The sequence below is a fragment of the Nostoc sp. 'Lobaria pulmonaria (5183) cyanobiont' genome, assembly GCF_002949795.1.
GTDB lineage: Bacteria > Cyanobacteriota > Cyanobacteriia > Cyanobacteriales > Nostocaceae > Nostoc.
The window spans coordinates 5,401,723-5,459,393 of the sequence record NZ_CP026692.1 but is presented as its reverse complement, the minus strand read 5'-3'; the positions used below and the strand labels follow the sequence as shown (position 1 = coordinate 5,459,393).

The following is a 57,671-nucleotide window of genomic DNA, read 5'->3' as shown; positions in this document are numbered from 1 at the left end:
TACTAACATTCCGATGGCGATGCAGAATTTAATTGCAACATTGCGATCGCGGCGACGATAATAACTCCAAATTGCACCCACTACACTTAGGGGTAACGCCCAAAAACTGAATGAAGTCTCGGCGGCAATATCCGTCGCTACAATTCCCAAAATAACCAACGCTAGCACCAGTACCCGCAAAGAAATAGAATCTTCCACTTCAATCAAAGGCGACCCCTGCGGATTTTGCCGCCAGAAATTACCTACAGGGATACGCCAAAACCGATTCATCCTGGATAAGTTAAACATTTGAGTCTAATCGAAGCAATGATGTAGATGCAACAAACACAATGCAGGGGACATAATTACTTACCCTACTACTGTGTCAAAAAATGACGTAGCGTTTCCTAATCATAAGTAAGGTACATCATCGACCCCTTCCTCGCTTGCGGGGAGGGGTTCTTGTACTTCACTCAAGCGATAACCGCTATAGATAAGGGGTAGAGATGGAGATACACGAGAAATGGGTGACGCGGTAAATCGAGAAATCAAATACTTTCTCAATATCCCCATGTCCCCATATCCCCGTGTCCCTGTGTCTTTGTAATAACTGCTTCTCGTAGACACCCTAATGACCGTTTATTGAAAAATGGGATAAGCTTCAAAGCCAGGAAAATCCTCTTAATATATATCGGTGTTGATTGACATAGTGTGCTAGCGGTGGAAATTTAAACTAAATCCTGGGATTAATCACAAACAACAACGACTGTTCGTCTATTTCTGGAAATTCAACTTCCAGCGTATAAGTTGGGTTAAGTTGCTCGCAGCCTAACTCTACATTTAAGTATCCTGAAGTCGAAGATGTTGTCATTGCTAAAGTGCCGCTTCCCCGCAGCGTCAAAGTTCCTTTAACAGGTAACTCAGCTTGAACAAGTAACTTCGTAAGTTTACCTAGAGACTGGTACTCTACTCTGATGTTCAAAGTACCAACACTGGTTAGCCATTGTCTTTCTACCACCGGACTGGTTGCTGAAAGTGGTAGAGTCAGATTTTCCAGCAGTTGTTTAGCTGCTAGCAATGACAAAGCCATCTGTTGACGCGGTTGTAAATCTGAGTAATCGTTCTGAATACTGGGCATTGGCTCCAGAGTATTTACAGACCGATAAGTGCTTCTTAGCACCAACCCAGCTATATCATTTAGTGCTTGAGACTCATTGGGAAAAAAGTTCTCCACCACTTGAACTAATTTTGCCCCCAACGGTACTGAAGATGTCACTAAAGCCTGACATTGTTCTAGCAATTGCTGGAAAACTCTTTCCGGTAAGCGAGTCGGCAAGGTCAACTTCGATTGTTGTACCATCCATCCCCAACTAGGAACGAGTGTGATTGACGGCTCATCAACAAAATCAGGATATTCAATTAATTGTGTTTCCCAGGGAAACAACGGCGGGTGGTCTTGGGCTTGGATTTGTAACCGATGCTTAAGGACAGCTTGAAAACGATCTTGCACAGTAGGAATTTCTCCCAGTTGAAAGGTCTGGGGCGTTCCTCCCAATTTTGGCTCATTGCTTTTTGAAGCAGTGGCTTCCTTGAAGAGGTTTTTTACCCCGTCATTTTCCTCACATTCTACCGATTGCTCGTTATTTTTGACATCATCTGTCAATAACCAATCGAGACACCGGTGTTGTAAGGATTCTGAGTCACTATTCATGAGTAGATGCACCTGATCCGGACACTAATGAGTTACGAATTTCCCAAGCTTGCTCAAGAATCTTAAACCATCGTTTTTGCAGTTGTGCCATTGACAGCCCTAAAGTTTTTGCTATTTTTTCATCAGCTTGTCCTTGTTGCTTCAACTCTAATAAAGACCGTTGCTTGTTGTCCAGCTGTGCTGTGTATACTTGCCATTGCTGAGGAGTTAAGCCCAAATTGGTGTGCAAAGATGCTTCCAGCCACTCGTGAACTAATTCCCAACGGTGCAACAGGGCAAACCGAATCAAATGATACTTAAAGCGCTGTTGCAAATAATCTCTCTGACGAGGGGTTAAACCTAAAACCGATTCAATTTCCTGTGCTGATAAATCCTGGAGGCGGAGAGAAAAATAATCAGCGCAGTCAGATTGTTGCCGTTGTTCGAGATAATTCATTAATTCCGTGACAACAACGGAACGCAAGGTGTCTTCTTCGGGTTCGGGTTCGGCTTGCGTTGCCATTGTAGAGCGCAATTGGTGAATTGCTGGTTCTTCCCAAGAACCGTCACCTTCATTATTGCTACCTTCTGCGGCTTGTTCTATATCTACGCTGGTTTCTGGGGGCTGCTGTTGGGAAAAAGTTTGTGCCCGCAGGATAATTAGCTGTTGCTGACGACCTGGTAAGGGAATGCGTCGCTTGCCGTAACGCTCGGTAAATGCCATATACTCGGACAATTCCAAGAGCGTCTGAGGGCGGTAAGTGGCACCGAGTTGATTTTCTCGCCGGAAAGCGTTCAACGCCTCTAGATAAAAACTCTGGAGGAAATCTTCAATTATCGTCAGCCGCCCTTGATAGCTCAATTGTCTCTGAGGAGGATTAATATATCGATAAATAATTGCACTCAGAGTACTGTGTAATTCGACCCTGCCCCGATTTGAACCCAACTGATAGTACCTGAGACACTGTTGCAGCCGATGCCGAGCCAAGGTCATCGCCGAGCTTTCTACAGATCCAGAAGCTTGAATACGTTTACTCTCATGACAAATCCGGTAGACTTCGGTGGTAATACGTGTTGCGACATCGTGACAATTCTGTTCCGAAGCTTTGGTTGACTGCTGAAACTCCTTGGATAGGAGTTGAAAGATCGCCTCCACGCCTGTAGAATTTTCTCCCAGAATAGTTGCAGATGGAATAGTTGCGGTTGCGGCTGAATTCATAGTCTCGGTTTTCAAAAGACCCTAACTTACTTAAATACAACCTGTAGGACTGTGGGTATTGGCTTTTTTGGTTTTACGTATAAGCTAAACGCAGACCAATCCTATATTGAGGATGTGGCTGATTTTATTATTCCCAATTTTAATGGGATTGTTCACACTTGATAGATGTTATTGCCATTACCCAAGAGTCGTATACAAGTCATTATGGATTTAGAAGCACAAATTCAATTGCTGATTGACAATGCACCTCGCGATGGTATGACACCACATCTTGTTGCAGCAATTGCTCCTGCCCTTAGAGCGATCGCTCAAAAATTACGCTACTCCCAGTACTATATTCTCCAAAATTCGGAGTCAAGCTGGGTTTTAACTACGTTGAGCAATCGTGCTAACCCAGGATTGGAAAAGCGTGTGATTTACGCTTTCCCTACCATACAGGATGTCTCTCTAATTTCCCCTGCTGGGCTTGACCCTCAAATGCTAGCTAAAATTACTCCTGTCACCCATATTTTGTTTCAAATGGTGGCATTAGAACCCGTAGATAGTATCGTTTTTTTGGAGACGCCGGGTAAGACCACTCATACCGTCGAAGTTCGGCGCACTGAACTAGAAAAACTCATGCAGAAACAGTTACGACAACAGCGATCGCCTAAACAGATCCCCCCTGATATTGCATAGAAAAAATTTGGATGTGGAGTTTTTTAGATACAATCCCACATCCAAATTTTTAAATTTCAAATTTCTTTAAAAAAGTTTTCTAAATCAGTGAAAAAAGAAATTTTTTCTTTCCGTTACACCATACGACTAGCTCAACTCTCGGTGAAACCTAAAATTGATTAAAAAACAGTTATCAGTGAACATTTTTCCATTTTCAAGTTTTAGTTTCCCAGAGAAGTAGAGTCTTATACTTAAGAACTTTCACATCAAAAAATATCCCATTCTTTATTGTCAGGTTCCCAGTAACCACAAGCGGGCAAGACTTCAGCGTGAGCGCTCAGTCGAACACTATCCACCCTACAAGTAGTAGTAATCTATCTTTTGGAAATCCCTAAGAACTTCCAAATAAAAACCCCACTTTCTACCTGCTAAATAAGTGGATTGAATTAAATATAAAACAGCTTTAGTGTCTTAAAGGGTTGGCAAAACACAACATTTCAGGTTTTCGGTGCGTTACGGAAGCCACAACACACTTAATCAAAATCCCCACTTTCTATCTGAGGACTGATAACTGATTTAATAGAGGCGACTCAGTGTGTACTCAGCGATGTTAATCAATGCCTGGTGGGATTCTGAGGGTGAGAGAACTGCAAGATGTTCAATTGCCAACTTAGCATGATGAGCAGCTAACTCTCGCGCCTGCTGTATACCTTGACTATCTTGAATCAGTGCTAGTGCTTGCTCTAAATCTCCTTCTTGAGCAAACTCTCGTTCAATCAGTACTTCCAAGGATGGTTTTTGGGCTAAAGCAAATAAAACAGGTGCAGTCAGATTACCACTTTTGAGATCCGACCCCACTGGCTTACCCAAGGTATCTGTTGTACTGGTGAAATCTAGAATGTCATCGACAATTTGAAATGCTATACCAAAATGACGACCGTAGCTATACAGATGCTCAACAGTTTCTCGCGAGACTTCACTGAGTAACCCAGCAGCTTTAGAACTGTTGGCGATTAACGAAGCTGTTTTGTAGTAACTCTTCTGAATGTACGTTTCAATAGAGGTAGCAGCATCAAAACGATTTAGTCCTTGCTGAATCTCCCCAGTAGCCAGATCCATAATGACTTCTGAGAGTAGTTTCACTACTTCCAAATTGTCCAAGTTTGCTAAATACCAGGACGATTGGGCAAAGAGAAAATCTCCTGCTAATATGGCAATGCGGTTCCCGAACAAACTATGAACGGTGGGAACGCCTCGCCGCACGTCTGATTCATCTACCACATCGTCATGTACCAAGCTTGCTGTGTGAATCATTTCTGTAATCTCAGCAAGGCGGCGGTGACGCGGCGTAATGTCTTGTTCTAACATTGTTGCCCGCGATATTAGCAGGACAATTGCTGGTCTGATACGCTTTCCCCCAGCTCCGAATAAATGTTCGGCTGCTGCAAACAGAATGGGGTGGCGATTTCCAACTAGCTGTTTTAGGTTATCTGCTAGTAGTCGCAGGTCTGCTTCCACAGGGGTAAACAGGGAGGTGGCTGGGGTCATGGATGGGCGGACTCTGACTTAGGTTACGAAAGTTTACATATCCTATACTCATTTTAAGATAACCCTGTGCCAGCGCAAAGTTTTCATCAGGTAATCCCATTTTTATGAGTCTATGGGTGATAATTAAGGTTGCTAAGGTTTTTGTCAATAAGCAATTATGCTTAATTTGTGGCTACTCAAACTTTAAACTAACTTAAAACATGAATTCTCAGTACACGAGATAAATGTCAGATTAAATTGTGTTAAGTAGTTTCTCATCTCACCTTTCTTGCCACAGTTCAAAAGATAATTTAAGCAATATTACTTATTGACAAAAAGGAAGTGATTTAATTTCGTTGCCAAGAGTAAGGCTAAATTTCTCCAGATTGAGGTGTAGCTCTGCAAAAAATTTGAAATTTAGCAGCCGAATAAGCTCAAAATTCAGGGTCGTTGTGTTACGCTAAAATATAGGAATTTTAAATTTTGTAAGATATTCAGGCTCTACAAGTAAAATCAGCTACTAGTTGATTTTACTGAGTTAGTTGGTGTTGTGAATCTAAAATAAATATTCGTCGGTTAGGTTAAGGGAATAAATTCTTTAATTTTTCCTACGATACGCGAAACTCATGATTTGGAGTTGTGTGATACCCCTGTGGGAAGGTGCTACACGTCCTCAGCGCACGTTGAGCGCAAGCATTGCTCTTTTCACAGTAGTTTGAGCAAAAATAAAGCAGATCGAGTAGACCGCTGAAAATCGTAGTTTTAGATTGCTAAACGGCAAGTTAACTGCTGTGGGATCTATGGTCTGCAAGAAGTCGCGTTAAATCATAAATTCTTTGTCCGTAGAGGATTTTATCTCTATAGGTAATTTTGCTATAGGAAACTATAGCCATCAAGAATGCACTTGCTTGGCTGAGGTTCTACTAATTTTATGGAATTTTATATTTGTTTAGAAGGGTGCTAGTAGAACAATGATTTACGGAAGTATACCTATGATGATTTTTATTTTAGCCTCTGGATATTTGTTCACAGTCTACCTGCTATTAGCATTGGCGAAGCGAACGGGTACAAAGACTGTTCCTACAAGTTTCCCTTCATCATCTGAAGGAAAACACAAACAGGAGGTATCAGTCAATAGTCAATAGTCATTTGTCTTTCGTCCTTTGTCCTTGGTCATTTGTTTTGATTAAATGACTAAGGACTAAGGACTAATTAGTTTTATTGGAGTTGGGAAATAGCGATATCAGTGAAGGAAACCTCTTCAACCATTGGGGTATAGCCTAGCCACTGCACTCCTGACTGGGAAAACTGTTGCGGACAACCGCTAACAGCGAAGCGAGTTGGTAGTGATAGGTGAGTATTTCTTAAGCCTAGTAAGTCTAGTTCTTGGGCACAAGCTGCCACAACATGAACAGCTGGATCGACCAACTGAACTTGAGAGGGGAGGAGCGATCGCAATACTGGTGTAAGGTGGGGATAATGAGTACAGCCGTGAACTAAAATGTCAATTTCTTGCTCTAATAAAGGCTCTAGGTAGGCTCGTGCGACTTCCGCAGTGTAAGGATCGTGAATGCGGTTTTGCTCAATCAGTGGCACAAACTCCGGGCATCCAACTTGCCAGACTTGGACATCGGGAGCAATTTCGAGAATAGCGTGTTTATAAGCATTACTTTTCGCTGTAGCTGGAGTGGCAATTACACCAATCCGCTTTCCTTGCTGCACCGCAGCTTTTGCACCCGGTAGGATTACTCCCAAAATAGGTAGGCTGAATTCTTGACGCACGGTTTCTAGGGCTAAGGCAGAACTGGTGTTGCAAGCCATAATTACCATTTTTACTTGCTGCTGCTGTAGCCAGGTAATAATTTCACGTGTAAATCGTAAAATTTCTGCTTGTGAACGAATTCCGTAAGGAAGTCTAGCTGTATCCCCAAAGTAAACAATTGATTCATTGGGGAGTTGTCGATATATTTGTCGTAGTACTGTTAGCCCACCCACACCACTATCAAAGATGCCAATTGGGGCACGTTGGGGTTCTCGATCGGAAAAATCGTCAAGATTCCCTTCAAAAATGGAAGATGAATACACAGGCAGATATATATTTAGGTTTTGGGATTTAAAATACAGAATTTAGCAGACAATCTCTAATTTGACCACTAAATTCTGCGCCTCAAAGAAGTTTAAATACCACCTCTTTAATTAGTAATTTGTATTATATTACCTCTGCTGTAAGTATTTTAGGATGCCACGAGCGATCGCTTCTGCCATCCGATTTTGATATTCTGGTGTTCCCAATCTGGGATTATCCTCGTAACCAGTCATATAGCCTGTTTCTACTAAAATCGAAGGCATGGAGCTTTTTCTCAGAACATAGAATCTGGCTTTGCGGGTTCCGCGGTCTTTGATAGTACCGATGTCCTGGAGGATGGTTTTACGAACTACTTCAGCCAGATTGTAACCACTATCGAAATAATATACTTCTAACCCATTGACATCAGGGCGATTATCAACGGAATTAGCGTGAATGCTAACAAACAAAGTTGCATTAACCCGCTTGGCAATATCTACCCGTCCTTGAAGTTCTACGAAAAAGTCGGCATCCCGCGTAAGCACCGCTTGTACACCATTTTGCTCTAAAATTGCTCCTACCCTTTTTCCAATAGGTAGAATTACATTCTTTTCCAAAAGTCCCCCAAGACCGGGGGCACCTGAGTCTTTTCCCCCATGTCCTGGGTCAATAACTACCAGCAATTTCCCTTTAGGAACCGAGGGGCGTGGTGGTGACTGAGAGATTGGACGGGGATTATCTATGGGATTTGGTAATTGACCTTGGTCTGGCGATGGCAGGGGAGGTAAAGTAATGGGCGGTGTGATGCTGCTACTAGAGCGTCTTAATTCTAAAGCTAAAAGCTGGTCGCCAATCTGGTTGAGTTCCCCAATTTGTACTCCGGCTGCTGGTTGAACTAAGACGGTGACAGTGTTGGATTCTTGTGGTTGCAGGCGTACTCGCAGAATCGGGCTATTAGGATTGAAAGTAGGGCCTGTGACTTTGGGAGCTAACTTAGCATTGTTGATAGTGATGCGGAACAGACCAGAGGTTCTATCCCAGCCTCCTGTAGCAGATAAAGTTTGGTCGGCTCGAATCAGCAGTTGTGTGCCATTATTAGCTAGTTGCACAGACTGAATGCTAGCAGTTGTGTTACTTGGTGTTATGGGACGTGGACTGTTATTTCCAGGCAGCTGGGCAACCCCACGACTGGGTAGAACTACAAAACCACCAGCACTGCTAGTGGTTGCTCGCCAATTTGGACTATTTTCATCTACTTGTAAAGTTAGGCGAACAACAGATGGGCTGGTTTGCAGCTGGGTGAATTGAATACGGCTGACACCATAGCGATTAATCGATAAATCTCGCTGCTCTAAACTTGGTGATAGAGTTGCACCAGCAATGTCGATGTTAATTGCCTTTTGATCGTTGCTACGATTTACCTGAATCTGAGGATTGCCACCATTGGTGCGGACAAAAAACCCATCACCAGTAACTTGTAAGTTCTCAATTTGAGTAACTTTGGCGACAACCATTCTGTTGTTAGGTGGATTTACAGAGCCGCTTGTCACCACATTGTAAATATTCCTTGGGGGAAATGTTGGTGTAGATGTTCTGGGTGAAGTATTAGTGGCTAAAGCTTGTTCTGGTTGCCCTTCAGTGTTTCTTGCGGGTGCATTGTCGGCTTCTGGCGTAGGTAATTGCACTGTCCAGCGATCGCCAGTTGTACCCACAAATCGCACTCGTTTGGGGTCTAAACTATAACCAGGAGTCAGTTCAACAACTATGCGCGTTGTTTGTTCGTCAAATTGCCCAACACGGATCGAACGAATTGCACCGCCTACTTGTTGGGTTAGCTGCGGGCGACCAAATGAGGTTCCTGGTAAATCAATTACTAGACGAGTCGGGTTAAAGATTAATTGTGCTTGGGGTTGAACATCCCCTTGAGTATTAAATTCCAGCCTGTTTTGATTAGCATCAAAACGCCAAGATTCAAGTCTCGCGGCCATTGCCGGCGACGATAGCATGAAGATGGTTCCAATAGTACTGGATAGTAACCAGCGTAATTTCACAGTCTTTTCTCCTGATTCACATTTATGGGAGCCGTCAACATCTCAACATATTGGCTAATCCTCACACCGTCACCGCGCACACTTGAGTTTTGCGCTGTTATTTAAGACACAGCTAATGGCGTAAAATATAGCACGCTCCTCTGATTTTGCCATGTGATTAGCCTATATAAATAGGACTGCTAATTTTAAATTTTAGATTCCCGATTTTAGTTTTCTGCCAGATTAGCGTCCTGCTACATTAACACCTCTTGTAGGTGATACAAATCCAAAATCCAAAATCGTTCGACTGAGCGTAGCCGTACTCCTCCAGGGAAGCAAGTTACGCGTAGCGTTCCGCAAAAAAGTCTAAAATCCAAAATTTTTTGACTTGCAAAGTATCAAATGACAATAACAAAGAAGTCACTCCTATCCCGCCGCAAGAATACTTAAATTGTTTTACTACTAAATTGGATAAAAATGGTAAAGATTAGATGTACTTACTCAACAATTTAAAAATTTAGACTAAATTACTTATCTTCTCTTGAGATACTGAAGAACGCCACGAGCGATCGCTTCTGCCATTTGATTTTGGTAAGCTGAGGTTCTGAGCCTAGCCATATCCTGTCGCCCAGTCATATAACCCGTTTCTACGAGAATCGAGGGCATAGAACTTTTTCTGAGGACATAAAATCTGGCTCGCCGCACTCCCCTGTCTTTGAGAGTACTAATACTTTGAAGAATGCTACTGCGGACAATGCGAGCTAAATCCAGACCGCTGTCGTAATAATATACTTCCAAGCCATTAACATCGGGACGACTTGCACCTGCGGAATTTGCGTGGATGCTTACAAACACATCAGCATTAGCTCGCTCTGCTAATTGCACCCGTCCCGGAAGGGTAACAAAATAGTCAGAATCCCGCGTCAGAATCACTTGTACACCATGTTGCTGCAAAATCTCACCCAGCCTTTTACCAATAGGCAAGATAACATCTTTTTCACGCGCCCCCCCAATGCCAAGCGCTCCTGAGTCTTTACCACCATGTCCGGGGTCAATAATTACTACCACTCGCCCATTGGTAACTCGGCGCTGTGGTTGTATTATGGGTTGAGGATTTGGATTGTTTAAGTCTGGGAATGGCCCACGGTTTGGTGGTGGTAGCCCAGGTAAAGCATAAGGAGGTCTTCCGGGGAGGGTGACAACTCGCCGAGAACCTTGTATTGGTACCAAAAGCTGGTCGCCGATTTGCTGGGGTTGCCCAAGTTGCACTCCGCCTGCTGGTTGAATTAAAGCAACCACTGTATTAGATGCTTGAGGTTGCAGACGTACCCGAAGAATCGGGCTATTGGGAGCAAAAGTAGGCCCTGTAACTCTGGTAGCTAACTTGGCATTGGTAATTGTGACGCGGAAGATACCTGAGGATCTATCCCAGATTCCCGTAGCAGATAAAGGTTGGTTGCCTCGAATTAGCAGTTGTTTGCCATTATCGGCAAGTTGCACAGACTCAATTGTTGCTGGCGAGTTATTGACAGATGTTCTACTGGGAAAGGAAACGGCATTTGACTGATTGTCTAAATTATTACTTCTGGGCAATCTGACAACGCGACTAGGTAAAACTATCAAACCACCATCGTTACTATTAGTTGCTCGCCAATCGGGACTATTTTTATCTACTTGCAAAGTTAGGCGGACACCAGGAGGTTGGGTTTGCAATGAGGTGAATTCGACGCGGCTAATACCATGTTTGTTAACGGGTATATTCCTCTGCTGCGTCAGACGTGGTGATAAAGATGCACCAGAGATATCTACGAAGATGGTAGCGCGATCGCGGCTGCGAATTACCTGAATTGGAGGATTACCACCACTGGTACGAATGAACAACCCATCGCCTGTTACTTGTAAGTTTTCAATTTGAGTTGCCCCTCGTGTAGTAGTGGCAACCCTTGAAATATTAGGTTGAGGTTCGGAGTCTGGGGTAACTACACTGTACGCGCTTCTAGGAGATGAAGCTACTTTTTCGACTGCTGGCTTCGGTAATTGCACCGTCCAGCGATCGCCAGATGTACCAACAAATTGCACTCGTTTGGGGTCTAAAGTGTAACCAGGAGTCAGTTCAACAACTATGCGTGTTGTATCTGCATCAAACTGTCCAACACGGATTGAGCGAATTCCACCACCCACCTGTTGGGTTAACTGCGGACGACCAAATGTAGTTCCCGGCAAATCAATTACCAGCCGAGTTGGATTAAAAATTAATTGTGCTTGGGGTTGAACTGCTCCCACAGTATTAATTTCCAGCCTGTTTTGATTGGCATCAAAGCGCCAAGATTCAAGTCTCGCGGCCATTGCTGGCGACGATAGCATGAAGATAGTTCCAATAGTGCTGGGTAGTAACCAGTGTAATTTCACAGTCCTTTCTCCTAATTCACATTCATGGGAGCCGTCAATATCTCAACTCATTGGTAAATCATCACACCATCACCACCTCAACTTGACCTTTGAATCCCTTTTTTGATTTTTAAGCTGGAATTTAGACACACTTAAATCAGTTATCAGGTTTCAAATTCAGTTTAAATCCCCATGCGAAACCTTCTACCTGTAGAGGTAGAAAACTCTGACTCCCAATAAAGCTAGAAAACTGATAATTGATAGCTGTTTACTGATAAGTGTTTATTCTTTGTTGCCATCGATGCACTGAGTAAATAATTCCCATTACTGTCAAACGATCTAGCAAAATTTATGGGTGTTACTCCCCAATTATCTGAAAAATATTTAGATAAAGGCTCACAAGCCGAGGGAGACTGGAAATAAGTAACATTCTGAATGCTGGAAGAAATTATAAACAAACGATTATTCTACAATCAGATGGGACGGAGATTTGAGAATAGAAGTTTCCACTGCACAATTGGGAGCAAGGGAGCAGAGGAGCAGAGCAGAGAAAGAGCAATGCCCAATGCCCAATGCCCCATGCCCAATAATTAACGATCGCCAGAATCTGGGGTTACTCCCAAATTACCGCTGTCATTTGATGCTGGCACCCTTGACTGAGGTGGTTCAATTACCAACGAAGTCCCAGAGGAACCGTCTAAAATTAGTTGCTCTGAGCTTTCGTCCACGGTTTTTGGATCTGGAAATACAAATCGTAACAAGGGAGGAGCTAAAAAGGTTGTCAAGATAACCATCATGATAATTGCTGCCCCTAATGGTTTCGAGAGAGCGCCACTGGCAGCGCCGACACCAGCAAACACTAACCCAACCTCGCCTCTGGGAATCATCCCCACACCGATCGCTAAACGGTTGATTCCCGGTTGACCAAACACGCTTAAGCCTGTGATTACTTTACCGAGAATGGCTACTGTAATCAGGAAAGTTGCCATAATTAGACCTTCACGATTGTCGGGAATTGCTGGGTTTAATACTCCCAAATCAGTTTTTGCCCCAACAGTCACAAAGAAAATTGGCACTAATATATCGGCAATGGGAGATACTTGCTTTTGCAGTTCTTTACGCTTATCTGTCTCTTCTAGGACTAAACCTGCTGCAAAAGCTCCCAGAATTGCTTCTAACTGGATGACGGCGGCAAAGTATGCCATAGCAAAGGCAAAAATAAATGCTGGGATTACCAGTCCACCACGTGTTTTGAGTTGATCAGCGATCGCTACAAAGGACTTATTGAAAACATTCCCTAGTAGGATTGCTCCCAAAATAAAACCAGTGGCGCTAATAATCAAATAAATGACTTTGCTGACATCCACCACGCCGTCTTTAGCTAGGCTAGCTACTACCGCTAAAACGATGATTCCCAGTACGTCATCAATTACCGCAGCACCCAAAATAATTTGCCCTTCTTTAGAATTGAGCCGCCCCAATTCTGACAGCACCTTGGAAGTCATACCAATACTAGTAGCAGTCAAAGCCGCCCCGGCAAAAATTGCGGGTACAGCGCTAATACCAAACAAAGTCATCAGTCCCACAGTCCCCGCGGCAAAGGGTACTGCTACCCCCACGACTGCGACGACAGTGGCTTGGATACCAACTGCCATTAAATCTTTTAAATTCGACTCCAAGCCGATTTCAAACAGCAGAATAATCACACCCAATTCTGCCAAAACGGAAATGACCTCGGACTGGGCTGCAAACACCGCTGGAGTGGCTTCAGGCGTTAAACCAGCAGTGGTTTGAAGAAAGGACACAATCAAAGAATTAGAACTGTCTGTGCCGCCTTCTGGAAAAACTAAAAGATGGAAAACAGAGATGCCAACTACCACACCGCCAACGAGTTCGCCTAAGACAGGCGGCAAACCCACTTGGTTTGATAACTCTCCACCAACTTTGCTGGCGAGATAAATGACTACTAAGCTTAGTAGCACTGCTTCGACTACCATTGAACTGTCTGCGGCTTGTGTTGCGCCAGCCAGCAGCGGAAAAGAGAAGTTGATTGGTTCTAACAAATGCATTAGGTTCTCTGAAAATCCTTCTCTTTGATTCTGACGCGTTTCTGAAAAACATCATATAAAGACATAATCTGAATTCAAAATGAATACAGTGTAAACGTTTCATTTACGCTGTGCAGTATTAGTGTATTTTTTTATTATCCAAAAATGTAACCATTTCCGCTTTTGACGATCGCAGTGTCAAAGTAAGAACATAGAAATCGTATCTGGCGATCGCACTTGAGTTGTGAAAAACTTGTGGTGGTTGTTGACCGTACCAATTTTAGATTTTAGATTTTAGATTTTAGATTATTTCGGTTCATGCCCCGCACCCTTCTGGTCGGGGTCAATCCAAAATCGCAAATCTAAAATCCAAAATTGTTTGACTCTCAACGACCACCAGAAGATTGCTACATACGTTTATTCAAAACATCTGTGGATACTTTGAGGAGTGCAAATATTATGACTAGAGCCGCTTTACCCGGTTCTCAGTTTCCATCGGGAAACTTGTGGAAAATACTGCCTTTAGCAATGCTTTTATGTGCAACTTTTGTACTACCTGCATTTGCACAAGAAAAAGATAAATTGTGGCGAACCCTTAGTGTCAGTGGTCGCGGAGTCGAAACAATTCCGACAACTCTGGCACAAGTCAGTTTAGGAGTGGAGATTCAGGGGAAAACAGCCCAAGAGGTACAACAAGAAGCCGCTCAGAGGTCATCTGCGGTGGTTGCATTTCTCAAGAGCAAAAATGTTGAAAAATTACAAACCACTGGTATCCGTCTCAACCCGGTTTACAGCTATACCAATAATGTGCAGCGGATTACAGGCTATGCTGCCAATAACACTGTAAGTTTTAGAATTCCTGTTGAGCAAGCTGGGACATTATTGGATGATGCAGTCAAAGCCGGTGCGACACAAATTAACGGCATTAGTTTTGTTGCCAACGATCAAGCGATCGCAGCTGCTCAAAAGCAAGCATTAAAAGAAGCTACTCAAGACGCGCGGCAGCAAGCTGATGCCGTTTTTAGTGCCTTGGGTTTTAAATCCAAAGAAATAGTCAGCATTCAAGTTAATAATGCTAGTGCGCCTCCACCACCACCAATGTTTTTACGGGCTGAGGCTGCGAAATCAGCTGATGCTTCTACCCCGATTGTTGGTGGTGAACAAGAAGTAGAAGCATCGGTGACGCTACAAATTAGTTATTAGTCATTTGTCATTAGTGCTTTGTCCTTTCTTCTAATAAAAGACAAAGCACTAATAATCAATGCCCAATGCCCAATTAAAAATGTTCTGAAGACATATCTCCTGTACCGCCTTCTGCATCTCGCTTAGAGCCTAATAAATCCAGCTGATCTACTTGGATAACTGGGGATGATCGGTTTGCTCCTGTTTGGCGATCGCTCCATGTGTCAAACTTCAAAGAACCTTTGACAGCAATTTGCTTGCCTTTCCGTACATAATTACCTGCCACCTCCGCCGTTTTTCCCCATAGTTCCAAATTAAACCAGTCGGTATGTTCACCTTCTTTTGTGCGACGATTAACAGCTAGTGTTAATCTACACTTCACACTACCAGACTCAAAATACTTAATCTCTGGGTCGCCGCCTACACGACCAATGAGGGTGACAACATTGATACTCATCGCGTTACCTTTCAGTACAAACGTACTTAGCAATTCTGACTTTCATCATAGCGAATTGTGAAAGACTTGAAAATAATGTGTTAAACAGTTAACAATATAATTGACTTGAAAATTTATACACACTATTTGGAGTAAACACATAAAAATATACGGATATACTTATCTAACCAGAGAATATCAAAAAGTACGGTGCTTGAGACATACTAAATATTTCTGGGAATCATATAAAAATATTGTCTAGTTTACTCAACTTAGGATACAAACATAATCGAATCAAGCACGATTAACTATTACCGTTGTAGTCAAGAAGTATCGCACATAGGGGGCTTACAGACGCGTGGGTATTTTTAGGAACTTTCGCACTTCATGGGATATGGGTATCGACCTCGGTACCGCAAACACCCTGGTGTATGTATCTGGTAAAGGTATTGTACTACAAGAACCTTCTGTAGTTGCGATCGATGTCAACGAAAAGGTTGCACTAGCAGTAGGAGAAGAAGCCAAAAAAATGCTCGGTCGCACACCGGGAAATGTGATTGCCCTCCGCCCTTTGCGGGATGGTGTAATCGCTGACTTTGAGATAGCTGAGCTGATGCTCAAAAGCTTTATTCAGCGTGTAAATGAAGGTAAATCTTTGATTTTACCCCGGATTGTCATTGGTATTCCCAGTGGGGTCACAGGAGTAGAAAGGCGAGCTGTTATGGATGCAGCTCACCAAGCAGGAGCAAGAAAAGTTTATTTAATTGATGAGCCTGTAGCTGCGGCTATTGGTGCAGGATTACCTGTTGCCGAAGCAACTGGCAACATGATCATCGATATTGGTGGTGGGACAACAGAAGTTGCAGTGCTGAGTCTTCAAGGTACGGTAATCAGCGAATCAGTACGCATTGCGGGAGATGAACTGACTGATGCGATCGTTCAGTATATTAAGAAAGTTCATAATTTAGTCATTGGTGAACGTACTGCCGAGGAAATCAAGATTCGGATGGGTTCTGCCTATCCGACTAATGATGATAATGACGCCATGATGGAAGTCCGAGGCTTACACCTGCTTTCTGGTCTACCGCGAACTGTAACAATCAAAGGCCCGGAAATCCGTGAAAGTATGTTGGAACCGCTATCAGTAATTATAGAAGCTGTGAAGCGGACACTGGAACGCACACCGCCAGAACTGGCAGCAGACATTATTGACAGAGGTATTATGTTAGCTGGAGGCGGTGCTTTGCTCAAAGGCATAGATACCCTCATTAGCCATGAAACAGGGATTATTACCCACATTGCTGCCGATCCTTTGAGCTGTGTTGTGCTGGGAACAGGTCGTGTGTTAGAAAACTTTAAACAGTTGGAACGAGTTGTTACCGAAAGCTCTCGCAATATGTAGCAAAAAAAATATCAGAATTGAGTTCTATTTGAGTTCTATTTGGGTTCTATATAAATAGAATCCAAGTAGAACTTAATTTATATAAGTACATTCAGGTATATATGGTGACAATACGGCGTTGGTGGGATCGTAAAGAGTTGCAAATTGGCTTGTTAGCTTTAGTACTTGGTAGTGCTTGGATATTGCGACAGACTCAAGGTGAACTAGTGCTTGAGACATACCAGGCAATTACCCGTCCATTAGAGATATTGCAGTCAGGACCAACTCCAGAAGAACGTCTTAGAGATGCCCGGATAATGGAATTGCAAACCCGTATAGTAGATTTGGAAAGTCAAAAGACAAAGTTACAAGATTTATTAGGCTATGTGGAAAAAGAGCCGCTGGCATCACGACCAATTCCAGCACGGGTGGTAGGACGTAGTGCTGACCAGTGGTGGCAACAAGTTACGCTGAATCGCGGTGCGAATGCGGGGATTCAGGAAGGCTTCATAGTCAAGGCAGAAGGCGGATTAGTGGGTTTGGTGGAAAGTGTAACTCCCAATACTAGCCGCGTGTTGTTAATCAGTGACCTCAAGAGTCAAGTGGGTGTATCGATTAGCCGCACAGCAGCTAAAGGCGTTTTACGAGGAGATTCTTCTGCTGAAGCTGTATTGGAGTTTTATGAAAAAGTTCCAAATGTTAAAGTAGGAGATTTAGTTTCCACATCTACTTACAGTCAGAAATTTCCCTCCGGTTTGGCAGTAGGACGAATTAAGTCGCTGGATTTAAAGAAACTTCCGGCATCAGTGGCGAAAATTGAGCTTTTTCCACCAATCCGCTCTCTCGATTGGGTAGCTGTTTATCCCAAACCAGAAAACCAATCGGCAAATCAAGCGCCGCAAAAGTCTAAGTAAATTCTTTGAAAAAATCCATAGAAAAATGAAGATTCCTGCATTTGGTGGTAGCAGGCAGAAAAAGCCAAAATCGTCAGCGCGAAAATCGAAATTCCAAATCCAGCCGCTTGCTCGTTGGCATCCCGGTATACGTCAGTTGTTTGGTTGGATAGTGACGGCTATTTCTGTACTGTTATGTTTACTATTATTACCAACCCGATTCCCAGGTATGGAATTGTTAGGAATTGGCCCTAACTGGCTATTAATTTGGGTGGTAGCTTGGAGTGTAAAGCGCACGGTGTTTGCCGGAGCATTGGCAGGTATAGTTCTCGGGCTACTCCAAGATTCAATGACATCACCTAATCCAAGTCATGCCATCAGTTTAGGGATAGTGGGAGTTTTAACTGGTCTGCTCCAAAAACAGCGTTTTATCGAAGAAGATTTTATTTCAATTGCTGTAATTGTTTTTGTTATGGCAGTTTTGGCAGAAACTATCTTTGGGTTGCAATTAACTTTGCTCGGTAATGAGCGCAAGGTGACAGATATTTGGATATATTACCAGCGGGTCGCTCTTGCTTCTGCCATTCTGAGTAGTCTGTGGGCACCTGTGGTCTATTATCCGTTGAATCTTTGGTGGCAGCGGATAAAATTGTTGGAGCAACAGTAAAGGGAGTTAGAAGTTAAGAAAGGGAAAAGTTACAGGTTACAGGTGACAGTCAAAAAAATTATCTTCTGTACCCTGTAACCTAAATCATTATGGAATTTGGGCAACCTCTGGTAATATGGATTCAAACTACAGTGAATAACTCTTAACCCCAGCGTATTGAATTTTAATTGGAAATTAACCTATTTAGTAACTTTTCTTAACTGTGTTTTCCGAAGCATTTAGTTATTGTATTTAGGGATACGCAATTATTTTTTACAAATAAGCGCTAACCAATCAAACATGGCTAGAATATACTATACCTTCCTGGCAGGCGGCCTTGTTATATAGTCCCTGCTGGGTTTATTTATTACAAGCTTTAAGTTTTTTCTAAATTTTCGTGCGTTTGCATTAGCATAGATCAACATCGAACTAAGAATTCTACACTTAAAAAGTGTGAGATATTCAAGTAATAATGTTGACTTTACCAGTATCAATATCGTAACAAGCACCAACAATTTTTAGTTTACCTTCACGGAGCAATTTAGCTAAAATAGTTGAGCTTTCTTGCAATTTTTCAGTTTGATACTGAATGTTGGCTATAACTGCATCTTGCATATTATCACCCGTTTTGAACTTTACCCTTTCTACAGATGGTTTGATGCCCTCAATAATCAAACCAATTCTTCCTGGAAGTGGTTCGTTTTTGATTGCTTCTGCTACTGCACCGCATCTTCTATGACCCAAAACCATAATCAACTGCGAACCCAACACTACTGTAGAATATTCCAGACTACCTATAATCGTGTCACTGACAACATTACCAGCAACTCGCACGACAAATAAATCTCCAAGTCCTCGATCGAAGATAATTTCCGCAGGTACTCTAGAATCTGCACAGCCCAATATGGCGGCAAAGGGATACTGAGCTTTAGCAACTAATCGTAGGTGTTCTAGTGATTGATCGGGATATTGACGTTTTTGATGGATAAATCTTTGATTACCATCAAGCAAGCGTCTGATGGCTTCATTCGGATTGATTGAATTAGGGTTAACTGGGTGAATATCAGCAACAGCAGTTTGCTCTGGATTCCAAAAGCTATCACCAAAAGTAGTAGTTGCAATACCTACAACACTAGCGAATTTCAAGAAATTACGTCGCCCGACAAATCCATTAATTCGACTCATCAATCTACCTGACAACAACAAAGCTGTTCTCTAGAAGATATCAGACTTAAGTAAGATGCAAGAGTACCTGATGACACGGTTTAAGAGTCATTTAATATTCATGTGATTTAGAGTTGTTAGAATCCAATCTGCGTTAGCGATGAAAGCAGCTGAACAAGCGATATAAGATAGTCGTTAAAGCGGCTCTGTTGCTCCTTTTCTAAATTATAATAATCAATCAACTCATAAGTTTTTTAAAAGTCTTTCTGTGGAAAATTTTTAGACAGAGCAGAATTCAGAATTCATGAGTCAAAATGGGCTACGCTTTGCAGTGCTAACAGAAGCAAAACAGTTTTTTTACCTTGCTTCGAGACTTAGATTGTGTACTTATACCAATTCCATTAATGATTGCAACACATCCTTGGGTAAAGATGCGATGAATGGCGTCTCTACAAATAGTCTATTTGTCGCATTCTTTTTTCAAATTGGTATTAACTCACTTGAAATCTTCTGTAAATATAAAGTACTTCTATCTAAACTCAGGTTAGGCATCTCTTACCAGCAGTGGCGGCAAAACCAGTAGGTTTCTTGTAAACGAATGTGACAAAACATTTAGTTGGAAAAGCAAGGGCAGTTTGTCATAGAATTGTTGTTTTATTAAAAAAGTTAAACACAAACTAGTAGTTCGCTCTTGGCTTCACTACCAACAGCTTTAATTTATAAACAAAAAATAAAAAACTAATAAAGAAGTGAAAGTAGTTAAAAACTTTAGAAAATATTAACAATTACTTGATTAGCGTTGGGTGGCAAGAACCGCAGGTATCGCTCACTCTCTAAGACAGTCTATTTATACAAGAACGATTACGCCCGTTTGCTTTGGCTTGATAAAGGGCTTGATCTGCTGCCTCAATCAAATTTAAAGGAACCATATTGGGTGTTGGAATCACTGTAGCAATTCCAATACTCAAGGTGACGTGATGTTTCACAGCCGATGCTGCATGGGGAATATTTAGCTGTTCTAGAGCTTTATGAATTTCTTGGGCAACGTAAAAAGCCCCATCACTATCAGTGCTAGGCAAGATGACAACAAACTCTTCTCCGCCATAACGAGCAACTAAATCTCTAGAACGTTTGACACTTTGTTTGAAAGCTTGGGCAATAAAGCGCAAACAATCATCTCCAGTTGCATGACCATAAGTATCGTTATATTGTTTAAAATAATCAATGTCGCATAAAAGTAGTGAGACAAAACCTTGTTCTCGTAAAAGATATTGCCAGACAGAATTAAGTTTAATATCAAAACATCGGCGATTGGCGATTTGAGTTAATTCATCCACCATCACCATATTTTCAAGTTGCTGGTTAGCACGCTGCAATTGTTGATAAAGTTCTGATTGTTGAATAGCGATCGCTACCTGTGTTGCCAATTGCTGAAGCAGTTCGCTCTCCCAAGGTTGCCACTCACGCGGGGTGCTACAATCATGAGCAACCAAAAGTCCCCAAAGGCGATCGCCTTGTAAAATTGGTACAACTAGCTTGGCTCTGACTTGCAACTGTTGCAATAACTCTACATGACAAGGGGAAAATCCGGCGGTGTAGATATCTGGAGTGACTTTAAGGGTACTTTGTTGATAATACTGTCCCTGTGTTTCGACAAAATAGTTGTCTGTAATTTCCATATTCAAAATTGCTTGCCAACCTTCTGCTACAGACTCGGTGACAACCACACCACTCCAATCAGGGTTAAAGCGGTAGATGAGTACCCGATCGGTTTGCAGAAAATGTCGAACTTCGGCAACAGTTGTATTCAATATTTCATCTAAGTCCAAAGATTTGCGGATATGTTGAGCGATCGCATAGACCATGCGTTCCCGTTCTGTTTGCTGTTGCAGGGCAATTTGTGCCTGTTTGCGGTCTGTGATGTCTGTAAATGATGTCACCACCGCAGATGGTTTTGATTCATCGGATTCAAATAGTGGCTGAGAATTGATTGAAATCCAAGTCAAGCTATTATCAGGTTTGTAAACTCCCATAATCACGTTAAATTGGGGTTGTCCGGTGCGTAAAGTAACAACGGTGGGGTGAGTTTCCTCTGGAAAAAAAGTACCATTTTCATGAATAGCTTGCCATAGTGAAGCGATGGAAGTTCGCCCGATCATTTGATCGGCTGTTAACCCTAAAATTCTTTCGGCACTGTCGTTACAAGCGGTAATTCGCCCATCGGATTGCTGTAGGACAATACCTTCTGCCATCGCTGTAATTACGGAACGATAGCGTTGTTCGCCTTCTCGCAGTGCTTCTTCCATACGCTTGCGTTCAGTAATATCAGTATGGGTTCCTAACATCCGTAGGGGAAAACCATTGGCTGCGCGACTCGAAATTTGCCCCCGATCTAAAATCCACTTGTAGGTTCCATCTTTGCACTCGATCCGATATTCACTGACATATTGTTGGGTTTCACCGTACAAATGCTTGAGAATTTCCTCGTAAACCCTCGCTTTATCATCAGGGTGAACCCGTTGTTCCCATTCACTGAGGGTATTTCCAATTTCATCCTCTGCAAACCCTAACATTTTTTTCCACCGCCGGGAGAAAAAGACTTCGTTAGTTTCGGCATTCAAGTCCCAAACTCCGTCCCCATTTCCTTCCAAGGCATACTGCCATCTTTCTTCACTGGTTTTGAGTGCGGCTTCGATTTGTTTGCGTGGGGTGATGTCTTCAAAAATGTATAACCGCCCAAAGTATCGATCCTGAATATCCCGAATTTGGCTGGAAAAGCGGCGAATCGTTCGCCCATCGACAAATAAAATTTCATCCTCAATCGTGCTACGATTTTCTTCAGACTGCAACAGTTTAAAGGATTCGGCAAATGCCGATACATCAACAATTGAAGGTATACACTCAGGAATGATGTGATTATTTTTTAAAGCACCCAAACGCATTTGGTCTTCTAGATGTTCGATGCCCCAAATTTTACAGAAGTGATGATTGAAATAAAGGATTTCGTCGGTGTGATTGTCAACAACAAAGAATCCCAGCAAGGAAGTGTCAGTCATGGAACGCAGCAAAGTTTCCCGCCAGCGCAATTCTGACTCTGTACGCTGATGTTCTTGTAGCGCAGCTTGTTGCTTGGTAATATTCTTTTCGTTAACGAGGATAATGGAATTACCCGTTACAGGATCGCGGGTGCATCGTATATCTATCCCATGCCATTGAATCCCCTCAGTAGTGAACACCTGAGCCTCTATGCTGAACACCTCACCTAAATTAATCACTTCCATAGCTTGTTGCCCAACACTCTTGTCGACAAAGTGACTTAGGAAAATATTCTCAACTGACGAGTTAGGGTGCAGGGTATCCCGATAACAGCGAAGGGCTGCCGGGTTTTGCATCAAAGGTACACCATCCATCGTGTAAAGCGAGACGATCGCTGTGGTATGACGTAGGGCTTCAATCGATCTGAGTGTTTCTCGATCGATCTGATTGATAAGTTGTGTTGTTCCTTCAACCAGCATCGCTATTCGCCCTTGTTCAATTTGAATTCCAGAAAAGATGCAGCGAAGAGAAACAGGTTTTCCTTCTGGGTAAAATGTCCAGTTTTCAGCGATGGTTTTCCCTTGCTGAAATTCTTGCACATAGCTTTGCATTCGAGTGTGAGTAGACTGGGAAATATCACTGAAGTTGCGATTGAGCAATTCTTCTCGACTTTGAGCATTCCAAATATGCAGAGCGGATTGATTCGCCCACCACATCTGCAAATTTTGAATATCATAAATCCAAATTGGAGTTTGTAATCGGTCAAATGCAATCAAGTCTGCAACTGATATATTCTTTGGCAATGCTGTTCTTGTTGTAATGGATTCTCTAAAATTCTTATACAGAGTTTTTTTGATTGATCTCAGCTTCAACTTTGGCTAAACTGTCAAATTTTTTAGGTTTTGATTGAGTTGCAGCGTTAGGTTTTGGCAGGATGTAGCCTTTCGCTGATGGCGTTCTGCTTCCCCAAGAGCGATTCCTAGCTCTGCGGCTATCAGTTGGAAATACTCAATTTCTAAAGAACTCCATTGACGTGAGCCACTGCACTGGTGAGCAATTAGTAAGCCCCACAAATGAGGATATATATTAGAAACTCCATCAATTTCTTGATTGTTTACTAAAATTGGTACTACTAAATTAGCTCGAACCTGCAAGTCCGTTAATAACTTTTTATAACAAGGGTCAAGGTTTGTAGTATGAATGTCTTCAATGACACCGACGCTTCCATCTCGATATCGCTCTACCCATGTCGCATTGAAGCAAGGATCGTAAATTAATTGCCCTAAAATCAGTTTCCATTCATGACTTACAGACTCTTCTGCGATGACTCCATCTGCATCGGACAAAAAGCGATAGATAATAGCGCGATCGCTTTCTAAAGTTTTTCTAACTTCGCTGACAATAATCTTGAGAATTTCACTCACTCCAAGTGACTGATGAATTTGATCGGCGAGCATCCTAATTTGATCGAGGATTTGCTTTAAATCAATTTCAGAACCCGATAGACGATTGAACAGCATAGTAATATTATAGTAGTAGTCAATGTATCTAGCTTTCGTCAATGTATCTAGCTTTCGTCAATGTAAAAATTCGTTTGAGTATCTCATCTTATTCTAAATTACCCAAAACGTTAAGTTAAATTTAAGCTTAAACTTGATAGTTAGTAATAACTTCAAAATCAAACCAATTGCTCAAAGGTTAAACCTTAATATTCGTACTGCAATTTATAACAATTTTCATTTGAACGATTATATTTACCTCTTCAATAAAAAACTAATATTGAAGTATGTATTCCGACAAAGTTATATCTGTGGATTGGGCTACTGTCCGCAAAATTTAGCTTGACATAAACTAAGACAACTACAAACTCAAAGACTGCCATCCCCGACTGAAATCTGTGTCAGTGCATTTGTACTATATATTTTCTGTTTGATTTCAAGCCAGTTGTGGTGAAGCGGTGACGCTGCGCTGCATCCACCTTAAGGTGGTTCGGAGAGCGTGAACGTCAACAACTGGCCATTGGGTAGGATTTTGAGACGGGAATTGATCCCTTGTAGAATTTTCTCAATGTCCCTGTAACCCTGTTGATATATAAATTAAAACTGCAATAGAAAAACTTTGGATGCCAAATTGCCAAAAGCACGTATTTCTAATCTACGATGTACACACAAGTTGAAAAAAGCTTGATTTTCCACGTTTATCTCGTTCCCATACTCTGCATGGTAATGGCTATTAGATACTGCTGGCTCCAGTCAGGCATTGAGTCTCTAACTCAATAAATGCATTCCCAGTCTGAGACTGGGAACGAGAACGAGAAAAGTCTTATCAAGCTAGGTTTTTAGGACTTGTGTGTACACCGTAGGTAAGGCGCGGGGGAGTGGATTTGATTTAAGAGTTTATGATTTTTCCTCTAAAATTTCTGGAGGTAAACTCATAAACTCTATTCCAAAATAATGATGCGGCAACACGGAGACGGATATTCTAGAGAACTGGTATAAAACCACTCTCTGTAATCAAGCTGGGATTGATGCCGCTCAAAATAGCTAATGTCTCATTTGTGGAAGTAATCCGAATAGAAGTCTTATTACTACTTGCAGAGATAGTTAAAGCGCCATAAGTTAAACCACCGAATAAACCAAGTTTGTCGATGCCATCCTTAAAATCAAAAATGGTATCACTGCCGTTTCCTGATGCGAGAACAAAAATATCCGCACCTGTTTGTCCATAAAGTAAATCGTTGCCAGCGCCGCCAATCAGGATGTCATCACCTGCACCACCATAAAGGTAGTCATTGCCAGCATTACCAATCAGGCGATCGCTGTCATTCTGACCGTACAGGTAATCATTGTTACTGCCGCCTAAGAGACTATCATTACCATTACCGCCATAAAGATAGACACTAGCAATCGTGAATGATGAAGCATTTAAAGTATTGTTACTAATGCCACCTGTCAATGTTACTCGTTCAATATTGATCAGGCTATCATTACCTAAACCGCTTAGTTGAGTGTTAGTCAAGGTAAAGTTGACATCGGCGGATTCACTTACCGAATCAATGCCATCACCACCGTCGAGAATATCATCGCCTTTACCGCCATAAAGGTAGTCATTGCCAGTACCACCAATCAGGCGATCGTTACCATCATGACCGTAAAGGTAGTCATTTCCTGCATAGCCGTAGATAGTATCATCAGTTGTACCGCCATTTAGCCTATTGCCTGAAGACGTACCATAGATGGTCTTTTCGCTGACATCATTAAGATTGACAGCGATCGCTTGTTTAGCACTTATATCAGTGCCATCACTGACAGTAACTTGTAATTGAAAGGTAGGATGGCTCTCAAAGTCAAGGTCATCGCGATCGCTAACAATAATTTGTCCTGAAGTGGGGTTGATGCTAAAAGCAGTTTTCCCATCTCCATCGAGATCGAGATTGCCATCAATAATTGTCCAGTTGGAAAATGAGCTAGTTCCCTCGATATCGGTAGCAACTACAGTACCAACTACCGTGTTATTACTGCTATTTTCATTAACGCTGAAGCTTTGATTTGCAGTAACAACTGGGGCATCATTGACAGCAGTCAAGTTAATAGTCTTGGAAACTGTAGCACTAGTACCGCCATCACCATCAGTCAACACAAAGCTGATAGTACGGGCAGTAGTGGAGGGATTCTCAGAGATGTTGACATAAGTAATACTGCGTATCAAGGCTTGGATAGCAGCAGGTGTAGCTTTAGAGTTAAAGTTGATTACCAAGTCTTGAGTGCCAATACCGCCACTGAAAGTAGCAATCAAGCTAGTATCGTACAAAATGCTTGTGTCGTTGACTGCAATTTTATTTATTGTGCTGCTTTGGACGATGAGGCGATCGTCAGCACTTCCGCCATTACTGAATTGAACAGTCAATTTACCTGAATCGAAGTCTTGGGAATCAGGGTCTAGGACGGTTGCACTAAGATCAATGAAAATAGCAGGGTCGTTTTCAGTATAGGTGGGATTAGTTCCTGGCAAACTGAGTATAGGAGAATGGTTGACAGCAGTAACATTAATCGCCTTAAAGACATTAGCACTAGTACCGCCATCACCATCAGTCAACACAAAGCTGACAGTACGGCCAGTAGTAGCGGGATTCTCAGAGACATTGGCGTAACTAATACTACGTATCAAGGCTTGGACGGCAGTAGGCGTAGCTTTAGAGGTAAAGTTGATTACCAAGTCTTGAGTCCCAATACCACCACTGAAAGTACCGATCAGGCTACCATTGTACAAAAAGCTTGTGTTGTTGTTGACTTGAATTTTATTTGTTGTGTTGCTTTGGATCATGAGGCGATCGTCAGCACTTCCACCATTACTGAAGCGAACAGTCAATTTACCTGAATCGAAGTCTTGGGAATCAAGGTCTGCAACAGTTGCATTAGGATCAATGAAGATAGCAGGGTCGTTTTCAGTGTAGGTGGGATTAGTTCCTGGCAAACTGATTGTAGGAGAATCATTAATAGCAGTAACGTTAATCGTCTTGGAAACTGTGGCACTAGTACCGCCATCACCATCAGTCAATACAAAGCTGACAAGACGGGGAGTAGTGGAGGGATTTTCAGAGACATTGGCGTAATTAATACTGCGTATCAAGGCTTGGACGGCAGTAGGCGTAGCATTATAGTTGAAGTTGATGACTAAATCTTGAATGCCGATGCCACCAGTGTAATTACCAATCAAGCTAGTATTGTAAAAAACATTTGTACCAAAATATTCAATTTTATTTGTCGGGCTATTTTGAATGGCAAAACGGTCATCAGGAGTACCGCCATTACTGAAGCGAACAGTTAATTTACCTGAATCGAAGTTTAAGGAATCAAAGTCTGTGACAGTTGCATTCGGGTCGATGAAGATAGCAGGTGCATTTTCAAAGTAAGTGGGGTTTGTGCTGGGCAAAGTAACTGTAGGCGCTTGATTACCAACATTTAAAGTTACTGTTGCAATATTAGAATCTGCGTAGGCGTAGCCCGTCGTAGACATCGCATCATTAGCTTTATAGCTGAATGTATCAATACCTTGAAAGCCAGCATTAGGAGTGTAAGTAAAAGACCCATCAGAATTAAAAACAAGGCTACCGTTATTTGGCCCAGACACTAGGGTTGCTTTTAGTGCCGTATTTTCGCTATCTGTGTCATTGGTTAATACACCAGCAAATAAATTGTTAGGAGTAGCGCGGTATTGAATGCGACCTTTGAAACTTTCGCTGGCAGGGTCGCCATCACCGTATTCTTGGAAGGTGGCATCAAAATTGAGAATTTCGCTGCCAGAACCGTAGACGATTTGGTTAACTGTAAACTGGCCTGTCAAGTTGTTATAGCCGCGTCCAGCACCACCTACATCTAAACCAGGCTGATTAGAGGTTTGAAATGGGAAACGTGCTGCACCTGTGTATGTAGTGGCTACTGTAAGTGGAGCGTTAAATGGAGCTGCAAATGAAAGATCCCACCATGTGCCGCCAGTTCCAGATTCAGAGTAGCTGATGCGGATACCGTTGTTGCTACTGGGATTGGTGGGGTAAGCACGAACAGCGTTAAACTTACCTGTGGCGGGAGTATAGCTATAGTAATCACTCTGACCGATGTAGTTACCGCGATCGCTATCTAAAGTCAGCGATGTAATCGCAGCAGCAGTCTGCAAGGAAGTATTGGCTGAGACAAAATAAGTATCGTTTGTCACCACTGGCGGCTGATTAGTGCCAATAGCTTTACTCGTAACCTTGATATCATCAACCCCAATCCACTCATCTTCTCCATTCGCATCAGTAGTAATAAACCGAACTTGAACTTGTGCCTGATTAGTAACTTCGGGTGGTAATAAGACACTTATCCGTGCTTCACGTGCGTCATAAGACGCTGAGGTTGAGGCGTTATTAGAAGCATCGGGTACAAAAGCAGCTGGCAGGTTGGTGAAATTCCCTGTATTTCCAATGCGGTATTGTACAGCAACAGATTGAATGGCATCGCGGGTTGAGGTGTCTATATCACGTAGCGTAAAGCTAAGTTGGAGATTTTGCCGCCCAGTAGCATCTAAATAAATAACTAAATTCGGTGCTGTAGCGGTTGATGAGCCTCTGAGGGCAATAGTTGGATTGCTCAATGCAAATTCTGTAATCCCGCTATTTGTGTAGGTATTTGGATTACTTTGATTAGCATTCACATCAACAGGAGTTGTAGACCCATCAGCTAATACTGTTTGTGGGTTAGTCCCCGTGCTACTAACTAAACCATCACCTCGAAAACCCCTGATATTGGGTAAATTACTCCAATCATCATCCGTAGTAATCAAATTAGGATTTGACCAGTCTTGGAGAAAGTCGCTTGTTGCTAGTTTGTAATAAGTTAAATTCAAGGGAGTGGGAAGATTATTAGAGGGTGCCTCGTAACGTGTTACAAGAAAGTTACCGTTGTCACTTCCCGAAACCACAATCTTACCGTCAGACTGAACGGCAACCGCAGTATTTTGAGAATAACTACTGGCAACGGGGGTTATGACTTTACCACTATTGCCAAAGCTGGTATCTAAGCTGCCATTAGAGTTGTAGACAGCTAAAGCAAAATCACGGCGATCGCTTCCGTTTTGGGCAAACCCAGACACGACAATTTTGCCATTCTGCAAAATAGCCAAACTTTGACCAACATCATTGCTGCTGCCTAAATCTGTAACAACCTTACCGCCATTACCAAAATTAGCGTCCAGAGTGCCATCAGAGTTATACCGCGCTAGAGCAAAATCTCCATTGGCACCAATATTCCCAGTAGATCCGGCCACAACAATTTTGCCGTCAGATTGCAGAGCAACACTATTTGCAAAGTCATCTGTGCCAGGAAAGTCTGTGATTACTTTACCGTTACTGCCAAAATTAGTATCTATACTGCCATTAGAGTTGTAACGTGCCAGGATAAAATTATTGTTGCCATTAATGTTCATGGCACTCCCAGTCACTACAATCTTACCGTCTGGCTGAATCAGGATACTTGCAATAAAGTCTTGGCCGTTGCTCATGGAAGTAATAACCTTACCCCCATTACCAAAGCTAGTATCCAGACTACCATCTGAGTTGTAACGTATCAGGGCAAAGTCATTATTGAGGGAACCGTCATTTGGGTTAAGATATCCCCCCACAATAATTTTGCCGTCTGACTGGACGGTAATGCTTTGTATCCATTCGTTTTTACCCTCAAAGTTTGTAACAACTTTTCCGCCATTGCCAAAGCTGGTATCCAAGCTGCCATTAGAGTTGTAGCGTACAAGACCAGCATCAACCTGGTTGCCATTGTAAGTAATTCCGCCGATTAAAATTTTGCCATCTGACTGAATGGCAACACTGTAAGCCCTATCGGTTTGGTTAGCAAAATCTGCGATCGCCTTGCCGCTATTGCCAAAGCTGCTATCCAGGCTACCATTTGGATTATAACGAGCCACCGCAAAGTCACCATTGCTGTTGTAGGTTTCTCCTACTACTACAATCTTGCCATCCGCTTGAATCGCAACAGCATAAGCTGTGTCACTACCACCAATATTTGTAATCACCTTACCACCAACTCCAAAGGTAGTATCGAGGTTTCCAGGAGCAAGTAGTCCTGTATAAGTAGAAATAGTCTCTTGTCGAAATGCCAAAGCTATAGGATCTGGCATTGAAAAATCTTTGCCGACTTTAACCTGTAAATTCCAATCTCCTCCCAAGGCTGCATTACCTGTCGGTGTAGTAGAAGCAGTAATATTTGCTCCCGTCAATTGGTGTAACTTCTGCAAAAATATCCTCTCCTGCATCTCCAACTGCGACGTTACAGCCGTAGAGTATTAGAGATGGAGAGAACCAAGTTTGTAGCTCTTGGGTATAGCGTTCTAAACTGCTGAGACTGAGTTGGGTATTACCTAGATAAAGGCAACCGGGAGAACCATGAGAAACAATGTGGACACTTTCAACTCTCCGGCGCTGTAAAAGTGTTTGAGTAATTTGCTCTACCCCATCTTGGCTCGATTCAAGGACTATTACCTCAATTTCTGATACAACATTTTTCAGCAATATTTCATAGTTATTAACGGAGGAGTCAAGGAAAAGGATGCCTGTATTCTGAATATTCATGTTCTTGCAGTTCTCCGCTAAAGTTTAGATATCTAATTGTTTGTGAAACTCTTGAATAAGAGAAAATAGATTGAATGATTTCAGGACGAAAGCATAATCCATCCATCATTTATTGAAAATTAAACTTGATTTTTTACCATCAAGAATTATCAAACAGAAAAATCATTCTCTCTTCGCTATTTTGCTGGTAGCAGATATTAATTACATCGATATATTTTCTGAAATATTATTAAGAAGCGATAAAGCCTCAAAAAATAATTAGTAATAATTAGTAATAATTACTACTTTAATAAGAAAGAATTCAGGAGTCAGGAGTCAGAATTCATGCTGAATTCTGCACGTCTGGCGGATAAGTCTAATGGAATATCTGACAAGCAAAGCTCTCTCGACAACTCGTCGCAATCACACGCCCGCAGTTTGGACTGCTATGCCAACGTTAACGGTTGTGACGAAGTTGGTCAGAGCGATCGCTATTAGCCCAAGTTGCTAGTTATTAAATTTTAGATTTTTTTGCATCCGTCAATTCATGCGATCGCCATCACAAGTTGACGGTTACACGTAGCTCAACTGTCAATTTTGACTAAATACAAAAATCTAAATACTGAATTATTTAGCGTCGAATATTTAACTTATCTCAGAAATGCTTATTGTATGGTAAATGAAAAAATAAATGCTTCAATCTTCAGTAAAAACCCTAGCCAAGTACAAGCATGAAGAGATTTTGGAAAAACAGCAGTAATACCACTGAATACGGTTTCAATATCATGTTGAGTAGATTGTTTGATCTATTGATTCTAGGGTTGGTCTTGACGCAAGGAATTCCTCTTATGCATTACTTTTAAGAATATTTGACTACTTTCTTCCAGATCATTATCGACGGTATAATCAGTATAAGCTGAATTAGCATATACTTCGCTACCAGGTTGGCGTTTCGGAGGCAAGGCATTGAGCGCACGTACATCTAAAGCGCTATCTGCACAGCTTGAGGATTAGGTAGTAATATGAGTTCAGTTGCTACCTAAATCCCCGATTTCAGCAATAAGCTAGTTAAGACTGCGGATTTTGCCGAAGTCCCAACAAGTTTCCGTCAATATCTTTAAAGACAGACAATTGAACTCCGTGACCGACATCTGTAATTGGCCCAACTTCAACTCCTTTTTCAATAAGGCTTTGACGAGCAGCAACTATATCCTTTACAACAAAGGTGCTAACAGTACTACCTGCAACAACAGAGTTACTTAAGTTCAGTCCAATTGCAAAGCGCTCAATATCAGGGATACTAAACTGTCTCCAGCTAGGCGTGTCATATTTTGATTCAAGAACTAAACCGAGTTTGTCTTTATACCATTTGACACTAGCTTCCAGATCGGTAACGTCTACTTTACTAACGAAACTATATTCACCAAAGGTGTTTTTCAATGTCATAATCTACTGTCCTAATCCAAAACTTTTACAATATAGCTATTATCACCCTTTTTCGCGATAAAAAGCTGTAAACCTATCGTTAAACAGTAGTTTAATATTTAGAGGCAGATTATGAAAATTCATCCCAAATCAATTCTTCTTATTTTAGTTCAGCAATTCTCCCTTTTAAATATTTATACTGAAAGCTAAGTCTTTTAAGAAACCAAAGAAATATAATGTTTACGCACATCAATGCTAACTTCACGCGGATAGATGAGATAGTTCCTAATATATATAAGCTTTCTATCTCTAATAATAAAAAGTTTGTTTTTAGTCAATTCCTTATCCTTGATGAGCGTCCGATGCTTATTCATACGGGTCGCTCAAATTGGTTCGAGCAAACTTATGAACTTGTTTCGTCTGTCTGCGATGCTTCAAAACTTCATTACATTGGTTTATGTCACCTTGAGGCTGATGAGTGCGGAGCGCTTAATCAATGGCTTGAAGCAGCGCCGCAAGCAAAAACAATTGTAAGTCCTCTGAATCAATCGAACATGGATGACTTTGCACTACGACCAACAACGGCTCTTAAGAATAACTTTGCTCTTTCCTTGGGTAAAAGAGATATCATACTGATTGAAACTCCTCATTTTCCTCATGGATGGGAGGGTTGTATATTCTATCAGCCGCAAGAGGAGATCCTTTTTTGTTCCGATCTTGCGGCTCATCCTGGTCAGTTCGAGGAACCGATTACCGAAAAGGATCTTACAGAATCTATCATTAACTTTCAGCAAAAAGTCGGGTTTATGTCTGAAGGAAAAAGCTTCACTCGAGGGATTGAGGCAATAGAGAATCTACCCATTAAGTACCTTGCAACAATGCATGGTTCTATTATTCATGGGGAGTCCATCTCGAAGCTTCTTTCAAAAATGAAGCAAACCTTTGGGTCTTAAGTTGATTGTAGCCGTGAAGGGCTACTAGACTGTTGAATTTAACTCTCAAGTTGATTATTTTAAGTTTTGTCAGCTTTTAGAACTCGATCCTTCTAACTGGAGTTTAGATTAAAGCAAGCAAAAATAGCTCGACATTTGAAGCAATTGATTCCATGTCGAACAATGAAATGAACTCAGAGCAATAAAAGAAATGAAAAGCAGTTAGGCAGTATTTTTAGATACTTTCTTAGGCTTGTTAAAAGCTTTTTTCACAATCGGATAACGAGTCCGTGGCGCTCTGGGCCTACCGCTACAGTGTACACACAAGTATGACCAGCATAGGTTTCTAGGACTTACGCACTGTACAAATTAATCATAGTATGTTTCACGAAAATAGGTCGTTTCAGCCTTTATTAATTGTTCTTTGATGATCAGTAAACCCGCGCTGTAGGGGCACAGCAATGCTGTGCCCCTACGACAGATGTGGTTTTTAAAGCCTTACATACTATGTATTTTGTGTCAATGCGTAAGTCCTAGTTTCAACTCTTCTAGTAGTTTCGTAGAATGCGTTATGGACACGCCGAAATAACAAATGCGTACGCCAAAATAACAAATGAGTACGCCAAAATAACAAATGAGTACGCCGAAATAACAAATGCGTACGCCAAAATAACAAATGAGTCCGCCGAAATAACAAATGCGTATGCCAAAATAACAAATGAGTACGCCAAAATAACAAATGCGCTCACCGAAATAACAAATGCGTACGCCAAAATAACAAATGCGTATGCCATGATTGCAACAATTTAGCTTTGTCACGCCAGCGTAACGCACCCTTCTCCTATCGGAGACGCTACGCGAACGGGTGACGCTCCTGCGCCGCTAACAGCAGTAGGCTGCGGAGGAGCCAGTGCGGTCTTGGGGTCTCCCCAAGTGAAGCATCTGGCGTTGGAAACCCTACCAAGAGCGCTGCTTCACCGCAAATCTTTGGTAGATGAAGTTTTTCCGACTTGTGTGTACACCGTAGGGGCCTACCGGGAGTGCAACCAGGGGACTTTCCTCGCTAGTTTTACCCCAAGTTGTGCAGGCAAGAGGAACAGATTTAAACTTACGCTAAAATAATCATTCTCCCACAACCGCTCAGGAAATAGAATACAACCAATGCCTAACCTCAACCTCATTTCCGAATTTATTTGCTTTGGTGGCAAACTCGGCTTTTACAGTCATCCCTCCTCAACCTGTAATGGTGAAATGCGCTTTAGTATTTATCAACCACCACAAGCAACTCAAAAACCTGCGCCGATTCTCTATTTCCTATCTGGTTTGAGTTGCACGGAAGAGAATTTTATGGTTAAGGCGGGAGGAGTGCAGCGCTTTGCGGCTGAGTACGGTTTAATATTGGTTGCACCAGATACTAGTCCGCGTAATACTGGCATTGCAGGTGAGGATGACGACTGGGATTTTGGCACAGGTGCAGGCTTTTATGTTGATGCTACAGAAGAACCTTGGCGTAAAAACTACCAAATGTATAGTTATATTGTTGAGGAATTACCTGCTTTAATTAACGCAAATTTCCCCACCCAACCTGATAAACAAGGTATTTTCGGTCATTCAATGGGGGGACACGGGGCGCTTGTCTGTGCAATCAGAAACCCAGAACTCTATAAATCAGTATCAGCCTTTGCACCTCTAGCTGCACCTATGCGTTGTCCTTGGGGTCAAAAAGCTTTTAGTGGTTATCTTGGCAGCAATCAAGAAAGTTGGCGTGCTTATGATTCTAGTGAATTAGTCAGACAACAAAGATATCACAGTTCAATTCTCATTGACCAAGGGACTGCTGATAAATTTTTAGCTGAGGAATTATTACCAAAGGTGTTTGAGCAAGCTTGTGCAGATGTTAATCAGCCGCTAAACTTACGTTACCAACAAGGCTACGATCACAGTTATTATTTTATCGCCACTTTTATTGAAGATCATATCCGCCACCATGCCAGCGCTTTAGCTTAAAACGTAATTGACTAGTGACCTTATTAACTCTAAAGATTTTCCTGCTTTGACTGCGGTGGCTTTTTAGCTTCGTCGAATTCACCTTAAAATAATAGATATATGGCATAAAACTGAACGAGGAATATCATAAGGACTACTGTAGGGGAAAGTAAAGTAGCCACTCTCTTTCGTGATGTTGATTATTCTTGTTTACTGTTGAAAATGGGGGAGCGATCGCTCTTTTTCACTTGGTAGAGTCTGGAGTTTAAACTAAAAGCGATCGCTGATTGATTTGGGTGTGGGTAGACGGGGAAAAGTGGAAATAAGTTATGAACGAATAGATGTTTATGCTGCAACTAAGGCAGCCGTGCGCTATTCGCACGCACTTGGTCGGTTGACCTCAAAGACCGGGTCAATGTTGTCAGCCCTGGGATTATCCCCACAGACGTTGATGATCGCCTGGGGATAACTGACGAAATGCATACGGCGATGTTGAATGGCATTCCCAAGGGAATGCCATTCAACATCGGATGAAGTCGCAAAAGCTGTCGTGTTCCTGGCTTCGGACGACAGCAGTTATATTACCGACATTGAATTGTTCGTCGATGGCGGTGTGGCACAAATCTAATCGCTTTTAGTCAGGGCAACTGACAATGTTAGTCTGCACTCAGCCACAGACAGAAGCCTACTACCAAATTTTAGGCAATTTGAGTTACTTGCTGATTCACACGGGGACGACCAAAGCGTTCCCAAGCACTCCCTCCTCGCAGAAATAACTCTAGGAAGCGCAATGGTTCTCCTGAATCGCCTTTTGACCAACCAGAACTACCAGGAGCAAAAGCTAAAGTTCCTTCAGACACCTTGAAACTGCCATCAGAATACACTGCATCGCTGACCACATCTCCAATCCGGATCACGATCTTGCTTTGAGGCTCCAAATTAAGTGTATGGGCCCCGATAGTTGTTTTGATGTTGCCGTAGCCATCAATCCAGGCAATTCGATCTGGTGGAACATCTGGGATTTGCTCACTCTTCAAGCTATCTCCCAAAATGCTAAAATCTTCATTCATAATGGCAGCCGCAGCCGGAGGAAACACATCCCGTGAGCGAAACTGCGATCCACCACGAGAAACGTTGATCGCTCGCAACTCCTTTGTATAGTCTTTGATAAAGGAGAGAGTGTAGCCCGCATTCACACCCACGACTTTTACACCATTAGATAAAAGGGCATAAGTTAGTCCTTCACCTTCATTGTCTCGACGAGCTTCAGGATCGTCCTGACGAGGCGCACAGTTGTGATAAATTAGGCGATCGCTATCGCTAGGACCAGGGTTGAGTCCCAGTTGGGCAATCCAGAATCCCGTTGCTAAGGTACTGAATGCTGGAACCGAAAGCAAATGAATTTGGGCATGGGGAAAAGTCATCAGCAGACGTTGTGTGACTTCAGTAAATGCCGGATCTCCTGTGCCGTAGTCTGCAATCACGCAGATAAACATTCTGCTCCTCCTTTTGATGGGTAGTAATTTGCAATCAACCTAATTCATAATTAGGAATTATGAATTATTCCGTCATTATGTAATTACAGGGTGAAATGAAAAAATGAGTGTTGATTTCACTCCTAATTAATAACGTTAAAGTCTTAATCAATGCAATGAAAACAATCACCTCACTTTTTAGCGAAGAACGCAACCAACTCCAGACAGATATTGATAATACAATCGGCATTGAGCAAATAGTTAAACTGGTTCAAAACCGACTCGATAATCTCGAAAGAATTTATATTGAAAAGCTTAATTTGGCTCAAGTTCGTCTAGCTTCCTTTTTCCTGGATACCCTGCGGCAGTCTATCGCGACTCTTGCAGCAGCTAACTATCTTCAAGCGGCTCCAACAGAGCAAAGGCAAATTACTAACCCAAGTACAAAGTTTTTTTCGAGCAGATTAATCCTGAAACTACTACAGGGACTAGTTTATCTCGGCATCTTAGGCTCGTTGTTTTCCTTAACTAAAACTACCCCAGGTGCTTGGATGGCTATCTTATTAACCTCTCTACTTATAGGACTAGAAATTGTACTTCAACTCGAATTAAACAACCAGCAAAATAATTCTATATCTGAAGGGCTATTGGAATTACCCCAACCGATTCTCCGAGTTGATAGCAAAGTATTTCTAGATTGCCTTGGCGATGCTCTCAACACTATCGACCTAGCAGTAGCTAGAGTAGAAGAATCAAATAAACATGAAGGCGACTTAGCAATAGAAGAATTGCCAGAGCTATTAAATTTTCTGCAAAGGCTAATGGGCGCATCAAAACTTGATAAACCCCAAATGGCTCATGAACTGGCGAAACTTCTGCCACAGATTTTAATGTCTCAGGGAATTAATACTCAAATTTACCGACCAAATGACCCGCATAGCGATCGCGAGTATTTTGACTTTGAGCCAAGTATTGACCCCGATACCAAAGATCACGTCACTCTAACGCCGGCTTTGTTAAAAGGCGATCGCTTGATTAGACGCGGTAGGGTAATTGAGCCAGCATATTCCTCTGCTAGAGAATAATAGACAATAAGGGTATGGAAATTTTAGAAACAATCGGTTTTGATTTGGGACACGGTGAAACGGCTGTAGCTAAAGCGATCGTGGAAAGCATCGAACCCCCCCAGATGCTGGAGATTAATAACAAGAAGAACCAAATTACAGCACTTGGTTGGCATCCCAAACTCGGTTATCTTGTGGGAGAACAAGCATTAATTCAAGCTGGCGTTACCCAACTGACAATCTCTTTCAAGCAAAAACCCAACAACGATCCCAAATATCGGGAAACAATTAGTACCTTTGTGGCAACCTACTACCGCCTATTGAAAGAAAGCAAACAACTTGCAGGTGGAGAAGGTAGCTATTTTTACATTGGTTGCCCTTCAGGATGGTCAGTTAGCGATCGCACCGAATACCAAAAGCTACTTCAAGAAGCTGGCATTCCCCGACTAAATGTTGTACCCGAATCGCGGGCTGCTTTCATGCAAGCTAAGGAAGCCGGGAAGTTGGAGTATGACAAACTTGTTGGATCGGTGCTAATTGTCGATATCGGTTCTTCAACCACAGATTTTACTCTGGTTAAGAGCTTAGAAGAGATACCCATAGATTTCGGGAGTAATACTTTAGGTGCATCCCTAATTGACAAAGCAATTTTTGCCCGGACTCTCGCCAACCACGAGCAAAAAGCATTACTCGAAAAAGTATTTCAGGAATATCCGCATCACCAAGCTCGTTGTGAACTTGCTTGCCGCAAAGCTAAAGAAGATTACTTTTCTAATGAACAGCTATACAGCGATCCTGAATCCTTTGCGCGTGGCTTCGAGTCGATTAACGAACAGATTTATTTTATTCCCCAAGTCAATAAATTGATGATGGAGGAAATTTTAAACCAACCTTTACCTGAATTAGAGCTTAATAGTTGGATTAAATCATTTCGCAACTCTTTAACCGAGGCAAAAGAAAAGCTGGAAAAACTTGGAATAGTGCCGAAACTCGTGCTGATGACTGGCGGTGCATCTCGCATGAAGTTCACGCACGTTCTTTGTCAGGAAATGTTTCCCGAACCAGAAACGCTGCTTCGCCCAGATCCGGAGCCGGAACGGTGCATTGCAATGGGTTTAGCACGAGTAGGACGATGGGATCTGCGTGCTGCTGCTTTTAAACAAGAAGTGAACAAACTATTTACCTCAAATAAACTTAAAGGTTTGATTGAAAGGCATATCCCGGAGTTAATCGAATCACTAACTAAACCTTTGGCGGATGGCTTGATTGTCAATGCAGTTAAACCAGCTTTAAAAGATTGGCAAAAAAATAAAATACGGACTTTAGCCGATTTGGAAACAGCTTTGATCGGTCGAGCAGAACAGTGGCTTAAAAGCGATCGCGCTGTGCAGATAATTAATCATCAATGCGCTTTTTGGTTTAGCAATAAAATCCAACCCGATTTAGCCGCACAAACCGATCCTATATGTCGAAAGTTTCAGATACCTAGAAGCAGCTTAAGGTTCGAGGATAGTATTGACCCAAATTTTGTTAACCCAGAGTTACAAATTGGAGATGCTATCCTGGCTGAGACAGTAGCGTTTATCGTCAATGTAGTAATTGGTGGAGGCGCTGTGGCTAGCATTATCACTCTAATACTAACTGGACATTTAACCTGGCCGATTGCACTAGTATATGGGGCTTCGGTGATGGCGGCAGGAATGGAGCTAAATCGTAAGACTGTTCAAGAAGTAATTAAGACAAATGTGGATGTACCTAGTTGGATTCGTTCTAATTTTTTGAGCGACAAAAAAATTCAGGATATGTGTGAGCAAATAAAGCCTGAGTTAGAGAAAGTTCTGCAAGAACAACTGACAGCAAATCAAGAGGCATTTGATAAACTGATTGTCAAAGTTGAGCAAGGACTTCAAACAAGCCTTTCTACTAAGGTTCAATCTTGCGTAATTCTGATCCAATAGCAGTAGTTAGTGAGGCACAACAATAACAATTATTCTAAACTTTCTGCTTACTAGGGAATTAAATATGTAAGTTGCTCAAAAGTCAATGATTAAAATCATAGTTTTCTTTTTCCTCATTGGGCTGATTCTCGCTGGGATTTTATTCAATCCGATTCTAGTAAAAAGGCAAAGAAATCGGCTCAAACATCGTTCTTTTCCCCCACTTTGGAATGCCATTATTGAGAATAATCTTCCCATTTATCTCTGTCTTTCTCCCAATGAAATCAGACGACTTCAGGGACATATTCAAGTTTTCTTAGCAGAAAAGCAATTTATTGGCTGTAGAGGATTACAGGTGACAGAGGAAATGAAACTGACTCTTGCTGCTGTCGCCTGTTTACTTCTATTAAATGAACGTGGGCAGTACTTCCCCAGACTTCGTTCAATTCTGGTGTATCCTAACGCTTATTTTGTTCAGGAAACAACTTCTGTCGGAAAATATGTTGTTGAAGAAAGGCGTGTGGCGAGACTGGGTGAATCGTGGACAAATGACCAAGTAGTGCTGTCTTGGGAACAAGTGAAACAAGACATTAATAACTGGAGAGATGGACGTAACGTTGTGCTTCATGAATTTGCCCATCAATTGGATCAAGAAGATGGTAAAGCTGAAGGAGTTCCGATACTGCAACACAACTCAGACTATCCTATTTGGGCTAAAGTGATGACAGAAGCATATCAGCAACTTTGTAATGATGTTCTACAAGGTACAAAGACGGTAATGGATAGCTATGGCGCAACGAATCCCGCAGAATTTTTCGCCGTAGCGACTGAGACATTCTTTGAAAAACCGCACCAATTGTTGTCTAAGCATCCAGCACTTTATGAGCAACTGCAACGTTACTATCAATTAGATCCTGTGCAATGGGTGTGAACTAAATATAGCAGAATTCCGAATTCCGAATTCAGGAGTAAAACACGTTTTCTACCTGGATAACAGACGAATCGTTGTGTATCTCACTTTCCTTGAAATTTGCTGTAAGTGGGCAAGAATAAATCACATTATGTTCAGTTAATCAACCTTCCTTAAAAATGTATTACGAATTACGAATTATTTTAACTAGGAGGTTTTCATCGCCAGAATTTTCAAAGCTACTGCTTCAGGGACAGGCATCACCGATAACCGATTTCCTTGTCTCACCAACATTAACTCTTCAGCGCTAAACTTCTCTTTGAGTATTGATAACAAGATGGGATTAGAAAAAGTCTCAACAAATTCTACTACAACTGTTTGCCACCGAGGGGATTCAGAATTTGATTTCGGGTCGTAATATTTACTTTCTGGCTCAAACTGAGTCGGATCAGCAATATCTTTTTTCACTACACGCATTAACCCAGCAATACCGGGAGGATTAGTGCTGGAGTGATAGAAAAAAGCTAAGTCTCCTTCATCCATAAGGCGCAAAAAGTTGCGAGCTTGATAATTGCGAACACCGTCCCAGATAGTCTCTTTCTGCTGTTGAAGGTCAGCAATACTATAGGCTTCTGGTTCTGATTTCATTAGCCAATAATTCATTTACAGAAATTATGTATATACAACAAATCACAAAAATGTTTAACAAGGAGATTTTGCCCCTTGTCTTTGAGATGGTAGCTGGATTCACGTCGTGCTGTACTAGTGAATATTTGACTTAACTACGATAAGCTATAACCGCATAAAACGGATCTCCTCCAGCTGCACCCAACCACTGTAATAAATTCGGTAATGTTGATTTATGAGCTATAACTTCTGCGGTTGTAAATCCTGGAACTGAGGCAAAATACTCTTTGACTAATTCAACTCGCTGTGCCTCTGAAGCCTCTCGCCAAGCTTGAATCGCCTTTTCAAAAAACATCCGGTTAGAAAAGCTGATAATTGCAACACCACCGGGTTTTAGGATACGGTACATTTCGGAAAATACTGCTTCTGGATATTGCACATATTGCACAGATACGCAATTGAGAACAGCATCAAAATCTTCATCTGGTAAAGGTAGCTGGGGATTTTCGTTAAGATTTTGCACAAAGTAATGATTTAAGTGGGGATTTCGTGCTAATTCCTCAGCGTTGAGTCCGTGTCCCTCCACATGGTCAAACTGCATCTCTTCTGGTAGATGAGACACCCAGCTGCTCATCATATCAAAAATACGAGTGTTGGGTTTGAGGCGATCGCGGTATAAATCCGTTAGCTGTTGAATAAATCCTTCATCCACATGGGTAACGAAGCGAGGATAGGCGTAGAACAGCTTATCGTCTGTGTCATCTAATTTCAGGCGTTGATTCGGTCTTAACTGCATAAATCTCTGTTTTGGAGAACTTTTTCGGAAAATAGCGGCAATTTCAAGTATTTTTCAACAATCACTATGTAACATATTTTAATAACAACAGGACACTTAAACGAGTATAAATAGCAGCATTCAATTTTATCAATTCAATGTTCCATAAACTACACTTCTGGCAGCATATTTGGCGAAAAATCCGCCTGGTAGAATCGTTACCCTATTTAAGTTTGTTCCTTTGGATGCTACCCTTATTATTATTTACTTCTGGGCACAATAGCCTGATGGCACATGATGAAGCCCTTTACGCTTCGCGTGCCCGTCTGATGTTTGATTCTGGTAATTGGATAACTCCTTGGGAAACGGCACATCATAAAACACCTGGACCTTATTGGTTAATCGCCAGTTTCTACAAGTTGTTTGGTATCAGTGATACTAGTGCGCGTCTTCCTAGTATGATTGCTAGCATTTTTAGCTTATGGCTGGTGTATGAAATTGGCAAAATTATGCTAGGCAAAAAATTAGCTTGGCTAGCTACTGCTATTTTAAGTGGGGAATTTCTCTGGCTACAATACTCTCGCTTAAGTACGCCTGATGTACCGATGATTTTCTTGGTACTTTTAGCTATTTTTTCTTTAATAAAAACAGAATTACATCCTAAATATCACTATTTTTGGAGTTTTCTAGCTGGTTTCAGTTTAGGTTTAGGCTTCTTAGTCAGAAGCTTTATGATTTTTTTGCCAATTATAGCTTTATTACCTTATTTAATTTGGGAACATCACCGTCATCGTCATCTTACTAATCCAATTTTATATCTGGGCTTTTGCGTAGGTTTAATACCCACTGGCATTTGGCTGTGGTTAAGCTGGCTGCACTATGGAAATCAGAGTTTTGAGGAGTTGCTTAAGTTTGTTGTGCAGCTAGGTTCTGAAGATCGGGAGCATAATGGGCCGCTATTCTATGTATGGAATATTCCTTTAAAAGCATTTCCTTGGCCTTTTTTCGGACTTTTAGGTTTGTTTTTAACTGTCCGTCGTCCCATTCCTCTTTACCAATTAATATTAGTTGGTTTTCCACTTGTCTTATTTGTAGAATTGAGCATTTTTAGCACTCGTTTATCTCACTATAGTCTTTGCCTTTATCCGTTTATAGCTTTGTTGGCATCTGTGGGTTTAAGCTGGTTAGGCAATATTTACCAGACAGGAATTCACTCACAATTATTTCTTAAAAAAGGTAGAAAAAATATATTGAACCTTTTTGCAAAGAATAATCTTCCTCGAAACCTCAGTTATGGCTTTGGTGGATTCGGTGTTTTTCTTGTAATAGCAAGTACTGTTATTATTAGTTACGGTGGTTCTGACATCCGCAAGTATGCAACTATTACCTTAGCTATGGGGTTGGGTTGGTTAATTTTACCTGTGGTGTGGATTAGTCGCTACCACTTTAGCAAGAAGTTTCTCACAGCCCGTTACTGGATTGCAGGATGGTTAATTACCTGTTGGCTAACTTTGGCGACGATGGGTAGCCTCGGTTTGTTAAGTGACTATAATCCTATTTTAAGAACTTTTTTACAACAAAGTGCGATCGCTTCAATTATCCAATCTCATCCTATCTACTATGTGCAAATAGACCAGAAAACCCAAGTATTGCTTAATTTCTATCTTTCTATTCACCCCCAACAAGTAGGCTCTATTTCCCAAATACCAGCTTTAAGCTATGCTTTGATCTATACTGACCAGTCCCCTAAATTATCTCGGACTTACCGCATTATCGGTACAGTCAAAAAGTACCAGTTGATTCAAGTTCTTCCCTAAGACGGATGCAAAGCAAGTATTGTTAAATGATATTGATTTAGGTATAATAGTACGTACACTAAGTATTTTCTTAAATGGTTTCTACATCTAATCACTCCCCACCTTTAGAGTCGTGGCAGCAAAATCTGGCACCATACAATTTGGGCTACAGAATCAAATTAGTCTCGCAACTGCTGAGTCGCAAGTTTACTGAGAGGCTAGAACCCTTTGGACTTACGCCATTTCACTGGTTGGTGTTGTGCTGTCTTTGGCAAGAAGATGGTTTACCTACTTCTAGTATTGGTGACAAACTCAAACAAGTGGGAGGGACTTTAACAGGCGTACTAGATCGGATGGAAGAACGCGGCTTAGTGCGTCGAGAACGCGACACTCACGATCGCCGCATCTGGCGAATCTGGCTCACGGATGCAGGTAAGCAACTAGAAGCTGTCTTACCGCCTATTGCGGCAACAGTGCGTGATGAAGCAATGGACGGTATTTCCTTCGCTGACCGAGAACTATTTTCCCAAATCTTGAACCGGGCGATCGCTAACCTCTCCTAAAGATAATGCCATAATCACCCGACCGGGGGAGGCAGTGTAAAGATATGTTTTGAGATAATATTACGCATACTAAGGAAATAAGTTTTTTTTCAGGGAATATTACGCATTTTAAATAAAAGACTATTAATCAAGTTATTGAACGCACAAGGAAGTTAACAATCATGGGTGCTAATACTTTGAACGGACGCAACGGACACAAAACCCCAATTTTAGAAAAAGAAGTGATTCCCGATTTAGAGACTTTAGAAACTGTTACCGCAGATACATCCGCAACAGCAGAAGCACCTGTTGTAATTCCTGAGACAGAGAAAGAAGTTGCAGCGAAACCGAAGCGGAAAAGACCGACTGGTTTAATTTTGGCAGGATTAGGTGTGGGTGCGATCGCCGCAGGCACTTTTGGTCTTCACTACTGGCAATACGCCTCCACCCACCAGGAAACTGACAACGCCACCGTTGCGGGAAACATTCACCAAGTTAGTAGCCGCATTCCCGGAACTATAAGTGAAGTGCTAGTGAATGATAACCAACTGGTGCAACCGGGACAATTGTTAGTGAAGTTAGATCCACGGGACTATCAAAGCAAGGTGCAACAAGCACAAGCCGCCCTAGAAAATGCTCGTGGTCAGGCGCAAGCCGCCCAAGCAAATATTGCTTTGAGTTCACAAACCACTACTGGTAAAACAACTCAAGCGCAAGGAGATGTCAGTGGTGCAGTAGCAGCAATTTCTACAGCCCAAGCAGCAGTACAAGAAGCCCAAGCTGGGATTCCCGCCGCTCAAGCAACAGTACAAGAAGCTCAAGCTGGGATTCCCGCCGCCCAAGCGCAGGTAGCGCAAACAAACGCGAATTTGGAAAAAGCCCAAGCAGATTACAATCGTTACAACGAATTGTATAAAACAGGTGCGATTCCTCGTCAGCAACTAGACACAGCCAAGGCTGCTTATGATGTGGCTAGGGCACAGAAAAACGCTGCAATTCAGGGAGTACAACAAGCCCAAGCCCAGTTAGCCTCCGCCAAAGTTGGTGTCGCCAAAGCCCAGTCTCAATTAGCACAAGCGCAAGAAAATGTCACCAACGCCCAAGCTAAATTGGCAGCATCTAAAGGAGGATTGCAACAAGCTACCGCAGGTGGACAAGATACCACAGTCAAACGTAGTCAATACGAAGCAGCAAAAGCGGCGATCGCCCAATCAGAAGCATCGCTCAAAGACGCACAATTGCAACTATCTTATGCGAATGTTACTGCCCCCAGTGCTGGACGGGTAGGTAGAAAAAACGTCGAAATTGGCAACCGAGTGCAATCGGGAACACCATTAATGGCGATCGTGGATAACAGCTATTGGGTAATTGCGAACTTTAAAGAAACTCAATTAGAAAAGATGCGTCCAGGAGAGCCAGTAGAAATCAAGCTGGATACTTTCCCTCATCATACCTTTATTGGGCGTGTTGACAGTATTTCCCCAGCTTCCGGCGCTCAGTTTGCCTTATTGCCACCCGATAATGCTACAGGTAACTTTACTAAAGTTGTCCAACGCATTCCTGTTAAAATAGTTTTCGACCAAAAGAGCATTCAAGGATACGAATCGCGGATTACTCCTGGGATGTCTGCGGAAGTTGCGGTGGAAGTCAAGTAATACCAAATCGGCTTAAAACAGATGAAAAACCTCTTTCTGCTTATGACATTCTCCTACATCTAAAGAGAGGCGTATAGAGATCAGGTGAGATGATATCTATGAAAGCAGATTGGTATAAAACAAGCCTGACATGAGAAAATCGCTACTACCTGCTTTAAGATCAAGAAACTACCAGCTGTTTTTTGCTGGACAAGGTATTTCCCTAATTGGGACGTGGATGACGCAACTTGCCACAATTTGGCTAGTTTATGACTTGACAAAATCCCCATTAATGCTAGGAGTTGTGGGATTTTCGAGTCAAATTCCTAACTTTTTTTTAGCTCCCTTTGGCGGAGTATTTGTAGATCGCTTTTCTCGGTATCGCACCTTAATTGGTACGCAAATCTTGGCGATGATTCAATCGTTAACATTAGCAGTGCTGGCGCTGACTGGTGTGATTGAGGTATGGCAGATCATCGCCTTGAGTTTGTTCCAAGGATTTATTAACGCCTTAGATGCGCCAGCCCGTCAAGCTTTTGTGCCAGAATTGGTTGAAAACAGAGGAGATTTAGCCAATGCGATCGCTATCAACTCCACGATGGTTAACGGTGCGCGATTAATTGGCCCTGCGATCGCGGGTTTATTAATTGCTGGTATTGGAACTGGCTATTGTTTTTTAATTGATGGTTTGAGCTATGTTGCTGTAATCGCCGCTTTATTGGCGATGAAAGTTGAACCTTGGAAAAATTTGGTAACTGACGGTAATCCCTTGCAAAAAGTCAAAGAGGGATTTGTATATGCTTTTAGCTTTCCACCTATTCGTTCTGTCTTATTACTATCAGCTTTAGTTAGTCTGATGGGGCTGCAAAACACTATTCTCGTCCCAGTTATTGCCGAACAAGTTCTTAAAGGTGGTGCAGAAAGTTTGGGTTTTTTGATGGCGGCATCTGGAGTTGGAGCCTTAACTGGTGGTATTTATCTAGCTACGCGCCAAACCATCTTAGGAATTGGCAAATTGATTGCTTTAGCTCCAGCAATTTTAGGAGCTGGTTTAATCGGCTTTTCTTTGTCTCGATTTTTACCACTTTCTTTATTTACAATGTTATTCGTTGGCTTAGGAACAATTCTCCAGATTGCTGCTAGCAACACATTTTTACAAACCATTGTCGAAGACGATAAACGCGGGCGATTGATGAGCTTATATACAATGTCATTTTTGGGGATGATTCCCGTGGGTAATTTATTAGGAGGTTTTTTAGCAAGTCATATTGGCGCTCCTAACACTTTAATGATTGATGGGATAGCTTGTATTTTAGGGTCAATTATTTTTAGCAGACAGTTGCCTGCTTTAAGAAAAATAATGCGTCCAATTTATGAGCAAAAGGGGATTATTACGACTTAAGAAGTTTAAGATAAATAACCGCAGTTAAATTTAGATTTATCTTAATGGAGCTTTCTATAGCAATTCTTTTTTAATTTTTAGCATTGCTGATTCAAGCTCACGCAGAGGCAAAGAACATTTTTTGCTACTTAACCTTGAAAATGGAACAAAGTTATGGCTAATACAGGTGTAATTCGTCAGCAAGGGCAAAATCCTGCTTTACCACCAGAGTATGTACCGCTAAAAACCTGGATTGGTGTATTAGCTAGTATGCTTGGTGCATTTATGGCGGTATTGGATATTCAAATAACTAATGCTTCGCTGGAATATATTCAAGCAAGTTTAGGAGCAACTCTCGAAGAAGGTTCTTGGATTTCTACCGCGTATCTCGTAGCAGAAATTGTGGTAATTCCTCTAACAGGATGGTTGTCACGAGTATTTTCTCTGCAACGTTATTTATTAGTCAATACTGCACTATTTATCTTCTTTTCTATTTGCTGTGGTTGGTCGTGGGATCTCAATTCCATGATTTTCTTTCGGGTCTTACAAGGTTTTAGTGGAGGAGTTTTAATTCCTACAGCTATGACAGTTGTCTTAACAACTTTACCCCAATCAAAACAATCAGTCGGACTGGCTGCATTTGGGTTTAGTGCAGTTTTTGCACCCTCAATTGGCCCAACATTAGGAGGTTGGTTAACAGAAAATTTTGGTTGGGAATACAACTTTTATATAAATGTAATTCCAGGGGCATTAATGCTGGCTGGTGTTTGGTACGGAATTAAGCAAGAAAAACCCCAAATTAATTTACTCAAACAAGGTGACTGGTGGGGAATTATTGCGATGGCTATTGGCTTAGGTTCCCTGCAAGTTGTTTTAGAAGAAGGTAGCCGTAAAGATTGGTTTGGTTCAGCGTTAATTGTGCGCTTAAGTGTAATCGCGGTAATTTTTTTGGCGATATTTTTCTTTATAGAATTAACTCGTAAACAACCATTTATTAATTTACGGCTTGTACTTAGGCGGAACTTTGGTTTAGCCAGTATTGTCAATGTGTCGTTGGGAGTAGGATTGTATGGTTCAATTTATATTTTACCGTTGTATCTTGCCCAAATTCAAAAATACAATGCTCTGCAAATTGGTGAAGTATTGATTTGGGCTGGTATTCCCCAACTATTTATTATTCCCCTCATCCCGAAATTGATGCAACGCATTGACGTGCGTTTCATGGTAGCTTTTGGTGTGACTTTGTTTTCCATTAGTGCATTTATGAACTCTGGAATGACTAATGAAACAGGATTAGATCAATTACGCTGGTCGCAATTTGTGCGTGCGATGGGACAACCCCTAATTATGGTGCCGCTTAGTTCTATTGCCACTGCTGGTTTGAGTCCGAAAGAAGCAGGTTCGGCAAGTGGTTTATTTAATATGATGCGGAATCTAGGCGGTTCTATCGGAATTGCTTCTTTAGCGACTTTATTGGCAAATAGAGAGCAATTTCACTCGAATAGATTGGGTGATGGAGTATCTTTATATAATCCAGAAACTCAACAGCGAATTGACCAGATGACACAGTATTTTGTTAGTCGCGGAGCAGATTTGAGTACAGCCCAAAATGAAGCGATCGCATCTATATCCAATATAGTCCGCCGGGAAGCATTTGTAATGGCTTTTAACGATTGTTTCTACTTTATTGGTATCGCTTTGTTAGTTAGTGGCATTGCTATTTTATTCCTCAAAAAGGTGAAGCCAACTGGTGGCGCTGTCGCTCATTAAATTTGTTGTATGAGTTAAAATGTTTGATAAAACTACTAAGGTACTAAAATGGTCATTAGCCAAAGTGAGTACTATATCTCCCCAGAAGAATATCTAGAAGGCGAGAAAGTAAGTGAAATCAAACACGAGTATATTGATGGGCAAGTCTACGCAATGGCAGGGGCAAGTGATGCTCATGTTACTATCGTAGGAAATTTGTTTGTACTGCTACGAAACCATCTGCGGGGTAGTGGTTGCCGTGTCTATATGTTAGACATGAAAACACAAATTGATGTCATAAATCGCTATTTTTATCCTGATGTAATGGTGACTTGCGATGCACGAGATAAAGAATTTGAATATTTTAAGTGCTATCCTTGCTTAATTATCGAAGTGCTTTCTGAGTCAACTGAAGGCTATGACAGAGGAAAAAAATTTGCTAGTTATCGACACTTAGAATCATTACAAGAATATGTGCTAATTTCACCAGACCGAATGAGTGTAGAATGCTTCCGCCGCAATCAGGAAGGACATTGGGTACTTTACCCTTATGAAAAAGGGGAAGAAGTGCATTTAGGTAGCGTTGATTTTCGGTGTGCGATCCCAGAAATATATGAAGATGTAATATTGATAGATGATGATATTTCCTAATCTAACATTTCTGGGTCAATTCCTAAAGCGTTGAGTTGTTCAGCAGAGAGCGATCGCAATTTCTCTACAATTCTCTCTCGCTTTTGTCGCTCAACTTCCGCCCTTTCTCGCTCAATCACAGCACGTTCCTCACCTGTTAGCAGTAAATTTCCTTGTGCATCCCACCAGCGTAACCAAGGTAACTCTGCATTCTGATAAAATCCTTGCCAGATTCCTAACTCTACACCCATAGGAACAATTGGGTAATATCCTCGTTCATTGGGTTGCATTAGTTCATAAGTATTATCGACTAGGTGGTAAACTTGCACTTGCGCTTTTGCTACTTCATAAATCCCATAATAAGGCACTCGAATTGCCTGCTCATAAACCCAAAACTTACCAACATTTCCACCTTCACCTTGAGATGGCGGTGTGTTATCTCGTTCTTCTGAACCATCTCCAGAGACAAATTCAATCACAATTAGGGGTGCAACATACTCCTTCCACAGCACATAAGAACGGCGCATTTTACCGTTAAGTGTCGGTGGTACATTGGGTACATAAAACCAGTCTGGTGCTTCAGCCCCTTTCTCAGGAGGATCTGTTAATCGCCAGTAGATACCAGAATCTTGTCCAATACAATATTGACTATCAGGATGAAGTTCCTCTAAGACAAGTTTAATCGAGTCAGTGAGTAAGATACTTTGAGGATGCTCTTGCCAGTTTTTCACGAACGTACCATCTGAGTCGGGTAACTGGGTGTGGTCAGGTAAAGTTAATGCCGATAGGGAAGTCATAGGCTTTAACCAATGGGTTGTCTGATTCTTATTGTAGATTGCTATTTTACTATTTTTGAATAGACGCGCTACTAGGTTAGATGCCATTTATATAACAAAAGTCAATCTTTCTATATGAAAAAAGCTATTACGATTACTGCGGATATTTTCTATATCCTCACAATCATTCGCATTCGGCTTAACTATAGACAATAGAAAATGAGAACCTATTACTCGTAAATCGCATGGTATTACATGAGTTGGTATATCAAAAATCCATCCTATGCCTGCCCATGCAGTATTCTCTGAACGTTCCCAGACTACCCTTGTGTATCCTCCATCCATGTGAAAAATCACTCTTACAGTTTCTCTGGCTAAAAAAAATATTTCATTCATTACTACAAATTATTTTGTTTTGATATATCAAAGATTTGTAGATTAGATTCTTCAAAATCTAAGGAACATTTCAATTTATTCCCCCCTTTAAAACAGTGGGGTTAGGGGGGATCTTTACTTGAAAAACACCCTTTTAAAGTTAATCGTCAACAACTCTTCTGAATTTTCTCGACTGAATAATATGATTATCAGGAAACACCTGGCTCATCAGCAGTTTTGATCTCTTTTAAAATTCGTTCTACTTGGTTAACTTTTTCACCTCTATTCTGTGCTTTGAAAATATTTAAAGCTTTTTCTAAAGAAGATAGCGCCTCGTCTTTTTTATTTGTTTGCCACAATGCTACTGCGAAATTAGTCAGCCCCTCGCCATAATTAGGATTAATTTCCAGAGCTTTTTTATATTCAGTAATGGCTTGTTCCCAGCGACTCTGGCTTGCGTAAACAACACCGATCGCATTGTAAGCTATTGCGTATTTTGGCCGGAGGCGAATGGCTTCTCGATAGGAGCTAATTGCATCTTCTGGTTTCTTTTGCCGAAAAAGCACATTTCCCAGTTGAAAGTGTCCAAAAGCATCTTCTGGGAACTTTTTAATTAATTTGCGTAAATTTTCCTCTGCACCTGTTAAGTCTCCCTGACTAAATAAAGCATTGGCTTGTTGCAGGAGTTGCGATCGCTCTGGTGTATCTGTACCTGAAGCTTGTGCTATTTTTTGTGGTTGTCTCTGTGCAGACTGTTCTGGCGAATGCAAAGAAACTTGTCCAGGAACCGCTAAGACTAATGGTGATATCCCCATTACACTGATAATACTCAGCATCATGCAGCCAATAGGTTGAACAAATGCTGATTTGGATTTGCACTTCACCTTCATCGCCCTGAATGCCTCAATAATGTTCTAATCTTTATAATAAATTGCCCTGCGTTAGTGCGTAACGCATCACAAAACAAACGGTAAGGGTCGCATACATATATGTGCGCCCCTACTAAGCTCATTTGGAATTATTTACGCGCCTTCTCGTAACTTATCTAACACGCTCCGATCTTCCAATGTCGAAGTATCTCCAGATACCTCTTGTCCAGCAGCTAGATTCCGCAATAAGCGCCGCATAATCTTACCCGATCGCGTTTTGGGCAAAGCGTCTGTAAAGCGGATTTCTCCCGGACGGGCGATCGCACCAATTTCTTTGACAACGTGTATTTTGAGTTCTTTACTCAGTTCCTCACTTGCCTGATAAGTGCCTTCTAAAGTCACAAAAGCAACTACTTCTTCACCTTTGAGTTCATCTGGCTTACCCACTACCGCCGCTTCTGCAACTGCTGGGTGAGAAACTAAAGCTGATTCTACTTCCATTGTACCGAGTCGGTGTCCTGATACATTCAATACGTCATCCACACGACCCATTACCCAGAAATAGCCGTCTTCATCTTGTCTTGCGCCATCACCAGCAAAGTAAATATAATTACCATCTTTGGGCGGAATGTGTTCCCAGTAAGTGCGGCGGAAGCGTTCTGGATCGCCGTAGACTGTCCGCATCATTCCTGGCCACGGATGTCGCACTGCTAAATAACCGCCTTCCTTATTGGGTACGGTGTTTCCTTCTAAATCTATGACATCTGCAATAATTCCAGGGAAGGGAAGAGTTGCGGAACCGGGTTTGGTGGGAATTGCCCCTGGTAGTGGTGTAATCATAATACCGCCGGTTTCCGTTTGCCACCAAGTATCCACAATTGGACAGCGTTCCCCACCAATAACTTTGTGATACCACATCCAAGCTTCCGGGTTAATTGGTTCGCCGACGGTTCCCAACAAACGCAACGAAGACAGGTTTCGCGCATTCGGATGTTGTTCGCCCATCTTAATAAATGCCCGAATTGCCGTAGGTGCGGTATAAAAAATATTAACGCCGTATTTTTCAATTACATCCCAGAAACAGCCAGGATTAGAAGCACGGGGCGCACCTTCATACATCACCGTAGTTGCGCCGTTGGAAAGGGGGCCGTAGACAATGTAGCTGTGTCCTGTAATCCAACCGACATCCGCAGTACACCAATATACATCCGTGTCTTGGAGGTCGAATATCCACTTGGTGGTCATGTGCGTATACAAATTATAACCAGCAGTTGTATGCACTACGCCCTTCGGTTTGCCCGTGCTGCCGGAAGTGTAGAGGACAAACAGCATATCTTCACTGTCCATCGGTTCGGCGGGACAATCTGCTGATACTCCTTTTTGCAAATCATGCCACCAATGATCGCGTCCGCCCAACTGCATATAAGTTTCTTGTCCAGTGCGCTTGACAACTAGGACATTTTCGACACTGGGAACAGCACCATCAGCTAAAGCTTTGTCTACCTGTTCCTTGAGAGGCACGATCGCATCTTTGCGCCAACCACCATCAGCCGTGATTACCAGTTTAGCCTGAGCATCAATTAAGCGATCGCGCAAAGCTTCGGCACTAAAACCACCAAATACCACGCTGTGGGGTGCGCCGATTCGGGCACAAGCTAACATGGCGATCGCAGCTTCGGGAATCATTGGCATATAAATACCAACGCGATCGCCTTTTTGGACACCCAGTTGCTTCAATACATTGGCAAACTGGCAAACTTCCCGGTGCAGTTGGGCATAAGTGAGGGTACGCGAATCACCTGGTTCGCCTTCCCAAATCAATGCTGCTTTATTTTTGCGCCAGGTAGTGAGATGTCTGTCAAGGCAATTGTAAGAAATATTTATTTTACCACCAACGAACCATTTAGCAAAAGGTGGTTCCCAGTCTAATACTGTATCCCATTTTTGGAACCATTCTAATTCTGTTCCAGCCAAATCTGCCCAAAATTGCTGTGGATCGGCTTTGGCTTTGTCATAAAGGCGCTGATAGTCTTCCAGACTTTTGATATGAGCATTTTGCGAGAATTCCGAGGCAGGATGAAAGAGGCGGTTCTCTTGTAGGATTGATTCTATAGTTGGTTGAGACATGGTTAGTTATGAGTGCGATCGCTATTGTTACTAAAAACTATTCTTAGCCCAGTTGTGCTAGACATTATTTAGATTTTCGTTAAGCTAGGTAGAAATTGCCGAGTTATTTAGTTTACATTCATTTTCATCTAGCAAAAGCAAGCGATCAAGAAATGTAAAGACGTTTTACAACCTATCTATCGGGAATGTTGCAAAATGTAAGTAGTCTTGACAAACATCTTCTAAAATTATGACGCTCACTGTTGAAGCTAGCAGTTTATCTCTCAACGATGTTCATCGCTTTCTCAAAGTAGAAAAGCTTTTAAATGGTTCATTCACAGACTTCTTAAGTCTAGAACTACTTTCTGAGTTTGAACAGCAGGATTTATTACGAATTAGAAACGACTTTGATCGTTATTTAAGCGCAGGAAAAATTTCTGAAGGTTTGGTTAAATTTATAACGATCGCACCCTTAATGCGGTTAGCAGGATTTTACGATGTGCCGATTCGGTTGACAATGGAAGATAGCATTGCGATCGCAATCGAAGATGAGGACAGAAGAATTACCGGACGGATGGATATTTTAGCAATTAACAATCCTCAAAGTAATATTGCGCCGCCTTTTTGGGTTCTAGTAATTGAAACGAAAAATAGTTCGGTCAATGTGATTGAGGGTTTACCTCAATTACTCACTTATGCTTTTAAGAGTATAGAGCAACAACCATCAGTTTGGGGTTTGGTAACTAATGGACAGCTTTATCAATTTATTTATCTAAGACATGACAACCAGTCAACTTATGAGTTAATGCCATTATTAAATTTGAGTCAATCTCCAGATGCAATAGAGTTATTACAAGTTTTCAAAGCCGTCTGCAAGTTACCGAATTTTCAGTAAAATGAACGCAAATCGCGGAGCGATCGCTGATGTCTGAACCTGCTACTTTAGAATTCATCTCTGATAATATTTCAGAGGAAGAAGTAATTTTTCCTCCTGGTGATATACTGAGTGACGAGCCACCCTTGGAAAGTGATCTACACCGTGACCAAATCGATTTGCTGATTCGCATCCTAAAATTATGGTGGCGAGAAAGGCAAGATTTTTATGCTTCTGGCAATTTGACAATTTACTACAGTTCTAATCAAAAAAAATCAGAACATTTTCGTGGCCCAGACTTTTTTGTAGTTTTGGGAACCCAGAAAAAAGACCGTAAGAGTTGGGTAGTCTGGCAAGAAGACGGCAAATATCCAAACCTGATTGTGGAAATTTTGTCAAGTTCAACGGCAGCAGTTGATAAAGGTTTAAAAAAACAAGTTTATCAAGATACCTTCCGTACACCAGATTATTTCTGGTTTGACCCTGTAACAATGGAACTCCAGGGATTTCATCTAGTTGATGGTAGGTATCAAGAAATTCAAACCACTACTGATGGACGTTTGTGGAGTCAGCAGTTAGAACTTTATTTGGGAGTTTATGAAGGTAAATTAAGATTCTTCACTACTGAAAATCAATTGATACTATCATCATAAGAATTGGCTGAACAAGAACGTTTACGTGCCGAACAGGCAGAAGAACGTGCCGAACGAGCAGAGCAAGAAATTGTTAAACTGCGGGAGGTTTTACGTATACAGGGCATCGAACTAGAGAATATTTGATTACATCAAGAAATTAACTAAAGACATTTTCAAGTTAAAATCTAGTTATCAATGTGTAAAAAAAGCGTAATCTTCTGAAAGTAGGGCATCGATTGCAAGCACAAGAAATTAAGGATAAGCTAAAGTCCCTTATCGAGCAAGCCTCCTCGATAGATCATAATTTAGCGAGAAGATTAGATGAAATCAATCGTTGGGTAAAAGACATCAAACCAGGTTCCCTGACTGCAAAACCCTTTGTCATTGCCTTTCTGCTAGAGGTGATTACGGATTCGACAATATGGCTGATAATCAAATCTTTACCTTCAGAAGAGGAACAAAAAGCCAAGTTCGAGATGATGACGCCAATTGAGAGATATTGGTATGGTTATCTATTTCCCAGATGGTTTAATGCAAGTGACTCCAAGTTTTATATTTGGAAGCAAAAATTGATGGCAGGCGAATTTAATCAGGTAGATGATGATATCATTAAATCAATAGCCCAAGATATTGTTCAGCGAGAAGGTAGTTTTTGGCAGCGTTATATAGCCGACCTTTCTATGGCAACAGATTTAATTGTTAGTCGTAACAATCAACCACTGTGTATTCAAGTTACCAGTGTTTCTGAAGAACTTAATCACCAAAAGTACGAAGCTTGGCAAAATACACTGCGATCGTGGGAAATCGAGAGAGGATTGTTCTTAAGTTACAATCCCAAGGATACTAATTTTGTCAACCAGTTAGTCAACGTGGCCCTGTATAACAGTGATTACCTTTCTGGTGGTAAATATTTAAAATTTTCGTGAATTTTCAGGAATTTGATATTTCAGATTTGTGTCTAGCCTATATACTTACGTGCTAATTACAGCTTTTATGCCTAATAAAAGAGAAACTCACTGCAATAATCAAGTAGATACATTTGCTGAAGCTTTAGCGACGGCGCGACAAATGCAGCAGAACTGGCTAACTTATGGGGTTGATTTTGTCAATATTTACGTTGAAGATGTGGAGGGAGACTGGCTAGAAACATGGGGAGATGACGAAATATTAGGTAATTCTCGATTAGATACTATCAAGGAATTTTTGGTAAGTAATGATAGTGTAGCCGTTAAAGTAAGAGAGCATTTAGGAGAGCGATCGCTGTTTGATTTTGCAGTAAAATTAGATGAATATTGGAGAATTTCTCAAGTAGATGACAGGCTATCTGCTGTAAAAAATCTGCTAGCTGGTGAAGGAAATAGTATTGATACAGATCATATCAGGTTATTGGATTTAGCAAATAGTCTGCTGGTAAAGTTGGCAGAGATTTTGTGAGATTTTTAGTTGCGTAGTGGTATTATAAATTTTGAAGTTTTATTTTGGTTGCCATTGGATGGTTATAAGCGATCGCTTTTCCAAACGAGCTTTAATAATCTTTGAGATGTGCAATCTTTATCACTGTTACTAGCAAGGGTTGATCCTCAATCTTGTAAATAATGCGGTATTCACCCAAACGAACCTTATACAGTCGTTCAGTCTCCTTCAATGGGTGAGCGTCTTCTGGAAGTGGATTTAATGCTAATTCCTCTAACTTTTGTGCTAGTAGTTGTTGCACTACTGAGTCCAATTGTGTAATTGTCTGCACAGATGAAGGTGCTAATACTACTTGGTAGCTCATATTCCTAGCTCCCTTTTAATATCTTTAAAGGGTGTTGTCCCCAGCCCTGCAATTTCCTCTAGTACCTTATAAGCATCTCTTGCATCAGCCTCATCTAACTTTGCTTCAATTAGCTCATACATCTGCTCTGTTGAGGTAATTTCAATCCCTGGTTCTTCTCTAAGTTTGTCCGTTAATGCATAAAAAGCTTCTCGATCGTCTCGATGTTCCAACACATAAGCTCTTAACTCTTGTTTGGTCATCCCTTGAAAATTTGCCTTAGTCATAAATATCTTACCCTCCCATTTGGCAATATTTCTACTTCAAAACTTTGTCCAGCCAGAATGTAAATGCGTGTTGTCCGTTCATCTAATCTTACCAAGTAAATTGGTAGGTACATCTGAGTTAAATCCTGACACACCTTAAATAATTCAATTGCTTGTTCATTAGTTGGTTTCATTCAATATAATTAGCAAAATACCAGTAAAAAAATTCCCAATTTGTAGGGTGCGTTATTAAAACATCCTCTATTAAATAGCAATGGCGTTGAGAAAAGGTTAATTTATGCACCTTTTCAACGCCCAAAGAGCAATTTGACATCAAAAATTACTTTTATCAATATAACTTTAGCAAAAAAGTTAAATAAGTTTCCCTTTTGGGAATTATAGACCTATTGAAGCTCAGGCAAGTAGGTCAAAAGCATTGATTAGTGAAACTACGAAACTATTCTATCCCTCAGTGGAAAAATTGGTTAACGAAATAGTTGCGGTTAACCACGCTTGGAAAGTCGCTTGTGAATTATTTGGACAAGATTCACCCCTATCTATTTCTTCACGGGATTTAAAAACCTGTTTGCAGGTGCGTTTGTTGCGAAGCTATGCACCAGAACAGGTTTATTTAATTGAGGATAAAGAATCAGAAGGTGAACCACTTTACAGCTTACGTCTCCGAGAACCTATAGGAAACCGCTTGTAT

46 protein-coding genes and 2 pseudogenes (2 of these 48 only partly in view) are annotated in these 57,671 nt (G+C 41.6%); 23 read left to right on the top strand and 25 right to left on the bottom strand.

The annotated features are described in order from the left end of the window. The 3 genes from NLP_RS24220 to hetZ form a co-directional block, all read right to left on the bottom strand. A protein-coding gene (locus NLP_RS24220; RefSeq protein ID WP_104908551.1) for a transglutaminase TgpA family protein crosses the window boundary here: on the bottom strand, positions 1-270 show its 5' end (the start). The gene continues 2,034 nt to the left of window position 1, outside the view; 270 of the gene's 2,304 nt are visible here — the first part of the coding sequence; it begins with the start codon at positions 268-270; the stop codon falls past the left edge of the window. A gap of 442 nt (positions 271-712) precedes the next feature. Beyond that, the gene (locus NLP_RS24215) at positions 713-1,690 is read right to left on the bottom strand and encodes a PatU (protein WP_104908550.1); all 978 of its coding nucleotides are present in this window, start codon (positions 1,688-1,690) and stop codon (positions 713-715) included. After that, a complete protein-coding gene (gene hetZ, locus NLP_RS24210; protein WP_104908549.1) occupies positions 1,683-2,888 on the bottom strand; it encodes a heterocyst differentiation protein HetZ in 1,206 nt (401 codons plus the stop codon). Before hetZ ends, NLP_RS24215 begins: the two co-directional genes overlap by 8 nt. Positions 2,889-3,092: 204 nt before the next feature. Here hetZ and NLP_RS24205 point away from each other — a divergent pair, with 204 nt between their 5' ends. Further along, complete coding sequence (locus NLP_RS24205; protein ID WP_104910017.1) at positions 3,093-3,566, top strand: hypothetical protein; 474 nt, start codon at positions 3,093-3,095, stop codon at positions 3,564-3,566. A gap of 555 nt (positions 3,567-4,121) precedes the next feature. Here NLP_RS24205 and sds read toward each other — a convergent pair. From sds to NLP_RS24180, 5 genes are all read right to left on the bottom strand, one after another. Beyond that, entirely contained in the window at positions 4,122-5,093 is a 972-nt protein-coding gene (sds, locus tag NLP_RS24200; protein ID WP_104908548.1) for a solanesyl diphosphate synthase, read from the bottom strand. A gap of 1,197 nt (positions 5,094-6,290) precedes the next feature. Then, positions 6,291-7,157 (bottom strand): glutamate racemase, encoded by an 867-nt coding sequence (murI, locus tag NLP_RS24195; RefSeq protein WP_104908547.1) that lies wholly within the window; start codon positions 7,155-7,157, stop codon positions 6,291-6,293. 129 nt (positions 7,158-7,286) lie between these two features. After that, a complete protein-coding gene (locus tag NLP_RS24190; RefSeq protein ID WP_104908546.1) occupies positions 7,287-9,188 on the bottom strand; it encodes an N-acetylmuramoyl-L-alanine amidase in 1,902 nt (633 codons plus the stop codon). A gap of 510 nt (positions 9,189-9,698) precedes the next feature. Continuing rightward, the gene (locus tag NLP_RS24185; protein ID WP_104908545.1) at positions 9,699-11,576 is read right to left on the bottom strand and encodes an N-acetylmuramoyl-L-alanine amidase; all 1,878 of its coding nucleotides are present in this window, start codon (positions 11,574-11,576) and stop codon (positions 9,699-9,701) included. 569 nt (positions 11,577-12,145) lie between these two features. Next, on the bottom strand, positions 12,146-13,624 hold the full coding sequence (locus NLP_RS24180; RefSeq protein ID WP_104908544.1) for a cation:proton antiporter: 1,479 nt from the start codon (positions 13,622-13,624) through the stop codon (positions 12,146-12,148). A 438-nt stretch (positions 13,625-14,062) separates the two neighbouring features. Between NLP_RS24180 and NLP_RS24175 the strand changes: the two genes are divergently transcribed. Then, a complete protein-coding gene (locus NLP_RS24175) occupies positions 14,063-14,806 on the top strand; it encodes an SIMPL domain-containing protein (RefSeq protein WP_104908543.1) in 744 nt (247 codons plus the stop codon). A 73-nt stretch (positions 14,807-14,879) separates the two neighbouring features. Here NLP_RS24175 and NLP_RS24170 read toward each other — a convergent pair whose 3' ends face one another. Beyond that, positions 14,880-15,242, bottom strand: a complete 363-nt coding sequence (locus NLP_RS24170; RefSeq protein WP_104908542.1) for a single-stranded DNA-binding protein — start codon at positions 15,240-15,242, stop codon at positions 14,880-14,882. Positions 15,243-15,615: 373 nt separating this feature from the next. On the opposite strand from NLP_RS24170, the gene NLP_RS24165 reads away from it, so the two are divergent. The 3 genes from NLP_RS24165 to mreD all read left to right on the top strand — a co-directional run bounded on the left by NLP_RS24165 (position 15,616) and on the right by mreD (position 18,162). Next, on the top strand, positions 15,616-16,623 hold the full coding sequence (locus tag NLP_RS24165) for a rod shape-determining protein (RefSeq protein ID WP_104908541.1): 1,008 nt from the start codon (positions 15,616-15,618) through the stop codon (positions 16,621-16,623). Positions 16,624-16,724: 101 nt separating this feature from the next. Continuing rightward, positions 16,725-17,516 (top strand): rod shape-determining protein MreC, encoded by a 792-nt coding sequence (gene mreC, locus NLP_RS24160; protein ID WP_104908540.1) that lies wholly within the window; start codon positions 16,725-16,727, stop codon positions 17,514-17,516. A gap of 25 nt (positions 17,517-17,541) precedes the next feature. After that, positions 17,542-18,162 (top strand): rod shape-determining protein MreD, encoded by a 621-nt coding sequence (gene mreD / locus NLP_RS24155; RefSeq protein WP_104908539.1) that lies wholly within the window; start codon positions 17,542-17,544, stop codon positions 18,160-18,162. A 441-nt stretch (positions 18,163-18,603) separates the two neighbouring features. Here mreD and NLP_RS24150 read toward each other — a convergent pair whose 3' ends face one another. The 5 genes from NLP_RS24150 to NLP_RS35650 form a co-directional block, all read right to left on the bottom strand. Then, entirely contained in the window at positions 18,604-19,326 is a 723-nt protein-coding gene (locus NLP_RS24150; protein ID WP_104908538.1) for a carbonic anhydrase, read from the bottom strand. Positions 19,327-20,138: 812 nt separating this feature from the next. Beyond that, positions 20,139-23,144 (bottom strand): diguanylate cyclase domain-containing protein, encoded by a 3,006-nt coding sequence (locus tag NLP_RS24140; protein WP_199784679.1) that lies wholly within the window; start codon positions 23,142-23,144, stop codon positions 20,139-20,141. A 75-nt stretch (positions 23,145-23,219) separates the two neighbouring features. Continuing rightward, the gene (locus NLP_RS24135; protein WP_234017048.1) at positions 23,220-23,903 is read right to left on the bottom strand and encodes a GAF domain-containing protein; all 684 of its coding nucleotides are present in this window, start codon (positions 23,901-23,903) and stop codon (positions 23,220-23,222) included. Positions 23,904-24,822: 919 nt separating this feature from the next. Next, complete coding sequence (locus tag NLP_RS35655; RefSeq protein WP_158680513.1) at positions 24,823-30,129, bottom strand: Ig-like domain-containing protein; 5,307 nt, start codon at positions 30,127-30,129, stop codon at positions 24,823-24,825. Next, complete coding sequence (locus NLP_RS35650) at positions 30,068-30,463, bottom strand: DUF4347 domain-containing protein (RefSeq protein WP_104908534.1); 396 nt, start codon at positions 30,461-30,463, stop codon at positions 30,068-30,070. The genes NLP_RS35655 and NLP_RS35650 overlap by 62 nt, the downstream gene beginning before the upstream one ends. 324 nt (positions 30,464-30,787) lie before the next feature. On the opposite strand from NLP_RS35650, the gene NLP_RS33530 reads away from it, so the two are divergent. Next, positions 30,788-30,940, top strand: coding sequence for a hypothetical protein (locus NLP_RS33530; RefSeq protein ID WP_158680512.1), 153 nt, complete (start codon positions 30,788-30,790; stop codon positions 30,938-30,940). A 167-nt stretch (positions 30,941-31,107) separates the two neighbouring features. Here the strand turns inward: NLP_RS33530 and NLP_RS36225 are convergent. Together NLP_RS36225 and NLP_RS24120 are read right to left on the bottom strand one after the other, a co-directional pair. Then, positions 31,108-31,434, bottom strand: a pseudogene (locus NLP_RS36225) (IS982 family transposase); the annotation flags it as partial. 76 nt (positions 31,435-31,510) lie between these two features. Beyond that, positions 31,511-31,888 (bottom strand): VOC family protein, encoded by a 378-nt coding sequence (locus tag NLP_RS24120; RefSeq protein ID WP_104908533.1) that lies wholly within the window; start codon positions 31,886-31,888, stop codon positions 31,511-31,513. 215 nt (positions 31,889-32,103) lie between these two features. On the opposite strand from NLP_RS24120, the gene NLP_RS24115 reads away from it, so the two are divergent. The 3 genes from NLP_RS24115 (at position 32,104) to NLP_RS35155 (ending at position 35,413) form a co-directional block, all read left to right on the top strand. Continuing rightward, the gene (locus tag NLP_RS24115) at positions 32,104-32,820 is read left to right on the top strand and encodes a hypothetical protein (protein ID WP_104908532.1); all 717 of its coding nucleotides are present in this window, start codon (positions 32,104-32,106) and stop codon (positions 32,818-32,820) included. A gap of 1,140 nt (positions 32,821-33,960) precedes the next feature. Further along, positions 33,961-34,806: an S-formylglutathione hydrolase gene (gene fghA / locus NLP_RS24105; protein WP_104908530.1), complete on the top strand. Its 846-nt coding sequence runs from the start codon at positions 33,961-33,963 to the stop codon at positions 34,804-34,806. Positions 34,807-35,281: 475 nt separating this feature from the next. Further along, the gene (locus tag NLP_RS35155) at positions 35,282-35,413 is read left to right on the top strand and encodes an SDR family oxidoreductase (RefSeq protein ID WP_104908529.1); all 132 of its coding nucleotides are present in this window, start codon (positions 35,282-35,284) and stop codon (positions 35,411-35,413) included. A 70-nt stretch (positions 35,414-35,483) separates the two neighbouring features. Here the strand turns inward: NLP_RS35155 and NLP_RS24095 are convergent, their stop codons facing one another. Continuing rightward, positions 35,484-36,281 carry an SAM hydrolase/SAM-dependent halogenase family protein gene (locus tag NLP_RS24095; protein ID WP_104908528.1) on the bottom strand — a complete coding sequence of 266 codons (798 nt, stop codon included), beginning with the start codon at positions 36,279-36,281 and terminating at the stop codon, positions 35,484-35,486. A gap of 155 nt (positions 36,282-36,436) precedes the next feature. Here NLP_RS24095 and NLP_RS24090 point away from each other — a divergent pair, with 155 nt between their 5' ends. From NLP_RS24090 to NLP_RS24080, 3 genes are all read left to right on the top strand, one after another. Continuing rightward, positions 36,437-37,345: a hypothetical protein gene (locus NLP_RS24090; RefSeq protein WP_104910015.1), complete on the top strand. Its 909-nt coding sequence runs from the start codon at positions 36,437-36,439 to the stop codon at positions 37,343-37,345. Between the two features lie 14 nt (positions 37,346-37,359). Next, the gene (locus tag NLP_RS35150; protein ID WP_104908527.1) at positions 37,360-39,282 is read left to right on the top strand and encodes an Hsp70 family protein; all 1,923 of its coding nucleotides are present in this window, start codon (positions 37,360-37,362) and stop codon (positions 39,280-39,282) included. 85 nt (positions 39,283-39,367) lie between these two features. After that, complete coding sequence (locus tag NLP_RS24080; protein ID WP_104908526.1) at positions 39,368-40,192, top strand: zinc-dependent peptidase; 825 nt, start codon at positions 39,368-39,370, stop codon at positions 40,190-40,192. Between the two features lie 186 nt (positions 40,193-40,378). Here the strand turns inward: NLP_RS24080 and NLP_RS24075 are convergent, their stop codons facing one another. Next, entirely contained in the window at positions 40,379-40,834 is a 456-nt protein-coding gene (locus NLP_RS24075) for an EVE domain-containing protein (RefSeq protein ID WP_104908525.1), read from the bottom strand. Positions 40,835-40,949: 115 nt separating this feature from the next. Beyond that, the gene (locus tag NLP_RS24070; RefSeq protein WP_104908524.1) at positions 40,950-41,594 is read right to left on the bottom strand and encodes a class I SAM-dependent methyltransferase; all 645 of its coding nucleotides are present in this window, start codon (positions 41,592-41,594) and stop codon (positions 40,950-40,952) included. A gap of 137 nt (positions 41,595-41,731) precedes the next feature. Here NLP_RS24070 and NLP_RS24065 point away from each other — a divergent pair, with 137 nt between their 5' ends. The 6 genes from NLP_RS24065 (at position 41,732) to NLP_RS24040 (ending at position 49,326) form a co-directional block, all read left to right on the top strand. Further along, positions 41,732-43,390: an ArnT family glycosyltransferase gene (locus NLP_RS24065; protein ID WP_104908523.1), complete on the top strand. Its 1,659-nt coding sequence runs from the start codon at positions 41,732-41,734 to the stop codon at positions 43,388-43,390. 74 nt (positions 43,391-43,464) lie between these two features. Continuing rightward, positions 43,465-43,932 carry a MarR family winged helix-turn-helix transcriptional regulator gene (locus NLP_RS24060; protein ID WP_104908522.1) on the top strand — a complete coding sequence of 156 codons (468 nt, stop codon included), beginning with the start codon at positions 43,465-43,467 and terminating at the stop codon, positions 43,930-43,932. Between the two features lie 161 nt (positions 43,933-44,093). Then, a complete protein-coding gene (locus NLP_RS24055; RefSeq protein ID WP_104908521.1) occupies positions 44,094-45,566 on the top strand; it encodes an HlyD family secretion protein in 1,473 nt (490 codons plus the stop codon). Positions 45,567-45,696: 130 nt separating this feature from the next. Continuing rightward, a complete protein-coding gene (locus NLP_RS24050) occupies positions 45,697-46,947 on the top strand; it encodes an MFS transporter (protein WP_104908520.1) in 1,251 nt (416 codons plus the stop codon). A gap of 153 nt (positions 46,948-47,100) precedes the next feature. Beyond that, a complete protein-coding gene (locus NLP_RS24045; RefSeq protein WP_104908519.1) occupies positions 47,101-48,696 on the top strand; it encodes a DHA2 family efflux MFS transporter permease subunit in 1,596 nt (531 codons plus the stop codon). A gap of 48 nt (positions 48,697-48,744) precedes the next feature. After that, the gene (locus NLP_RS24040; RefSeq protein WP_104908518.1) at positions 48,745-49,326 is read left to right on the top strand and encodes a Uma2 family endonuclease; all 582 of its coding nucleotides are present in this window, start codon (positions 48,745-48,747) and stop codon (positions 49,324-49,326) included. Here the strand turns inward: NLP_RS24040 and NLP_RS24035 are convergent. The 3 genes from NLP_RS24035 to acs all read right to left on the bottom strand — a co-directional run bounded on the left by NLP_RS24035 (position 49,323) and on the right by acs (position 53,452). Further along, positions 49,323-50,102 (bottom strand): Uma2 family endonuclease, encoded by a 780-nt coding sequence (locus NLP_RS24035; RefSeq protein ID WP_104910014.1) that lies wholly within the window; start codon positions 50,100-50,102, stop codon positions 49,323-49,325. The genes NLP_RS24040 and NLP_RS24035 overlap by 4 nt on opposite strands. A gap of 563 nt (positions 50,103-50,665) precedes the next feature. Beyond that, positions 50,666-51,346, bottom strand: coding sequence for a tetratricopeptide repeat protein (locus tag NLP_RS24025; RefSeq protein WP_104908516.1), 681 nt, complete (start codon positions 51,344-51,346; stop codon positions 50,666-50,668). Positions 51,347-51,478: 132 nt separating this feature from the next. Then, on the bottom strand, positions 51,479-53,452 hold the full coding sequence (acs, locus tag NLP_RS24020) for an acetate--CoA ligase (protein ID WP_104908515.1): 1,974 nt from the start codon (positions 53,450-53,452) through the stop codon (positions 51,479-51,481). Between the two features lie 229 nt (positions 53,453-53,681). Between acs and NLP_RS24015 the strand changes: the two genes are divergently transcribed. The 4 genes and pseudogenes from NLP_RS24015 to NLP_RS24000 all read left to right on the top strand — a co-directional run bounded on the left by NLP_RS24015 (position 53,682) and on the right by NLP_RS24000 (position 56,374). Beyond that, on the top strand, positions 53,682-54,326 hold the full coding sequence (locus NLP_RS24015; RefSeq protein WP_104908514.1) for a restriction endonuclease subunit R: 645 nt from the start codon (positions 53,682-53,684) through the stop codon (positions 54,324-54,326). Between the two features lie 29 nt (positions 54,327-54,355). Further along, positions 54,356-55,084 (top strand): annotated as a pseudogene (locus NLP_RS24010) (Uma2 family endonuclease). A gap of 92 nt (positions 55,085-55,176) precedes the next feature. After that, a complete protein-coding gene (locus NLP_RS24005) occupies positions 55,177-55,866 on the top strand; it encodes a hypothetical protein (RefSeq protein ID WP_199784677.1) in 690 nt (229 codons plus the stop codon). A gap of 67 nt (positions 55,867-55,933) precedes the next feature. Then, on the top strand, positions 55,934-56,374 hold the full coding sequence (locus tag NLP_RS24000; protein ID WP_104910013.1) for a hypothetical protein: 441 nt from the start codon (positions 55,934-55,936) through the stop codon (positions 56,372-56,374). Positions 56,375-56,465: 91 nt separating this feature from the next. On the opposite strand, the gene NLP_RS23995 is transcribed toward NLP_RS24000, so the two are convergent. The 3 genes from NLP_RS23995 to NLP_RS34310 are packed head-to-tail and all read right to left on the bottom strand — an operon-like array spanning position 56,466 to position 57,156. Further along, positions 56,466-56,717 carry a type II toxin-antitoxin system RelE family toxin gene (locus tag NLP_RS23995; protein ID WP_104908512.1) on the bottom strand — a complete coding sequence of 84 codons (252 nt, stop codon included), beginning with the start codon at positions 56,715-56,717 and terminating at the stop codon, positions 56,466-56,468. After that, positions 56,714-56,983, bottom strand: coding sequence for a DUF6887 family protein (locus NLP_RS23990; RefSeq protein WP_104908511.1), 270 nt, complete (start codon positions 56,981-56,983; stop codon positions 56,714-56,716). Before NLP_RS23990 ends, NLP_RS23995 begins: the two co-directional genes overlap by 4 nt. Continuing rightward, positions 56,980-57,156 (bottom strand): DUF6888 family protein, encoded by a 177-nt coding sequence (locus NLP_RS34310; protein ID WP_094347859.1) that lies wholly within the window; start codon positions 57,154-57,156, stop codon positions 56,980-56,982. Before NLP_RS34310 ends, NLP_RS23990 begins: the two co-directional genes overlap by 4 nt. Positions 57,157-57,434: 278 nt before the next feature. On the opposite strand from NLP_RS34310, the gene NLP_RS23985 reads away from it, so the two are divergent. Then, positions 57,435-57,671 carry the 5' portion of a hypothetical protein gene (locus tag NLP_RS23985; RefSeq protein ID WP_234017378.1) on the top strand. Its footprint extends 75 nt past the window's final position, so the window shows 237 of its 312 coding nt (coding positions 1-237); it begins with the start codon at positions 57,435-57,437; the stop codon falls past the right edge of the window.

What these genes read in the sequence shown, in the direction of transcription:
- NLP_RS24215 (WP_104908550.1), bottom strand. Translation starts at nt 1,690, where the DNA reads ATGAATAGTGACTCAGAATCCTTACAACACCGGTGTCTCGATTGGTTA.
- hetZ (WP_104908549.1), bottom strand. Translation starts at nt 2,888, where the DNA reads ATGAATTCAGCCGCAACCGCAACTATTCCATCTGCAACTATTCTGGGA.
- NLP_RS24205 (WP_104910017.1), top strand. Translation starts at nt 3,093, where the DNA reads ATGGATTTAGAAGCACAAATTCAATTGCTGATTGACAATGCACCTCGC.
- sds (WP_104908548.1), bottom strand. Translation starts at nt 5,093, where the DNA reads ATGACCCCAGCCACCTCCCTGTTTACCCCTGTGGAAGCAGACCTGCGA.
- NLP_RS24180 (WP_104908544.1), bottom strand. Translation starts at nt 13,624, where the DNA reads ATGCATTTGTTAGAACCAATCAACTTCTCTTTTCCGCTGCTGGCTGGC.
- NLP_RS24175 (WP_104908543.1), top strand. Translation starts at nt 14,063, where the DNA reads ATGACTAGAGCCGCTTTACCCGGTTCTCAGTTTCCATCGGGAAACTTG.
- NLP_RS24170 (WP_104908542.1), bottom strand. Translation starts at nt 15,242, where the DNA reads ATGAGTATCAATGTTGTCACCCTCATTGGTCGTGTAGGCGGCGACCCA.
- NLP_RS24165 (WP_104908541.1), top strand. Translation starts at nt 15,616, where the DNA reads ATGGGTATCGACCTCGGTACCGCAAACACCCTGGTGTATGTATCTGGT.
- mreC (WP_104908540.1), top strand. Translation starts at nt 16,725, where the DNA reads ATGGTGACAATACGGCGTTGGTGGGATCGTAAAGAGTTGCAAATTGGC.
- mreD (WP_104908539.1), top strand. Translation starts at nt 17,542, where the DNA reads ATGAAGATTCCTGCATTTGGTGGTAGCAGGCAGAAAAAGCCAAAATCG.
- NLP_RS24150 (WP_104908538.1), bottom strand. Translation starts at nt 19,326, where the DNA reads ATGAGTCGAATTAATGGATTTGTCGGGCGACGTAATTTCTTGAAATTC.
- NLP_RS35650 (WP_104908534.1), bottom strand. Translation starts at nt 30,463, where the DNA reads ATGAATATTCAGAATACAGGCATCCTTTTCCTTGACTCCTCCGTTAAT.
- NLP_RS33530 (WP_158680512.1), top strand. Translation starts at nt 30,788, where the DNA reads ATGCTGAATTCTGCACGTCTGGCGGATAAGTCTAATGGAATATCTGAC.
- NLP_RS24120 (WP_104908533.1), bottom strand. Translation starts at nt 31,888, where the DNA reads ATGACATTGAAAAACACCTTTGGTGAATATAGTTTCGTTAGTAAAGTA.
- NLP_RS24115 (WP_104908532.1), top strand. Translation starts at nt 32,104, where the DNA reads ATGTTTACGCACATCAATGCTAACTTCACGCGGATAGATGAGATAGTT.
- fghA (WP_104908530.1), top strand. Translation starts at nt 33,961, where the DNA reads ATGCCTAACCTCAACCTCATTTCCGAATTTATTTGCTTTGGTGGCAAA.
- NLP_RS35155 (WP_104908529.1), top strand. Translation starts at nt 35,282, where the DNA reads ATGGCATTCCCAAGGGAATGCCATTCAACATCGGATGAAGTCGCAAAA.
- NLP_RS24095 (WP_104908528.1), bottom strand. Translation starts at nt 36,281, where the DNA reads ATGTTTATCTGCGTGATTGCAGACTACGGCACAGGAGATCCGGCATTT.
- NLP_RS24090 (WP_104910015.1), top strand. Translation starts at nt 36,437, where the DNA reads ATGAAAACAATCACCTCACTTTTTAGCGAAGAACGCAACCAACTCCAG.
- NLP_RS35150 (WP_104908527.1), top strand. Translation starts at nt 37,360, where the DNA reads ATGGAAATTTTAGAAACAATCGGTTTTGATTTGGGACACGGTGAAACG.
- NLP_RS24080 (WP_104908526.1), top strand. Translation starts at nt 39,368, where the DNA reads ATGATTAAAATCATAGTTTTCTTTTTCCTCATTGGGCTGATTCTCGCT.
- NLP_RS24075 (WP_104908525.1), bottom strand. Translation starts at nt 40,834, where the DNA reads ATGAATTATTGGCTAATGAAATCAGAACCAGAAGCCTATAGTATTGCT.
- NLP_RS24070 (WP_104908524.1), bottom strand. Translation starts at nt 41,594, where the DNA reads ATGCAGTTAAGACCGAATCAACGCCTGAAATTAGATGACACAGACGAT.
- NLP_RS24065 (WP_104908523.1), top strand. Translation starts at nt 41,732, where the DNA reads ATGTTCCATAAACTACACTTCTGGCAGCATATTTGGCGAAAAATCCGC.
- NLP_RS24060 (WP_104908522.1), top strand. Translation starts at nt 43,465, where the DNA reads ATGGTTTCTACATCTAATCACTCCCCACCTTTAGAGTCGTGGCAGCAA.
- NLP_RS24055 (WP_104908521.1), top strand. Translation starts at nt 44,094, where the DNA reads ATGGGTGCTAATACTTTGAACGGACGCAACGGACACAAAACCCCAATT.
- NLP_RS24050 (WP_104908520.1), top strand. Translation starts at nt 45,697, where the DNA reads ATGAGAAAATCGCTACTACCTGCTTTAAGATCAAGAAACTACCAGCTG.
- NLP_RS24045 (WP_104908519.1), top strand. Translation starts at nt 47,101, where the DNA reads ATGGCTAATACAGGTGTAATTCGTCAGCAAGGGCAAAATCCTGCTTTA.
- NLP_RS24040 (WP_104908518.1), top strand. Translation starts at nt 48,745, where the DNA reads ATGGTCATTAGCCAAAGTGAGTACTATATCTCCCCAGAAGAATATCTA.
- NLP_RS24035 (WP_104910014.1), bottom strand. Translation starts at nt 50,102, where the DNA reads ATGACTTCCCTATCGGCATTAACTTTACCTGACCACACCCAGTTACCC.
- NLP_RS24025 (WP_104908516.1), bottom strand. Translation starts at nt 51,346, where the DNA reads ATGAAGGTGAAGTGCAAATCCAAATCAGCATTTGTTCAACCTATTGGC.
- acs (WP_104908515.1), bottom strand. Translation starts at nt 53,452, where the DNA reads ATGTCTCAACCAACTATAGAATCAATCCTACAAGAGAACCGCCTCTTT.
- NLP_RS24015 (WP_104908514.1), top strand. Translation starts at nt 53,682, where the DNA reads ATGACGCTCACTGTTGAAGCTAGCAGTTTATCTCTCAACGATGTTCAT.
- NLP_RS24000 (WP_104910013.1), top strand. Translation starts at nt 55,934, where the DNA reads ATGCCTAATAAAAGAGAAACTCACTGCAATAATCAAGTAGATACATTT.
- NLP_RS23995 (WP_104908512.1), bottom strand. Translation starts at nt 56,717, where the DNA reads ATGAGCTACCAAGTAGTATTAGCACCTTCATCTGTGCAGACAATTACA.
- NLP_RS23990 (WP_104908511.1), bottom strand. Translation starts at nt 56,983, where the DNA reads ATGACTAAGGCAAATTTTCAAGGGATGACCAAACAAGAGTTAAGAGCT.
- NLP_RS34310 (WP_094347859.1), bottom strand. Translation starts at nt 57,156, where the DNA reads ATGAAACCAACTAATGAACAAGCAATTGAATTATTTAAGGTGTGTCAG.